We start from the raw sequence: 57,671 nt of genomic DNA, 5'->3' as shown, positions 1-57,671 counted from the left end.
ATCACGCTGAAGACCGCGTTGATCAGACGATCGAACGGCGACAACTCCGGTGTCGTGGCGGGCAGGACGTAGCCCCGCGCAGGGCCTACATCGGTGGGAATGTCGACCACGACCTCGCCCGGATCGCCCGGGTCGCCATAGATCCCCGTGCGCGTGGCCGGGTCGTACACCCGCCCCGCGTACATGTCGGTGAGCCAGCCGCGGGTGAGCACCTGCACGGCCTCGACGTTCTCCGGGTCCGACGCGCCGAATACCAGCCGCACGATCAACTGCGGAATCCCGAACAGGACATCGCTTTGATACGCGTCCGAGTGCGCGCCGCCGACCAACTGAATGCCGTTGAACTGGCCCGGCCGCTTCTCGGCGTAGGCAGTGTTGGCGTTCCCGCGGCTGTTCAACATGTTCGGTTCCGCCGCGATGTTCAGCACTGGAACCGATGCGGGCAGCTTGTCGAGGGCATTCGCCAGTGCGTTTCCGGTGGAGGCGCTTCCCGTGGCGGAGACGTCGTAGACGATCACGCCGACCATGTCGGCCTTCTCATCCGCCGGCGCGAACTGGTAGTAGTACCCCGACGCGGCCACCGCCAGTTGGGCGCCTGCCGACTGACCCGTGATCACGAACTGCTCGGGCAGCGTGCCCTCGTAGCCCGCCGCCTGGGCGCTGGCCAGCAGCGCCGCGCGGTCGCCCTCGAAGAGCCGCGCCACTGCGGCCTGCATCGGTTCGCCGCTCATCGCGCAGGCGTCGCAGGCGAAGATATTGCTGGTGATCGACGGCGCGACCACAACCGCGTTGTTGCGCTCGGCGAGTTCCTGCAACGTCACGTTGAAGAAGTTCGCCCGGGCCAGGAAGCCATGCTGAAAGTAGATGAACTTGTCGGGTTCGCCCTCGGTCGGGAAGTACCAGTCCGCGTCCGCGGTGTATCCGTCGCCGCAGTCGATCTCCAGCCTGGACCGGCCCGCCGTCACCGTGCTGCCCGGTGGAACCGCCGGAGGAAAGTCGATCAGTTTCGTCACAAGGTCGAACATCCCCCAGAAGAACGAACCGACCACGTTGAGCAGGGACGGCCTCGGCGCCGGCTGCTCGTCCTCCACCGTCATCACGAGTCGCGCGGACGCAGGTGAGGGCTGCGCGTCGGAGGTGGCGACGGTCTCAGCGGTTCTCGCGTCCACCACGGGTTCCGCGGCCGGCTCAGGTGTATCCGACGCGCCGGCGTCCCCGGCGTCCTGCGTCTCGTCGATCACGTCGGGCACCGGGTTCTGTGCCTGCTCTGGGGCCGCCGACGAATCGGTGGTGTCCGCCGTCGAGTCGAGCTCGTCGGCGTCGACGGCTCCATCGTGTTCGTGCCCGGTCCCTGGCTCTTTGTCGCTGATCTCGATCTCGTCGGCGACTTCCTCGGGATCGGCGGCGGCCTGTTCGTCGGCGGGTTCTTCGGGCGGCGCTTCGACCTCCTCGTCGGCGTCGGTCGCGTCGGTCTCGTCGGTCGCTTCATCGACGGATTCTGTTCTGTCACCCGGCTTTTCGGCGTCGGACTCCGTCTCGTCGTCAGTGGACGCCGGTGACTGCGACGAGGTCGTGGCGTTCGCGCCGGCGTCTTCGTCGGCGAAAGCCGCCCCTGCCCCGGCGATGGACACCGCAGACAACCCGATGGCCAGTATTCCTGCGCTCAACCACACCAAGATTCGGTCATTCATGCCAGTTCCCTCCCGGCTCAGCAAACGCTAACCGATTTGCCGACTGGTCACCGCCGGTTTCGTCCGACTCTTGTCGGTGCAGGGCCGATTCGCCAGGACCCTGGGGGGCGGACTGATCGCGCGGCTGAGATACCATCTGCCACCATGCGCAAATTGACAGTCGTGACTATTGGATTCGCCGCGGGGCTTGCCTTGGCTCCGGCAGCGGCCGCCAATACCGGCGACGGTTGGGTTGCGCAGTCGTCGGGCCCGTATGCAGTGCCGGCGCCGCTGCAGCAAAGCTCATCCTGCGACTCCAATTACTCTGGCGCCTGCGTCCCCATCGCCAGCGATGTCGACTGCGCCGGTGGCAGCGGAAACGGCCCGGCCTATGTTTCGGGTCCCGTCACCGTGGTCGGAGACGACATCTACGGCCTTGATCGTGACGGTAACGGCGTTGCGTGCGAATAGCGGTCCCGACCGCGTTTCCGGTTCGGGCGACTGATCGGCGCGCCGGCGCCGCTGCGCCACCCGGGCATGATCCAATCAGCGGCGAAACGATTCTCCGGCTTATCCGGTCGGCTACATTAAATACCTGGGGGGGTCTAATCGACTCGACTTGTTCCACACCGGAATAGGCCTCTGATCGCTAGCCCGTCCACAGCAGTCTCGTGACCGTAGGTCGTCGTAGTTACCGCGGCCGATGCGGAAAATCGGCTGTGTAGGCCGGGAAAAGGGACGGTGTGAGTAGTCACGGCGACGTCGCGGGACGCCATCTGGATCGGATGCGCCGTCAGCAGCTCGAAGAGGCCGTCTTCGAACTAGGTGGGTCGCTCAACGTGCGCCGCACAGCGCTCCAATTGGCCAACTTGGTCCAACCCGATCTGTCGGACTGGACGATGGTGGTGGTCGCCGACGGCGGAACCGGCGAATTGCTCATGCTCGGGGAGGCCGACCCGGCCGGAGTCGTGATCGGGCGCGACGACGTGGACGGCTCCGCTTTGGGGCGGGTCCTGCGAAGCGGGCACACCGAGCAGGTCGACGGCAACAACCTGAAGACACTGGTGCCGGTTGAACCGTTTCTGGCCTCGGCGACCGCGCTGAAACCGGCCGAGGCTGTGGCCTTGGGTCTGACGGCCCGCGGCAGCACGGTCGGCGCCCTGGTGATGCTGCGCCGGGGAGCCTTCGACCCCGAGGAGGTCGCCTTCGCGGAGCGGATCGCCGCCCGCAGTGCGCTTGCAGTGGATTCGGCCCGACTGTACGAGGAGCGGTCCAGAACGGCGTCCGTACTCCAGCACAGCCTGCGCCTGCCGACGCTTCCCGACATCCCGGGAGTGCGCCTGGCTGCACGCCACCGGGCCGCTTTCGAGGAACTTGAAATCGGTGGCGATTTCTACGACGTGATCGGCCGAGACGACGACTGGCTCGTCGCGATCGGTGACGTGTGTGGAAAGGGCGTGGAGGCCGCGGCCGTCGCCGGCCAGACCCGGCAGATCATTCGAACTGCGGCACACTTCGACCGCGAGCCGGCAGCTGTGTTGAGTGCGACCAACAGCGTTCTGTATGACGTGCTGTACGACTCGACGACGACGCAGTTCGTGACGATGGTGTGCGCCAGGCTGCGGCCGCTGCCCAACAAGGCCGGCGCGAATGTCGATCTAGCCAACGCAGGCCATCATGCTCCGCTGCTGTTGCGGGCCGACGGCCTCGTCGAGCAGGTGGACGTGTACGGAACGGTCGCCGGGGTGGTAGCCGACCTGCAATACGGGACACGCTCTGTCTGCTTGGATGCGGGTGACACGATGCTGATGTTCACCGATGGAGTCGACGAAGCGTGGGGCGAGGCGGGTGAATACGGCATGGAGAGGCTTCATAACCTGCTCCCTCCTTATGCCGGCGCACCGCCCGAGACCCTTTGCGAGGCAGTCGAACAGGATGTGATGGAGTACCTCGAAGGCCGCGCTCACGACGACATGGCTCTTCTCGCCGTCTCATGTTTGACCTAGAGCAGTCGCGAGATGCGCTGCGCCGCTACGAGAAAGCCCTCGCCGCCGGCGACAGGGTCAAGATTGTTGCGCTGGTCGAGGAGTTGCTCGATGCGGGAGTTGCGCCGCTGGACATCATGACCGGCGTCGTCGCAGCCGCTCAACGCACCATCGGCGAGCGATGGCAGCGCGGCGAGTGGTCCGTTGCACAGGAACACGCCGCCACCGCGATGGCCATGGCTGCCACCGAAGCTGTCACCGCGCGATTGGCGAAGACACCGGCGACGCGCGGCCATGTCATCGTTGCCTGCGCCGAGCGTGAGTGGCACTGGCTGCCCGCCGCCATCATCGGCTGTGCACTGCGCGGCGGCGGCTGGGAGACGACGTTGCTCGGGCCGGCGACATCCCCACAGCGGCTGAGCCATTACGTACAAGACATCGGCCCGGTCGCCGTCGCGATCAGCTGTTCGGTGCTGGGTGCGCTGCCAACCACCCGTCGGTTCATCGAGACAAGCACCTCGGCGGGTGTTCCCGTGGTTGTCGGCGGCGCCGCTTTCGGCAGCGACCCCGTCCGCGCGAAGGCGCTCGGTGCCACGGCATGGGCAGCTGACGCACAGGGCGCGGTGGACGCCGTCGCGGGCCTGCCGGTCGTCGTGTCGGCGGTGCCGCCGCTGCCCCAGGCACGCGCGCGGGAGCAGGCTGCTTTGGAGCTGAGCCACCCGCATCTCGTCGATCGAATCCGGCGACAGTGGTCCGTGACTGCCGATTCGGAGCCCGGTCCCGGCCAGGCAGCCCTGCGTGCGGCCGCACGCGATGCGTTGCCGCAGGCCCTCTACGCCGTATGGGCGGCGTTGCTCACCGGCGACACCCGGCCGTTGTCGGAGACGGCTACCTGGATGGCCGACCTGCTCGCCAGTCGCGGTGTCGACGCGCCCAGCGCGATCGAGGAACTGACCACGGTGCTGGCCACCGTCCTGCTCGACTATCCGTTGAGCGTGGAATTGGTCGGAGATCACTTCAGACTGCGCTGAGGATCTGCGCGTCTGGATGAGACCAGGTCGACCACCGGACGGCGAACCATCCCGCTGCCCACGTCCAACTCACCGTGGATTTACCCCGGCCTTCTGTGGACTACCGCGTAAATTGGTCGCGAGCGGTTGTCGACAAGACCAGGTGAGGGTCCGGATGAAACGTTCTGCACGCGCGATGCTTACGACCGGTGTCGCCGCGCTGTCGGTCGGCGCCGTGGTGACCACCCCGTCGGCACCTCCGGAGGCCCTGCGGGCAGTCCTCGGAATCCGACCGGCGACCGTGGCGACCGAAATCGCCCCACTCACCTCGAGCGCGCAGCCAACGCTCGTCTCCGAGGCCGAGCTGGAAACCGCCGTGGCGCTGATCGAACAGCTCACCCCGATGACCGACGGTAGGTTGCTGGTCGTCGGGTTGGGCAGCTACGACAAGCCGGGCACCGCCACCGTCGCACCATCGGTGTCGAAAGAAGCTGAGGGAGCCCACCACGACGTGGTGGTGCACGATTCCGCGGACGGCCTCGCGGACGTGCAGTCGCTCGACAATCCCGCCCCGCTCAACGCGGCGTCGAACATCATCGACGCTGTCTACTCGGTCACGAGGTATTGGGCCAACTATGTCTCACTTGAACTCGGCCCCTGGCTCATCAACTGGGTCCCGTTCGGGTACCTGGTCTCCGACCAGATCTCCATCTGGTACCCGAACTTCGTTCTGCCCGTGGTCGACAGCTTCGTCTACGACTTCCTCGATCCGGTAGTCAACGACCCACTGAACCTCGGCGTCTGGCTCGACGGCATCGGCGACATCGTCAACACCGCCGTCACCGGGGTCTACAACGGGGTCGTCAGCGAGATCGACTACGTCTTGAGCTTCGGCTGGTTCCCGATACCCTTGCCGCCGCTGCCGGACTTCCCGCTGCCCGGGCTCGCATCGGACTCGACGCCGGCCGCGATGGCACTGGCCTCGAGCGAGGTAGACGCCGAGCGCGCCGCGCTCACAGACGAAACCGCCGTCGCGGATGAAACCGGAGAGACGACAGCCGAACAGGTCGAGGCCGACGAGACGGACAACGCCACCGAGGATCCCGTCGAGGCGCCGGCAGAGCAGGGTCAGGCGGACCCCGGGACGCTTGTCGACGACGTCGACGAGTCAGCTGGGGAAGAGACGAGCGAGTCCTCGGTCGAAGAAGGCGAGGAGACTCAGGACGCGCCGAACAGTGCCGACGAACCCGACTCCGCTGAGGAGTCCGGCGACACCGACCCGTCCGGTGACGAGGACGCCGGTGGCGCGGAGCAGGACGGTGAATCCGGCTCGGGTGAGAAGTCCCCTGACAACAACAGCGACGACGGGGCGCACCCGACTCGAACGAGTGAGCAAACGCCGTAGCGCCCGTCCGCACACGGCAGGCCCGCACGACGGTCCTCCACCTCTGAAGTGGGGCGGGCGGGGCTCGAACCCGCGACCAATGGATTATGAGTCCACGGCTCTAACCAACTGAGCTACCGCCCCATGCGACCTGCGCGGCAACCATGGTCGCATACGGCGGTTCAGGCGAAGACCGTCTGCCCCGCCTCGTCGACCTCATAGCGTTCCGTCCCGTCGGCGACGCGCGGCGCGTCGGCGGCCAGTGACACCGCGATCTTGTTCGCCGCGTTGCGCATCACGTCCAGGGTCAACTCGAGCATCTGCTTGCCGGAGAAGTGCTTCCGCACTCCCGCGGCGACCTCCGGGCTGACCTGCGACGGCGACCAGATGAGTGCGTCGACATAGCGCAGCGCCGCCTTGTGCGCATCAGAGAGCCCGTCGGCGGTCTCGAAATCCGCGATCTGGCGGTACATGTCCTCCGAGCCGCCCGCGTCGAGGGCGTGCCCTTCGCGCAACGACTTGCACAGCCGGCAGTTGTGCGCCTCGGCTCCACGCAGCCGCACGACCTCCGTGGTGATGGCATCGAGGTCGCGCATCCGCGCCACCGCGGGCACGAAGTCGTTCAGCAGAGCACCGACCGGGTCGGTGCCGTGGTCCCACGCCACCTCGGGCGTGAAGCCCGGCTTGCCCACGTCGAGGGCCTCGCACCCCGCCCAGACACGCGGGACGAAGTCGGCGATGAAGATCGTCACCACCGTGCGAAACGCGTTGTCGCCGGTGATCTCCAGGAACCGCTTGCGCTGGTTCTCACCGATGCCGGTCACGTCCACCGCGAACTGCTCGGCGAACGCGACGAGCACCGACTGTTCCTCCGAGCGTTCGTCTGGCAGGTCGACCGGCGACGGCAACGGTGGCAGTGACAACGCCCGCCCGCACGTCAACCGGATCACGGTGTCGGCACCGCTGTCCCCCGACGACAGCGCTACGAGTCCGGCCAGGCGCGCGGGCAGCGCGTCGTCACTCACACAAGGATTATTGCGCCTGACTGACCGAAGACATGTGAAAGTCGGGAATTCGCAACGAAGGCATCTGTGCGCGGGTGGCCCAGTCGCCCCACTCGCGGGGCAGGGTCATCTCGCTGACGCCGGCCTGGGTGGCGCGGCGCAGCAGGTCCAACGGGCTCTCATTGAAACGGAAGTTGTTCACTGCGGCGGTGACCTCGCCGTCCTCGACCAGGTACACCCCGTCCCGCGTCAGGCCGGTGAGCAACAGCACCGACGGGTCGACCTCGCGCATGTACCACAAGGTGGTCAACAACAGGCCGCGCTCGGTGGCCGCGATCATGTCCTGCAGACTCTCGGACCCACCGGTCATCAGCAGGTTGTCCGCGCCCACGGCCACCGGTGCGTCGAACTCCTCGGCGGCCGCACGCGGGTACGCCAGCGCGTTGATGACGCCGTCACGGATCCAGTCCACCCGATCGATGGTCATGCCGTTGTCGAACACCGAGGCCCGCTCCGAGGAACTCGCCGTCACCACGAACGGCGAGCACTCCAGCCCGGCCGCCGCCGGATCGGAGTACAGCGTCAGCGGCAGCGACGTCAGCGTCTCCCCCACCCGGGTGCCGCCGCCGGGCGCCGCCAGGGCGGTGCGTCCCTCCTGCGCGCCCCGGCCGCCCATCGTCCACGACAGGTAGATCATCATGTCGGCCACCGTGGACGGCGGCATGATCGTCTCGTAGCGTCCCGCGGGCAGTTCGATGATGCGCTTCGCCCAGGACAGTCGCGTTGTGAGCTCGTCGAGCATCGAATCGGTTGGCACAGCGGCGAAGTCGGGCGTGTTGACGCCCACCCACGCGCTGGCGCCGTCGCGTTTGGCGTTGATCTCCACCGAACCGGTGGGCTGCGTGAAGCGTTGGCGCAGCCCACCCGAGGTCGCGACGAACGTCGTCTCGACGATGTGACGCGCATACCCGAACAGGGTGGCACCGCCCCCGGGCATGCCCCGGAAACGGCGCGCCAGACTCGCGGCCACGTCGCCGAACACCTCGGCCCCGGTGCGCGGAATCGGCGCATCCCAGTCGGCTGGGGCGTCACCACCGGGAAGCGGTGGCGCGGCGTCTCGTGCCTGCGGTGCCGCCGCGGCGGCCTGCTGGGAGGACGCCACCAGATCGGCGATGACCGCCCGGTCCACCGAGCTCGAGCGGACGGAGCCGACGTGCGCGCTGTCGCCCTGCCGCATGATCGAGATGATCGTCGTGGTGCGGCTCGTGGATTCACCGTTGGTGGTCATCGTGTTGTTGGCCCACCGCAGCGCCGCGTCGACGCGATCGGTGATCACCACGATGGTCTCGTCCGCGCGGCCCAGCCGACGGGCTTCGGCCAGCGCAAGGTCAGCTACCTGTTGTGCGCCGATCACCGGTCTACCGCCCGCCTTCTTCGCGCGTGTTGAGCACGTTGATGCCCCGGAACAACGCCGAGGGGCAGCCGTGGCTCACCGCGGCGACCTGGCCGGGTTGCGCCTTGCCGCAGTTGAACGCCCCTCCCAGTCGCCAAGTCGACTGTCCGCCAGCCGCTTCCATGGCGGCCCAGAAGTCGGTGGTGGTCGCCTGGTAGGCGACGTCACGCACCTGCCCGTCGAGCTTGCCGTCGCGGATCCGGAAAAACCGCTGCCCGGTGAACTGGAAGTTGTAGCGCTGCATGTCGATCGACCAGCTCTTGTCGCCGACGATGTAGATGCCGTCGGTCACGCTCCCGATCAGGTCCGCGGTGCTCACGTCGTCGGGGCCCGGCTGCAGCGACACGTTGGCCATCCGCTGGATGGGCACGTGGTGGGCGGAGTCGGCGTAGGAGCAGCCGTTGGAGCGCGACACCCCCAGCCGCGGCGCGAACACCCGGTCCAGCTGATAGCCGACGAAGACACCGTCTCGCACCAGATCCCAGCTCTGCGCGCGTACCCCTTCGTCGTCGAAACCCACAGTGGCCAAGCCGTACTCGACGGTTCGGTCAGCGGTCACGTTCATCACCGGCGAGCCGTATCTCATCGTGCCCAGCTTGTCCGGCGTGGCGAACGACGTGCCCGCATAGGCCGCCTCGTAACCGATCGCCCGGTCGTACTCGGTGGCGTGGCCGATCGACTCGTGAATGGTCAGCCACAGGTTGGTCGGGTCGATCACCAGATCGGTCGGTCCGGAGACCACGCTGGGCGCCTTGGCCTTCTCGGCCAGCAGTGACGGCAGTTGCGCCAACTCCCCTGTCCAGTCCCACACCTCGTCACCCGCAACGGCTTCCCAGCCCCGCGCGGTCGGCGGCGCCAGCGTGCTCATGGTGTCGAACATGCCTGCCGACGCGTCGACGGTCACCGCCTCGAGGTTGGGCAGCACCCGTACCCGCTGCTGGGTGATCGAGGATCCGAACGTGTCGGCGTAGAACGTCTGCTCCTTGGCGGTGTGCACCCACGCCGCGACGTGGTCGATGCCGTCGGAGGCCAGCAGCCGGTCCGAGTAATCCTCCAGCACCGCGACCTTGTCCGCGGCGGCGACGTCGAACGGGTCGATGCGGTAGTCCGAAACCCAGCTCATGTCGCGGTAGATCGGTTCGGGAGCGAGCTCGATGCGCTCACCGTTGAGGACCGCCAGGATGCGGGCCACCTTCACCGCGCGTCGCGCGGTATCCGCGGCCGCGCCGGTGCCGAGTTCGGCGTGGGAGGCGAAGCCCCATGTGCCGTCGACGATGACCCGCACCGCCAGCCCGATCTCGTGATCGAGGACCGCGGTCTCCAGCGCACCGTCGCGCAACTGGATCGTCTCGGTTCTGATCGCATGGATGCGCAGATCGGCGTAGCTCGCGCCGGCCTGTACCGCCGCGGTCAGCGCGGCGTCGGCCAACTCGTGGCGTGGCAGCGAGAGGAAGTCGGCATCGATTCGTCGGGACCCCGTCACCCGAACCACCGTAGCGGCAGTCCTCGACGTCGACGCTGCGGTGGCTGCGAGGAAGTACGAGTGGCCCGAAAGGCTAGCGCCGTGAGCGCGCTCTGAACGCCGGCAGGGTCAGCGGCGGATGCCGCTGGTCCCCGCCACGGTCATTTCGAGAGCCAACGCGGCCCCGCACACCACGGCGACGACGGCGAACGTCACCCAGTCGCGGCGTTTGGGCCCGGTCGGCGCCGCCGAGATCTGCCCGGCACCCCCGCGTGCGGTGATCGCATCGCCCATCTCGTCGGCGCGGCGCAACGCGACGGTGGTCGCCGCGGCCAGCAGGTCGACCAGCTCCGAGGCCCACCGGCGCCTGCGCCCCCGCCTGGACGCATCGACGTCCTTGGGCCGCAGCTGCCGCGCCGCGTAGAGCACCCGGAACTCATCGATGAGCATCGGGAAAGCCCGCAGCGCCAGCGCAACCGTCACCGCCCAGTCGTCGACCGGTATCCGAAGCGGGCGCAGCGGACGGCCGAGCTTGGCCACCGCGGGCGCGATCTCGGCGACGTTGGTGGTCCACGACACCATGGCGCCCAGGCCGAGCAACACGAACGACAGCGCGGTGATGCGCAGGAAGTTGAGCAGGCCGCCCAGGCCGATGTCGACCGAGCCGAAGGAGATCACCGGGCTGCCACCCGCGAACGTCGCGGTGAGCGCGCCGAGCGCGAGCAGGAACCACAACCATCGGGGCACGGTGGGCAGGACGCCGCGCGGGATGTGCGCCAGCCTGGCCGCCGCCATGACGAGGAGCGCGACGGCGCCGATGGGCACCCATCCCGGGTAGAACGTCAGCAGCACACCGATCGCCGCGACGATCAGCAGCTTGGAGCCCGCCCACAGGTCGTGCATGACCGTCTGGCCGGGCACCGGCCGCAGCAGCACCACGTCTCGGCGTTGCTTGCGTCCCGCAGGCGCGGTGGTCATGACATCCCTCCGGTGGCCGTCGGCGCCGCGGCCAGGACCCCACCCTGCAGGTGCAGAGTGCGCGGGCACAGTTCCTCCAGGCCGGCGAAGTCGTGGGAGATGACCACCAGGGTCAGCCCGTTGCGGCGACGCAGGTCTGTCAGCAGCCGCAACAGACCCCGCTGGGAGGCGGCGTCCAGGCCGGCCAGCGGTTCGTCGAGGATGAGCGCGCGTGGTGACCGGGCGAGCAGTCCCGCGAGCACGACGCGCCGCATCTGCCCGCCGCTGAGCTCGTCGACCCTCCGGGCGGCCAGCGTCGGTTCGAGGCCCACGGTGTTCAGAGCGGCGGTCACCTTCGCCTGGTCGTATTTCGAGAACCCGGCCGACGACGCGATCTCCAGCGCCACATGGCTGCGCATCAGCTGCAGTCGCGCCGCCTGGAACGAGATGGCCACGGCGCCGATCTGATCCGACACCGGCGCGCCGTCGAGCAGGCAGCTACCGGCGGTGGGCACCGTCAGGCCTGCCATGATCCACGCCAGGGTGGACTTGCCCGACCCGTTGAGGCCGTGGATCAGCACGCCGTCACCCTCGTGGACGGCGAAATCGATATCGCTCAATGCGGTCTTCGCCCAAGGGGTTCCGCTGCCGTACTCGTGGCAGACGCCGTTGAGTTCGAGAACAGGCGCACCACGACGACCGTCGACCGCGTGGATGGTGGCCGTCGGCGCGTCGGCGGTCTCGACCATCTCCCCGCCCGCCTCGGTGTCTGCGGCGGCCCCGTTACCCGTCAGGTTGACGGTGCGGTCGGCTGCGTCCGCCTCGTCGTTGTAGTGCGTGATGTGCACCAGCGAGGTGCGGTGGCGCCGGGTCAGCCCGGACAGCACCGACATCAGGGCCTCCCGACCGTCCTGGTCGACCATGCTGGTGACCTCGTCGGCGATCAGCAGTGACGGCTCCCGGGCCAGCGCCGCGGCCACCGCCAACCGCTGCAGCTCACCGCCCGAGAGGCCGCCGGTGTCCCGCTCGCCCATCCCGTCGAGGCCCACCTCGGAGAGCAGTTGGCCCACGTCGGTCGCCGTCCCCGGCGGCAGACCCCAGACGACGTCGTCGGCGACCCGGGTGCCCAGCACCTGGCTCTCGGGGTGCTGCATCACGACCGCGGTGCCACCGAGCTTGCCCAGCCCGACCGCACCGGGACGCTCCACGGTTCCCGCGGTAGGTTCGCGACCCGAGAGGACCAGCATCAGCGTCGTCTTGCCCGAGCCGTTGGCGCCCGTCACCGCCAGGTGCTCCCCGGGGCGCACCGCCATCGACAGCGGCCCGAGCGCGTCATCGTCGGCTTTGGGGTAGCGGAACCGGACGTCCTTGAGCTGCAAGGGAACCGGCGCGACCGGGCCGTCATCCGTCGACGACTCCAGCTTGTGCACGTCAGGCACGCCGAGCAGCCGAGCCATCACCCGCGACAACGCCCACCACCCGAGCAGGCTGACCCACAAGATGCTGAACACCCCGGCGGCGAAGAACAGATACGGCCAGTAGTCCAGCGCGGTCACAAAGTCCTGTTTGAGCCTCTCGGCCGCACCCTCCATCCCGGGGATGCGCGCCAGGATCGCGGCCGTACCGGAGACGTTGGCGGTGACCGATTCGAAGATCAGGTTTCGCAGCCGGCTCAGGATCGCCAGTGCGACGACGGTAGCCGCGCCGAACAGCGCACCGGCGACGAGCGCAGAGGCGATGACCGTGGTGGTGCCGCGGCCCCGCCGTTTGACGATGCCGGTCAGCCCGCCGATGTAGGCGCAGTTGACGACGGTCATGAACCCGCCCATGCCGGCGATGAGGAAGGCGATCAGCCCGCCGGCGACGGTCGCGGCGATCAGCACCCGTAGCCGGTACCGATAGGCGAGCAGGCCCATCGGGACCGTGCCGAGCAGGGACAGTCCCGCGGCGAACGGGACCACGACGCTGATGATCGCGATCGCCGCACACAGTGCGGCGATCACGGCCGCTTGCGCGAGTTCGACCGGTTGGAGCGAACCAGTCCGTCGAGGGGCTCTCTCCGGGCCGGCCGTGGTCATCTTCTGATTCTGCCAGTCGTCGGCGCCCGTCCCACCTCGCCGGTGCCGACCAGCACGGTTGATATGCATAGCAAGCCTAGGCAACCATGGTGTCCATGTCCTCGACGCTCGGCGCAGACCTGCTCTCGGTGGTGGCCCGGATCAACCGGCTGGCCAACCAGCGCGTCCGGAAGCCGATCCCGTTCGCCCAGGCCCGCCTGCTGTCCACCATCGAGGACCAGGGCGAGGCGCGCATCTCTGACCTGGCCGCACTCGACCACTGTTCCCAACCCACGATGACCACCCAGGTCCGCCGACTCGAGGACGCCGGCATGGTGACCCGCACCTCCGACCCGCAGGATGCCCGCGCCGTGCTGATCCGGATCACCCCCGACGGCGTCGCGGCGCTGCGTCAAGCCCGCCTGGATCGCGGTGCGGCGATCGACCCGTACCTGGAGCAGTTGAGCGACGCGGAACGGGAGTGCCTCACCGAGGCCGTCGTCGTGATGCGCCGCCTGATCAAAGACGCCGCGCCCGACCCGCGGTGACGTGGAGCGGATCCGGCGCGTTTGACGACGCGGGCAGTGGTTTTCCGCGCCCGATCACCCTCACGTCACCGTCGTGCCGATGAGCAATCCGACGAGATAGGTCGCGCCGATGGCGACCGCGCCGAACGCCAGTTGCCGAACCGAACCAAGCCAGAGCGGCTTTCGCGTGAACCGGGCCGCGACCCCACCTGCCAGCATCAGGCCGACACCGCCGAATGCCAGCCCGGCCCACAGCGACGCAAAGCCCAGCAGGTAGGGAATCAGCGGGATGATCGCGCCGATCGCGAACATCAGGAACGACGAGCCAGCCGCAACCCACGGCGACGGTTTCTCGTTCGGGTCCACGCCGAGTTCCTGGACGAGATGGAAGTTCAGCGCCTGGGCCTCGTCACGGTGGATCTCGTCGGTGGCCCTGGCGGCGGTGTCCTCCGTCATGCCCATGTCGACCAACATCGCCACCAACTCCGCACGCTCGGCCTGGGGATGCTTGAGGAAGGCCCGCCGCTCGACGTGCACCTCGGCGTCGACCTGTTCGTTGGCCGTCCTGACCGACGTGTACTCGCCCAACGCCATCGAGAACGCCCCGGCGAGCAGGCCCGCGACACCGGCGAGCACGACGGCGTCCGAGTCCGCGCCGGCCGCGACGCCAGCGATGAGGGCGGTGTTGCTGACCAGTCCGTCCATCGCCCCGAAGGTCGCCGCGCGCAACCAGCCTCCGGATACATCCGCATGTCGATGGTCGATCTGGTGCGGCAGGCCGGCCGCCGCCGGCGAATCAGGCTCGGTCATGCAGTTGATTCAACCCCCGCCGATTCCCGGCGTCGCGATAAGGTTCACCTCGGTTTGCACAGTCACAGTTTCCGCGCGGGTGCCGCGGGCTACCGTTCGGATATGACCACCACTGCGGAGCACCTACGCAACGCCCTCGACGGCCGCTGGCGCGACGTCAAGAACGCCGTACGCCAGGAACTGTCCAACGAGATCTTCAGACCGCACTACACACCGAACACCGTCATCGCCCGGACCAAGGTCGCCGAGCAGATGAAGATCATGGCGGCCAACGGCGCGGCCGAAGACGGCTTCAAGAAAGACCACGGCGGCAACGGCGACGTCGGTGCCGCGGTGACGCGCATCGAGATGCTCGCCATGAGCGACCTGTCGCTGATGGTCAAGGCCGGCGTGCAGTGGGGTCTGTTCGGCGGCGCGATCGAGAACCTCGGCACCGAGCGCCACCACGAGGCCTACGTGCAGCGGATCATCGATCTGGACCTGCTGGGCTGCTTCGCCATGACCGAGACCGGGCACGGCAGCGACGTTCAGGCACTCGAGACGACGGCGACCTATGATCCGGCCACCCAGGAGTTCGTGATCGACTCCCCCACCCGCACGTCGCGCAAGGACTACATCGGCGGCGCCGCCGAGACCGCCCGCGTGGCAGCGGTGTTCGCACAGCTGATCACCCCCGACGGCGAGAAGCACGGCGTGCACTGCCTGGTGGTGCCGATCCGCGACGACGAGGGCAACGACCTGCCGGGCGTGACGACGTCGGACTGCCACTACAAGGGCGGGCTGCCCGGGGTCGACAACGGCCGGATCCAGTTCGACCAGGTCCGGGTGCCGCGGGAGAACCTGCTGAACAAGTACGCCGACGTCGCACCCGACGGCACCTACACCTCGCCGATCGAGAACGTGGGCCGCCGGTTCTTCACCATGCTGGGAACGCTCATCCGCGGCCGGGTCACCGTCGGCGGCAGCGCAGCGGCAGCAGCGCGGGTGGCACTCGACATCGCGACGCGATATGCGTTGGAGCGCAGGCAGTTCGAGGCGCCCGGCGACGAGCAGGAAGTGCTGATCATGGACTACCTGGTGCATCAGCGCCGGCTGTTCCCGTTGATCGCCAAGTCGTATGCGTTGCAGTTCGCCCAGAACGAGTTGGTGGCCAAGTGCCACGAACTGCAGACCTCCGACAGCCCGGACGCCGAGGAACAGCGCGAACTCGAATCGCGCGCCGCCGGCCTCAAGGCCGCCAACACCTGGCACGCGACCCGCGCCATCCAGGAAGCCCGTGAGGCCTGCGGCGGCGCGGGCTACCTGGCCGAGAACCGACTGATCGCGTTGAAGGCCGACACCGACGTGTTCACCACGTTCGAGGGTGACAACCACGTGCTCACACAGTTGGTGGCCAAGGAACTGCTGACCGCCTACGCCGACGACATCAAGGGCATGAGCCCCGTCGAGTGGGTGCGCTTCGCCGCCAACTTCGCAGGCGAGCGGGTGCTGAAACGCACTGCGGCGCAGACGATCATGCAGACCATCCTCGATACGCGGGAGGACAACGAGGAAGAGGGGTCCCTGTTCAACCGCGGCACCCAGGTCAAGATGTTCGAGGACCGCGAGGAGTACATGCTGGCCTCGGTCGCGCGCAGGCTGCAGGGCAAGTCCAAGGAGATGTCGCCCTTCGACGCGTTCAACTCGGTGCAGGACCACGTGCTGCACACCGCGCAGGCACACATCGACCGCATCATCCTGGAGGCGTTCGTCGCAGGCATCGACGCCTGCGAGTCCGCGTCTGTTGAAGGGCAGGAGGCCCGCGAGATCCTCGGCCTGGTCTGCGACCTGTATGCGCTGACGGTGATCGAAGAGGACAAAGCCTGGTTCGTCGAACACCGCTTCCTGTCGACCGAACGCGCCAAGGCCGTCACCCGCGGAATCAACGACCGGTGCAGGCGGTTACGCCCGCACGCCGAACTGCTGGTCGACGGGTTCGGGATTCCCGAGCAGTTGCGCTACGCGGAGATGCTGCACCCCGAGCACATCCCGGACGCCGACGAACACGCTCAGCAGGACGCCACCAGCGCGGGCGCCATCTGACGTCAGCGCGGTGTCAGGGGCCGGGGATCGCGTCCAGCACGGTGAGCCTGCCGTCTTCGAGCGTGACCCGGGCCGAGCCGATGCCGGTCGGGCAGCACGCCTGATCCCCATCCTGGAGCCATTGGTACTGCACGTTGGCGGTGTGGTTCCCCTGCGCGGTGACCGTGATGTAGGTCCGCGGTTCCGGGGTCGGTGATCCGACGGGCTCTCCCCCGTCGAAGAACAGCACCTGCTGCGGGCTGTCGGGCGCATCGCCGGAGGCGACGATGACCCAGTGCAGTCGGCAGTCCGGCGTGCTGCCCCGGGAGGTGTCCCGCCACGCCCCGGGCGGCAGCAGCGCGAACTCGGCGGTGACCGCGTCGGGAGCGGGACCGGGTCCGCAGTCGGCGGTGCTCGTCGGCGCCGGACCGGACGGGCTCCAACCGCAGCCCGCGGTGATCGCGGCCATCGTCACCACCGCCGGCGGGAGACGCGAAAATCGCATGCCGCCAGACTAGTGTCGTGCCGTCGCGAGCCGCCCAGCCGCTATCGGTCAGGTGTAGTCGCTGACGGTCATCCCTCGCCGCCCAGCTCGCTTTGGTCCCGGTCGTTCTCGGCGGTGTCCTGGGCCATCACCGACTCGTGGAGCCACTGCTGGACATCGCCGCCGAGGCGGTCCGCGGACAACTCGGCGAAGTCGAGGGCCTGTACCGCCATCGCCGCCAAGACCTTCATGGCCCGTCCGCTGCGGTAGATCTCCGCCATCAACGCATAGAGACCTTCGTTGTCTTCGGCGCACAACGCCGACAGGTACCGGCGGGCGTCCGCGAACTCGCGGTCGACGTGGGCCATTTTCCTTCGGAAGTCGTCGGGCGAGGGCAGGTCGTCGGGTGTGTGGGTGGCAGCCATGCCGCGATAGTGCCTGCCGAATCCTGCAACACCAACGGTTTCCGCAAGAAGAGCGCACCGCACGACGGCGGATTGACCGATCACCCGAGCCTGGCGTGCGCATGAAACTCGGCGGCAGCAAATGAACGACGGATCTGTCGGTGACGCTCACTAAGATGGTTTCATGCAGGTGAGAAGAATGATTTATCCTCTCCTAGACCGTGATATCTCCCGAATAGCTGGTTCTAGCTACGAAGAAGAAGCGCGACGGCGGCACGCTGAGATACCAATCGAGGGGGTCGGTGTCGTCCACGTGCTCACCGAGGTGCCCGATGACGATCCGGGGTACGGGTTCAGCGACGTCACACTCGCGCGGTTCAGGGACGGCGCGCTGGAAGAGCCCATCCCGGTGACCGGTTCCGTCGGCGAAAGCGCGATGGCGCGGTGCATGCACGAGCACTGGTGCGATCTCGAGCGACTGATCAGATGCATCCAGGGCGACAGGGACGCACTCAGCCTGCTCGACATCGACTACGAACTCGGCGACGACATCGACGAGCCGCCGAAATCGCTCGACCGATGTCAGGGTGCCGACCCAGGGCTGACCCCCCGTGTCCTGGCGCTGATCGCACGGGCCGAGAGCAGGTGCGTACAGATTGCCGATCCCGATGGTGTCAGGTGAGAGCGAAATGCCCTCTACCAGTGAAAGACTCTTGCTCCCCCGGCTGGACTCGAACCAGCAACCCTTCGGTTAACAGCCGAATGCTCTGCCAATTGAGCTACAGGGGATTGCCCTCCCGCGGACAGTGCGCCGCGGGCCAGAGAGCACTTTAGCCTACGTCCGCTTCGGGGTGCCAATGCGCGCCCGGGCGCGCGCGTGGTGCCCGCGGTGAGGCAGGATGGACACCGACACATCGTCGCGCACGAGACATCGGGAGGAGCCCTGTGATCGGGTATGTCGCCGTTGCAGCTATCGGCTACGTGCTGGGCACGAAGGCAGGCAGGCAGCGCTACGAACAGCTCGCGGGGACTTATCGCGCGGTCACGGGCAGCCCGGCGGCCAAGGCGGTGATCGACGCCGGCCGGCGCAAGATCGCCGACCGGGTGTCCCCCGACCCGAGCATGGTCGAACTCACGCCGATAGACCCCGGCACCGATGTCCTCGAGCCGGAGCAGATGGCGAAGAAAGCCCGCTAGCCGATACCGCGAGTGATGGTGGTGCCGGGCAGCAGCGGCCCGGTTTCAAACGGGATCCCGACTCCGAAACCGTCGCCGTTCAGGCCGACCTGGGGCGTCCCGACCGATACGGGTGAGCCGTTGGAGTACGACAGGCAGTTGCCGTCCTCCTTGTTGCCGAACCAGGCCAGGCACGCGGGGCCCGCAGTCACCTGCGGGGCGGCATCGGTGCTGGTCAGGGACACGTAGAGCGGAACCGCGACGGCTGCGGCCGCGAAGGCCCCAGCGATCAGCCGCGATCCATTGGCCCGGATGTTGTGCACAGACATCTCCCGCTCGCCTTCTCCCCGACGGTTAGCAGTACACACCATAACCCGGCGGGCCGATTCATGCAGTCAGGTCGTCGCCACTCGCCTGTTCGAGCAGGCTGCGCCGGTAGCTCTCCATCGCCACCAGGTCACCGAACAACGCGTGGTACTCGTCACCCTGCTCGACCGGCGACATCCGCTGCAGCTTCGACTTCACCTCGGCGATCTGGCGGCCGATCCACACCTCCTGCAGCCGGGCCAGCACGCCGCCGATGTACCGCGGCAACCTCTCGTCGTCGGCGTTGATCGCGTCCACACCCAGTTCGTTGACCAGGGTGGCGGCCGCCGGCGAGGCGGTCTGCTCACGCACGGCCTCGATCCACTGCGCCCCGGTCATCCCCGACGAGGTGCCGCCCGCGGCTTCGATCGCCGCCCGAACAGCCGCGTAGCCGGGATGGGTGAAGCTCTCTGCCGCCAGCGAGTCGAACACCGGCCCCGCCAGCGCAGGGTACTGCAGCGCCGACTTGAGCGCCTCGCGCTGCGGCCACAACGTCGGATCGGCGGGGTCGGGCCGGGCGGGCGCGGGCGGTGTCGCCGCACCGGCGCCCTGCGGAGAGGGCTTCTCGGCCTGGGCGCCGCGGCGGCGGCGGTCCGGCAGCCCTCGCTTGCCTGCCTCTTCGCGCACCCGGGACAGCACCTGACCTTCGTCGCGCCACCCCGTCCACCCGGCCAGCCGCCGCGCGTACTCGTCGCGCAGCGCGTAGTCCCTGATTCGGGCGACCAGTGGCACGCACCGGCGCAGCGCGTCGACCTGCGCCTGCGGGTCGTTGTCCAGCACATCGCCGGCGGGGATCAGGCTGCGGATCGCGAACTCGAACATCGGGATGCGGCGCGCCACCAGATCCCGCAGCGCGCCGTCGCCGGACTTCAACCGCAGATCGCACGGATCCATGCCGTCGGAAGCGATTGCCACAAAAGACTTTCCGGCCACCTGCTGGTCACCGTCGAACGCCTTCAGCGCCGCCGCCTGCCCGGCCGCGTCGCCGTCGAACACGAAGATCAGCTCGCCGCGGTACCAGTTGTCGTCCATCATCAGCCGCCGCAGCAGCGCCAGGTGCCCGTCGCCGAACGCGGTGCCGCAGGACGCCACGGCCGTCGCCTCGCCGGCCAGGTGCATGGCCATCACGTCGGTGTACCCCTCGACGACGACGGCGCGGTGCGCCTTGGCGATGTCGCGCCTCGCCAGGTCGAGGCCGAACAGCACGGCGGACTTCTTGTACAACACCGTCTCGGGGGTGTTGACGTACTTGGCTTCCATCTGGTCGTCGTCGAAGATCCGCCGGGCGCCGAACCCGATGACCTCGCCGCCGCTGGCCCTGATCGGCCACAGCAGCCGGCGGTGGAAACGGTCCATGGGGCCGCGACGCCCCTCCCGGGACAGCCCGGCCGCCTCGAGCTCCTTGAACTCGAACCCCTTGCGCAGCAAGTGTTTTGTCAGCGAATCCCACCCCGACGGCGCGAAGCCGCAACCGAACCGTGCGGCGGCCTCCGCGTCGAAGTTGCGTTCGATCAGGTACTGGCGGGCCGGAGCCGCCTCCTCGGACTGCAGCGCCGCTGCGTAGAACTCCTGGGCGGCGACGTTGGCGGCCAGCAGCCTGCTGCGGCTGCCCCGGTCGCGTTGCACGTTGGCGGTCGAGGAGCCGGTATAGGTGACGGTGTAGCCGACGCGGTCGGCGAGCAGCTCCACCGCCTCGACGAAGCTGACGTGCTCGATCTTCTGCAGGAACGCGTAGGCGTCGCCGCCCTCCCCGCAACCGAAGCAGTGGAAATGCCCGTGGTTGGGCCGGACGTGGAACGACGGCGACTTCTCGTCGTGGAACGGGCACAGGCCCTTGAGCGAATCCGCCCCCGCGCGGCGCAGCTGCACGTACTCACCGACGAGATCCTCGATGTTCACCTTCTCGCGGATGGCGGCGATGTCGCGATCGGGGATTCTCCCCCGCCCCCGAGACCCGTCGCCTGCCACGCGGCCAGTCTAGAGCCCGCGGCGACGGCGGTTACGCGGGTTCGAGGCGCTCAAGGCGCCCTTCGGTGAACGACGCGACCTGGTCGATCACCACCCGCAGCCGGGCGCCGTCATCGGCGGCGGCGTTGAAGTCCGGGACGAACAGCGGATCCAGCGTCGCCGGCGCACCCGCCAGGATGAACTGCACCGCCTCGTCGATCCGGTCGCGCTGCCGCGCCTGCAGATCCAGGTGCCGCGGATCGGACATGATGAACTGCAGCGCGAGGATTTTCAGCACCGCCACCTCCGCGCGGACCACGGTGGGCACCTCCAGGTTGGCGCTGTAGCGCACCAACCGGCCCGGCCCGGCCACATTGCGGGTGGCTGCGATCGCCGACGACGCGAACCGGCCCACCAGCTCACTGGTCATCGTCTTCAACGCCACCGACGCCGACAGCGTGGCGTCATACTTCCCGACCGCGGCCACCGCAGGCAGCATCGACAGCCGCTCGGCCGCCTCGATCAGGTCCGCCGCCGCCAGGCCGCCGCCCATCCCGTGCGACTGCCCCAGCCGGCCGAGCGCACCCACCGCGTCGTCGTCGGCGAGCACCCGAAGGTCGATGCGTCCGGAGGTCACGCCGTCCTCGACGTCGTGCACCGAATAGGCGACGTCGTCGGCCCAGTCCATGATCTGGGCCTCCAGGCAGGGCCTGCGGTCGGGCGCATCGCCGCGCACCCACGCCGCGGCTGCCGCGTCGTCGGCGTAGAAGCCGAACTTGCCGCCCTCCGGTGGCCGGTACCAGGGATACTTCGTCACCGCGTCCAGCGCGGCACGCGTCAGGTTCAGTCCCGCGCTGCGCGGCTCGTCTGCCTGTGTGTCAAGCACTTTGGGTTCCAGCCGCGTCAGGATGCGGAAGTTCTGCGCATTGCCCTCGAACCCGCCGCACCCGTCGGCGAGTTGGTTGAGTGCCCGCTCCCCGTTGTGACCGTACGGCGGATGGCCGATGTCGTGCGCCAACCCCGCCAGGTCGACCAGGTCGGAGTCGGCGCCCAACCCGACCGCCATCCCCCGGCCGATCTGGGCCACCTCCAGCGAGTGGGTCAGCCGGGTGCGGGGCGTCTCGCTCTGCCCCGGACCGACCACCTGGGTCTTGTCCGCCAGCCGACGCAGCGCCGCGGAGTGCAGGACACGCGCGCGATCGCGTGCGAAGTCGGTGCGGTGCTCGGCGGCCGTGCCCGGCAACGCGGCACTCTTCGGCGGCTCGACCACCAGACGCTGGCGGTCGAACTCGCTGTAGCTGTCCTGCCTTTTCGCATTCACCGAGGCACAGTCTGCCAGGACTGTTCGCCGGTCCCGGGAGGTCCGGCTGTGCGCGGCACTACATTGACGACCATGCGCATCACGCGAGTGCTCGGCCTGCCCTTGGCACTGTTGACCACCCTGCTGACCGCCGGCGTTCTCCTTGCCCCCGCGGCAGGCACCGAACCACCGCTGCGGTTGCCCGGCTACGTCACCGATCAGGCAGGCGCGCTGACCGCGTCGCAGCTCGGTGAGGTGGAGTCGGCGGTGGGTCGCCTCTACGAGGACCGCAAGATCCGGCTGTGGGTGGTTTTCGTGGAGGGCTTCTCGGGGCAGGGCGCGGTGAACTGGGCGCGCAGCACCATGCAGATCAGCGATCTCGGAAGCTACGACGCACTGCTCGCGGTCGCGACGGTCGACCGCGCGTACGCCCTCCAGGTGCCCTCCTCGGTGCCGAACGTCACCGCCTCGGAAGTCGACGAGGTTCGGCGCACCGAAGTGGAACCCGCGCTGCGGGACAACGACTGGGCCGCCGCCGCGGTGGCCGCCGCCGACGGGCTGAACAACGCGGCCGCGCCCCGCGCCGGGATGTCCTGGGGCGGGCTGCTGATCGCGCTCGGCGTGCTCGCCCTGGCCGCGCTCATTCTCTGGCTGTGGAGCAAGCGCCGCCGCAGCAAGCGTCGCGCCGCCGAGATCGCCGCCGCGCGGCGCGTCGACCCGAGTGATCCCAAGGCACTGGCGTCGGTGTCGGTGGACGCCCTCGACGAGCTGTCCAGGTCGATCGTCGTCGAGGTCGACAACGCGGTCCGCACGAGTAGCAACGAACTCGCCTGGGCGGTGGACGAATTCGGGGCACAGCAGACCGAACCGTTCACCCGCGCCGTCGAGCACGCCAAACAGACCCTGGCCCAGGCGTTCAACGTGCGCCAGCAGCTCGACGACGCGATCCCGGAGACGCCTGCCCAGCGACGTGACCTGCTGACCCGCGTCATCGTCGCCGCCGCCAAGGCCGACCGCGAGCTGGACGCGCAGACCGAGGCGTTCGAGAACCTGCGCGACCTCGTGCTCAACGCACCGTCACGGCTGGACGGCCTGACCCGGCGCGTCGTCGACATCACCGCCCGGATCGAACCGTCCCAACAGAAGTTGGCCGAACTGCACACCGAGTTCGACGCCGCCGCGCTGGCTTCGGTGGCGGGCAACGTCGACGCGGCCCGCGAGCTGCTGACGTTCGCCGACCAGAACATCACCAGGGGCCGCGAGCTGGCCGCCCGCCCGGTGGCCGGCAAGCAGACCGAGCTGGTCGACTCCGTGCACGCCGCGGAATCGGCGTTGGGGCAGGCCACCTCGCTGCTGGATTCGGTCGACAGCGCCGCGAGCGACATCAGGCGTGCGGCCGCGCGGCTGCCGGCGTCCATCGAGGATATTCAGTCCGGCATCCGACAGGCCGCCGAGTTCCTGGCCCGCGGTGACACCCCCAAGGCCGCCGAGCTCGCGGCCGCCCGCGACAAGGCCGCCGCGGCGGTCGCCGAGGCCCAAAGAGCCGGCGGCACCGACCCGCTCGGCGCCTTCACCCGGCTGACCCAGGCCGACGCGGACCTCGACCGCCTGCTGGCGGCCGTCGAGCAGCAGCGCGAGGCCGCCGAGCGGTTGAACCGTGCCCTCGAGGAGGCGCTGTTCGTGGCGCGGTCGCGGGTGCGGTCGGTGTCGGACTTCATCGACACCCGCCGGGGAAGCGTCGGCCCGGAGGCCCGCACCCGGCTGGCCGAGGCCGTCCGCCAGATCGGCGCCGCCGACTCCAAGCGCACCTCGAATCCGTCCGAGGCGATCGCGCACGCCAACGGTGCGGCGATGCTGGCCGCGGAGGCGCAACGGCTGGCCAACCAGGACGTCCAGCAGGCCCAGCAGGCGTACATGGGTCGCTACGGCGGCGGTGGCGGTGGCGGCAACATGGGCGCGATGATCGGCGGGATTCTGATCGGCAACGTCCTGGGCGGCGCGTTCCGCGGCGGTTTCGGTGGCGGTGGCTTCGGCTCGGGTTCCTTCGGCGGGTCCGGCGGAGGCGGCGGCGGGATGTTCGGCGGCGGCGGCCGCTTCTGAGCCGCCCCGCTCAGCAGCCCTTGAGGCGCACGGCCAGGTAGTCCGGCACCTGCGAGATCGACACCCGCTCCTGGGTCATCGCGTCGCGTTCGCGCACGGTGACCGCGTCGTCTTCGAGGGAGTCGAAGTCCAGCGTCACGCAGAACGGCGTGCCGATCTCATCCTGGCGGCGGTAACGCCTGCCGATGGCCCCGGCGTCGTCGAACTCGACGTTCCACGACTTGCGCAGCACGGCGGCCAGGTCGCGGGCCTTCGGCGACAGGTCGGCGTGCCGCGACAACGGCAGCACCGCCGCCTTGACCGGCGCCAGCCGGGGATCGAGCTTGAGCACGGTGCGCTTGTCCACGCCGCCCTTGGCGTTCGGCGCCTCGTCCTCGGTGTAGGCATCGACCAGAAACGCCATCAGCGAGCGGGTCAGTCCGGCTGCCGGTTCGATGACGTAGGGCACATAGCGCGTCTCGGTGGCCTGATCGTAGAAGGACAGGTCGACCCCGGAATGCTGTGAGTGTGTGGACAAGTCGAAGTCCGTGCGGTTGGCGACACCCTCGAGCTCACCCCACGGGTTGCCGGCGAAGCCGAACTTGTACTCGATGTCGACGGTGCGGTCGGAGTAGTGCGACAGCTTGTCCTTCGGGTGCTCGTAGAGCCGGAGGTTGTCGGCGTCGATACCGAGGTCGACGTACCAGGACAGCCGGGTGTCGATCCAGTACTGGTGCCATTCCTTGGCCGTCGACGGTTCGACGAAAAACTCCATCTCCATCTGCTCGAACTCCCGCGTCCGGAAGATGAAGTTGCCCGGGGTGATCTCGTTGCGGAAACTCTTGCCGATCTGCCCGATCCCGAACGGCGGCTTCTTGCGCGCGGTCGTGACCACGTTGGCGAAGTTGACGAAGATGCCCTGCGCGGTCTCGGGCCGCAGGTAGTGCAGCCCCTCCTCGGTCTCGATCGGGCCGAGGTGGGTCTTGAGCATCATGTTGAAGTCGCGGGGCTCGGTCCACTGGCCCTTGGTGCCGCAGTCCGGGCAAACGATGTCGGACATCGGCACCGAGTCGGGGCTGGAGAAGCCCTTCTTCGCTCCGCCTTTTTCGAAGTAGTGCTCCTGCATGTGGTCCTGGCGGTGCCTCTTGTGGCAGTTCAGGCACTCGACCAGCGGGTCGTTGAACACCTCGACGTGCCCGGAGGCCACCCACACCTCACGCGGCAGGATGATGGCGGAGTCCAGGCCCACGACATCATCCCGAGCCGTCACGACCGACCGCCACCACTGCCGCTTGATGTTCTCCTTGAGCTCGACACCGAGCGGCCCGTAATCCCAGGCCGACTTGGTCCCGCCGTAGATCTCGCCGGACTGGAACACCAGCCCGCGGCGTTTGGCCAGGTTTGCAACGGTGTCGATGATCGAGGAAGACGGAGCCACGGTGCAACAGCGTAGCGACGTTGGACCGCGGGTCCTCGCGGGCGACCCGTTTGACATGCACGATCGCGCATGTACCGTGAACCCTAATGAAAATCGTTTCCAGAACGGTGCCGACGGACTCGGCCCACCAGCACAGTGCGGCGCCGCTGCCCGAGATGCCGCCGCGCGAGGTTCTCGACAGGTCGGGTGATCTGCTGCGCGCGCTGGCCGCACCGGTGCGCATCGCCATCGTGCTGCAGCTGCGCGAAGAAGCGAGGTGCGTCCACGAACTGGTGGACGCACTGGACGTGCCGCAGCCGCTGGTCAGCCAACACCTGCGGATCCTGAAGGCGGCAGGCGTGGTCGACGGGGCACGCTCGGGCCGGGAAGTGTTGTACCGCTTGGTGGATCATCATCTGGCGGACATCGTCGTCGCCGCCGTCACCCATGCCGCCGAGGACGGGGCCGACGGGCGGTGAAAGGCACCGTCCGCGCGACGCGGCAGCGCGCCGCCATCTCCGCACTGCTCGAGAACCTCGACGAGTTCCGCTCCGCCCAGGAGTTGCACGACGAACTACGCCGCCGCGGTGAAGGCATCGGACTGACCACCGTGTACCGGACATTGCAGCAGATGGCTGCGGCCGGCGTCGTCGACACGCTGCGCACCGACACCGGCGAATCGGTGTACCGGCGCTGCTCGGAACATCACCACCATCATCTGGTGTGCCGGACGTGCGGTTCGACCATCGAGATCCAGGGCGGTCAGGTCGAGAAGTGGGCCGCCGAGGTCGCCCGCGAACACGGGTTCTCCGACGTCAGCCACACCATCGAGATCTTTGGCGTCTGCAGTCGGTGCTCGTCGGACAACTAACGTCGCCGCAGGCCCCGCCAGCCGGCGAACGCGATCACGACGCCGACGATCGCGATGATCGGCCCGAGGACCGACCACGTGGTGGTGTTGCTCATCGGGCTTCCTTGCACCGCCCCGAGTCCCTGAAACATGAACAGGAGACCGAAGAGCGCGACCAAAACGCCGATGACGACGACCGCTATACGCATACCCGTGACCCTAACGCCGGGGCCCGGTGATCAGGCGACCAGCGCCCGCCGCACATCGGCACCGGTGGCCAGCACCATCAGGATCAGCGTGCTCAGCGCGTCGTCGGTGAGGCCCGCGGCCGGGAAGTTGTAGCGCAGCAGCACGTCGCCGGTCTTCTTGGACCTGCCCGTGCCGGTCGCGATCTTCTCCACCAGCGACACCGTGCCCAGCAGGGTGTCGTGCGCGTGCTTGGCGACCTTGGCGCGAATCTTGCTGTCCAGCGGCAGATCCCAGGCCAGAACCTGGGTGAGCGACACCAGGTCGAGGTCCTCGGCGATGGTGACGACGCGCAGCGACGCGAACGTGTCGTCGTGCTGCACCGTCAGCGCACCGTCGTCCTCGCGCTGCACGGGCAGGATCGCCTCGAGAACAGCGGGGAGTCGCTCCGAGAGGTCCATCGGTTCCCGGCCTCTCTACGCTCTGCCGCTCAGGCACATCATTCGGCTCTGCCGCTCAGGCACATCATTCGGCTCTGCCGCTCAGGCACATCATTCGGCTCTGCCGAAGCGCCGGTTGCGGTTGACGTACTCCTCGCACGCGGCCCACAGGTCGCGGCGGTCGTAGTCGGGCCACAGCTTGTCCTGGAAGACGTACTCGGCGTAGGCCGCCTGCCACAGCAGGAAGTTACTCGCCCGCTGCTCCCCCGACGTGCGGATGAACAGGTCGACGTCGGGAATGTCGGAGCGGTGCAGGTGCTTGGCGAACGTCGCCTCCGTGATCCGGCTTGGGGTGATCTTGCCGTCGACGGCCTGCTGGGCGAGCTCGCGGGCCGCCTCGACGATCTCGGTGCGCCCGCCGTAGTTCACGCAGTAGTTGATCGTGATGACGTCGTTGTCGACCGTCATCTGCTCGGCGATGTCGAACTCTTTGATGACGCTGCGCCACATCCGGGGCCTGGAGCCGACCCAGCGCATCCGCACGCCCATGTCGTTGAGGTTCTCCCGGCGGCGTCGCACCACATCCCGGTTGAAGCCCATCAGGAACCGGACCTCCTCGGTGCTGCGCTTCCAGTTCTCGGTGGAGAACGCGTACACGGTCAGGTGCTTGACGCCGATCTCGATGGCACCGCAGGTGATATCGATGAGCACCGCCTCGCCCATCTTGTGTCCCTCGGTGCGCCCCAGTCCGCGCTGGGTGGCCCACCGGCCGTTGCCGTCCATCACCACCGCGACGTGTTGGGGCACCTGGTCCGCCGGAATCTGCGGTGCGGCGGCCTTCGACGTGTGCTGCGGTGGGCGGGCGAATTTGCCGTTGGTGCGCTGCGGGAGTTCCGGGAAGACGACCGGCCAGTCCGACTCGTCCGGGAAGGTGGGGTAATCCTCAGGCGCCGGGGGCAGCTGCGGGTAGCGGTTCTTCCCCGTCCGCTTCGTTGCCATGCGCCATATCCTGCCCGATGCCCCTGCCCCTCAGCTGAACGCCATGCTCGGTGACGGCGCGATCCACCCGGTACACACGCTCGACCAGCGGCAACGTCCGCAGCTGTCGTTCCAGGTGCCACTGCAGGTGCGCGGCGACCAACCCGCTGGCCTGGCTGCGGTGCTGCGACGAGGACCCCTGCGCGTGTTCCCAGTCGCCCTCGTAGAGCGCGGCCATCAGCTCCAGCACACCCTGGGGCGGGGTCACCGACCCGGACGGCCGGCAGTGCACGCACACACTTCCGCCGGCCGCGACGTGGAACGCCCGGTGCGGGCCGGGGGTGGCGCACCGCGCGCATTCGGTCAGCGACGGCGCCCACCCGGTGATCCCCATCGCGCGCAGCAGGTAGGCGTCCAGGACCAGTTCGCGGGGGCGATTGCCGTCGGCCACCGCGCGCAGCGCCGCCACGGTCAACCGGTGCAGCGCGGGGGCCGGGGCGCGCTCCTCCCCGGCGAGCCGCTCGGCGGTCTCGAGCACCGCGCAGGCGCAGGTGTAGCGGCCGTAGTCGCAGACGATGTCGGAGGCGAACGCGTCGATCGCCTGGACCTGGGTGACGATGTCGAGATTGCGGCCCGGGTGCAGCTGAACATCGATGTGCGCGAACGGTTCCAGCCTCGCCCCGAACTTGCTGCGGGTTCGCCGCACCCCTTTGGCCACCGCCCGCACCAGGCCGTGATCGCGCGTGAGCAGGGTCACGATGCGGTCGGCTTCGCCGAGCTTGTGCTGGCGCAACACCACCGCTCGGTCCCGGTACAGACGCATTCGGCCAGTGTCGCACTGCCAACCGACGAAAACCGGTCCGCAGCGCCGATACTCTCGTAAGTGATGGCCCCAACACCTGCCCGCCGCGGTCGATCCGCCCCCCGGTTCCCCACCCTGACCTACCAGCTGTATCAGCTGGCCAGTGGCGCGTCCACATCCAGCGAACTGGTGCGCACCTCGCTGGCGGCCATCGAGGCGAGCCAGGAAACTCTCAACGCGTTCCGGGTGGTCCTCACCGACCAGGCCATCGCCGACGCGGCCGCCGCGGATCGCAAACGCGAGGCGGGTCAGGATATTTCGAAGTTCCCGCTGCTGGGCATCCCGATCGCGGTCAAGGACGACGTCGACGTCGCCGGGGTGCCCACCCGGTTCGGCGCCGGCGGCCACGTGCGGGTCGCCGAGGCCGACGCCGAGGTGGTGCGACGGCTGCGCGCCGCCGGTGCGGTGATCGTCGGCAAGACCAACACCTGCGAGCTGGGCCAGTGGCCGTTCACCAGCGGGCCCGCGTTCGGGCACACCCGCAACCCGTGGTCGGCCGAGCACACCCCGGGCGGCTCCTCGGGCGGCAGCGCGGCCGCGGTCGCGGCGGGTCTGGTCGCGGCCGCGATCGGTTCCGACGGCGCGGGCAGCGTCCGCATCCCGGCGGCGTGGACACACCTGGTCGGCATCAAGCCGCAGCGAGGGCGCATCTCGACCTGGCCGCTGGCCGAGGCGTTCAACGGCATCACCGTCAACGGCGTGCTGGCCCGCACGGTGGCCGACGCGGCGCTGGTGCTCGACGCCGCATCGGGCAACGCCCCCGGCGACCTGCACAAACCGCCGCCGATCCAGGCGTCGGACTATGTGTCCCGCGCTCCGGGACCGCTGCGGGTCGCACTGTCCACGAAGTTCCCGTTCACCCTGTTCCGGGCGAGCCTGCACCCCGAGATCCACGCGGCGCTGGAGAGGGTCGCCGGACAGCTCGAACAACTCGGCCACACCGTGATCGCGGCCGATCCCGACTACGACCTGCGCATGTCGTGGAACTTCCTGGCTCGTTCCACCGCGGGGATCCCGGAGTGGGTCGAACGGCTGGGCCACGGCGTGACGTGGGACAACCGCACCCTGTCCAACGTGCGGACGGGCCGACTGCTGTCGCAGCACGTGCTGCGCAAGGCCCGCGCCCACGAGGCGGCGTCGCACCGGCGGATCGGGTGGGTCTTCAACCTGGCCGACGTCGTGATCGCGCCGACGACCGCCCAGCCGCCCCCGAAGGTCGACGCGTTCGACCACCTCGGAGGACTGGCCACCGACCGCGCCATGATCCGCGCCTGCCCGGCGACGTGGCCGTGGAATCTTCTCGGCTGGCCGTCGATCAACGTGCCCGCCGGATTCACCTCCGACGGGCTGCCCATCGGAATCCAGCTGATGGGCCCGGCGCACAGCGAGCCGCTGCTGGTGTCGCTGGCCGCCGCACTGGAGGCGATCACCGGGTGGGCGGCGCACGAACCGGAGAACTGGTGGGACACCCGGACACCGGCGGCAGGCGACGAATCCGCGAAAACTCCCGATGACTCCACCAATCTGAGCGCTCCGGGCTCGGTCACCGACGAGGTCGCGTAATGTGCCCGCTGTGACCCTCAGCATGATCGTGCGCGCTCTGCCTGCGGTGGCGCTGTTGGGCGTCTCCGCCGGCATCTCTGCAGGTATGCCTGCCGCCCACGCGGACAACAAGCGACTCAACGAGAGCGTCGTCGTCAACGTCTACACGATCCAGAAGCAGCAGCAGTGCGCCACCGAGATCAAGATCAACCCCCAGCTCAGGCTGGCCGCGCAGTGGCACACCAACGACGTCCTCAACAACCGCGCCCTGAACGGCGACATCGGTTCCGACGGATCGACCGCTCAGGACCGTGCCAACAAGGCCGGGTTCGTGGGCACGGTGTCCGAGACCGTCGCGATCAACCCCGCGCTGGCCATCAGCGGGGTCGAGATCATGAACCAGTGGTATCACCGGCCCGACTACATGGCGATCATGTCCAACTGCGCGAACACCCAGATCGGCGTGTGGTCGGAGAACAGACTGGACCGCAGCGTCGTGGTCGCGGTCTACGGCCAGCCCGGATAGCTAGAAACCCAGTCGGCCTAGCTGTTTGGGGTCGCGCTGCCAGTTCTTGGCGATCTTCACGCGCAGATCCAGATAGACCTTGGTGCCCAGCAGCTTCTCGATCTGCGTGCGCGCCGCGGTGCCCACCTCACGCAGCCGCGCGCCGCCCTTGCCGATGACGATGCCCTTCTGGGAGTCGCGTTCGACGTACAGGATGGCGTGCACGTCCATCAGGGGCTGATCGTCTGGGCGGTCCGGCCGCAGCTCCATCTCCTCGATGACCACCGCGAGCGAATGGGGTAGCTCGTCGCGGACACCCTCAAGGGCGGCCTCGCGGATGAGCTCCGCGATCAACGTCTCCTCGGGTTCGTCGGTGAGCTCGCCGTCAGGGTAGAACGCCGGGCCCGGCGGCAGCTGCGCGGCGAGCAGGTCGATGAGGACGTCGAGTTGTTCACCCTTGGTCGCCGACACCGGCACGATCTCGGTGTCGGCGCCGACGAGTTCGCTGACCGCCATGAGCTGTCCAGCAACCTGGTCCTTGGACACCTTGTCGATCTTGGTGACGATCGCGATCAGCGTCGTCCTCGGTGCCACGGCGCGGATCTGCTCGACGATCCACCGGTCCCCCGGCCCGATTTTCTCGTCGGCGGGGATGCACAGCCCGATCACGTCCACTTCCGAGTACGTGCCCTTGACCAGATCGTTGAGCCGCTGTCCCAGCAGCGTCCGGGGACGGTGCAACCCGGGGGTGTCCACCAAGATGATCTGGAACGCGTCGCGGTGCACGATGCCGCGGATCGTGTGCCGGGTGGTCTGCGGCCGGTTCGACGTGATCGCCACCTTGGTGCCGACCAGCGCGTTGGTCAGCGTCGACTTGCCGGTGTTCGGCCTGCCGACGAAACAGACGAAGCCCGAACGGAACTCGCCTTCCGGGGCGGTCATAGCGGGTTGCCCGCCCGGTCGGTCACGATGATCGCCGCCTCACCGGACAGCTCCCGCACCGCCGCGACGCCGTCGTCGTCGGCCGATCCGCCCACCAGCACCGCGGCCTCGAGGCCCGTCGCACCGCTGGACACCGCCGCGGCGACCGCGGCCTGCAGCGCCGTCAACTCCAGAGCCGCAAGCGCCACCGGGGCTCCGGCGTAGGTGCGGCCGTCGGCGTCGCGGACAGCCGCGCCGCTGGACGCCTCGGCGCGGCCCATCGCGCCGCGCGCGAGGACCACCAGCTTCGCGTCCTCGGGATCCAGCTCGCTCATTGGTGTTCATCTCCGTCGTCGTCGGGATCCGGTTCCACGGGACTGACCAGCACGGTGCCGATCCGGACACGCCCCCGCGGGTCCGGTCCACCCTCGGCTTGCAGCCGCAGACCGTCCCATGTCACCTCGGCGCCCGGCAGCGGCACACGACCGAGTTCGAGCGCGACCAGCCCTCCCACGGTGTCGACGTCGAGGTCGTCGTCGAACGTGACGTCGTAGAGCTCGCTGAGGTCTTCGATCGGAAGCCGGGCGGACACCCGATACCGCTTGTCACCCAGCTCTTCCACCGGGGCGACCTCGTCGGTGTCGTACTCGTCGGCGATCTCCCCGACGATCTCCTCGAGCACGTCCTCGATCGTCACCAGCCCCGCGATCGCGCCGTATTCGTCCACCAGCAGCACCATGTGAACGCGGTCGCGCTGCATCTCCCGCAGCAGCTCGTCCAGCGGCTTGGAGTCCGGGACGAACGCGGCCTTGCGCATCACGTCGGAGACCCTGGTGTCCCTGCCGCCGTTCATCGAGTAGTACGTGCGCTGCACGAGGTCCTTCAGGTACACGACACCGACGACGTCGTCGACGTTCTCGCCGATCACCGGGATTCTCGAGTGCCCGCTGCGCACCGCCAACGAGGTGGCCTGACCGGCTGTCTTATCACATTCGATCCACACCATCTCGGTACGCGGCACCATGACCTCGCGGGCCGGGGTGTCACCGAGCTCAAACACCGACTGGATCATCCGGCGCTCGTCGTCGGCGACCACGCCGCGCTGCTGGGCCAGGTCGACGACCTCGCGCAGCTCGATCTCGGAGGCGAACGGGCCGTTGCGGAATCCGCGGCCCGGTGTCAGCGCATTACCGAGCAACACCAGCAGGCGGCTGACCGGCAACAGCAGCACCGAGATCGCCTGCAGCGGAAGGGCGGTGAGCAACGCGATGGTGTAGGCGTTCTGCCTGCCCACGGTGCGGGGGCCGACACCGATCGCCACGAAGCTGACCACCACCATGATCGCGGCCGCGACGGCCAGCCCCCACGTCACCCCGAGGCCACCATCCAGGTACGCCGCGAGCAGCACGGTCGCGCTGACCTCGCAGGCGATGCGGAGCAGCACGATGAGGTTGATGTAGCGGGGCCGCTCGACCATCACCCTGGCCAGCCGCACCGCGCCCGGACGTTCGTCGCGGACGAGTTCCTCGACGCGCGCCATCGACACCGTGCTCAGCGCCGCATCGATCGCCGCGAACAGACCGCCGAACGCGACCAGCACGATGGCGCTGATCAGTTGGCCGACGGGGCTCACGGATTGTCGCCGTGGTTCGGCTCGTCGAAGAGCCTGGACCCGTCGATCAGCCTGCGGTCCTTCTCGGTCTGCCGGTCCTGGTAATAGGCCTCGACCTGGTCGGCCACCCACTCCTCGAGCAGTTGGCGTTGCAGCGCGAACATCTCTTTTTCCTCGTCTGGTTCGGCGTGGTCGTAGCCGAGCAGGTGCAGCACGCCGTGCACGGTGAGCAGCGCCAGTTCCTGGCCGAGGGTGTGGCCGGCCTCGGCGGCCTGCTTGGCCGCGAACTCCGGACACAGCACGATGTCGCCGAGCATCGACGGGCCGGGTTCCGGCGCGTCGGGCCTGCCGCCGGGCTCCAGCTCGTCCATCGGGAAACTCATGACGTCGGTGGGACCGGGAAGGTCCATCCAACGCACGTGCAGATCGGCCATCGCCGCGGTGTCCAGCAGCACCATCGACAGCTCGGCGGCAGGATTGACGTCCATCTTGCGGATGACGAACTTGGCGACGCTGATCAGTTCCTGTTCGGAGACGTCGATGCCCGATTCGTTGGCAACCTCGATGCTCATGGGGTGGTCCGCTACCGCCTCGGTCTGCCGGTGCCCGACGAACGCCGCTGCGCCCGGTTCATCAGGGTCGGCTCGTCACTTCGCGCGTACGCGTCCACGATCTCGGACACCAGCCGGTGGCGGACCACGTCGGCACTGGTGAGTTCGCTGAAGTGAATGTCGTCGATGCCGTCGAGAATCCGCATCGCCGTGCGCAATCCGGAGGGGGCGCCGCCGGGGAGATCGACCTGCGTGATGTCGCCTGTCACAACGATTTTCGAGTCGAATCCCAGCCGCGTGAGGAACATCTTCATCTGCTCGGCGGTGGTGTTCTGCGCCTCGTCGAGGATGATGAACGCATCCGAGAGCGTTCTGCCCCGCATGTACCCCAGCGGGGCCACCTCGATCACGCCTGCGCTCATCAGCTTCGGGATCAACTCGGGATCCATCATGTCGTGCAGCGCGTCGTACAGCGGGCGCAGGTACGGATCGATCTTCTCGCTCAACGTCCCGGGAAGGAAACCGAGGCGCTCACCGGCCTCCACCGCCGGACGGGTCAGAATGATCCGGCTGACCTTCTTGGTCTGCAGGGCGTTGACGGCCTTGGCCATCGCCAGATACGTCTTGCCGGTGCCGGCGGGGCCGATGCCGAACACAATGGTGTGCGCATCGATCGCATCGACGTAGCGCTTCTGGTTCAGCGTCTTGGGCCGGATCGTCTTGCCGCGCCGCGACAGGATGTCCAGCGTCAGCACCTCGGCCGGTGACTCCTCGTCAGTGCCCGTCAGCATGGCCACGCTGTGGCGCACGGCCTCCGGCGTCAGCGTCTGACCGCTGGCGACGATCTCGACCAGTTCCGAGATCACCCGTTCGGCGAGTGCGACGTCGGCGGGTTCACCCGACAGGGTCACCGCGTTGCCGCGGGCGTGGATGTCGGCGGACACGAGGCTCTCGAGTGCGCGCAGGTTCTCGTCGGAGGAGCCCAGCAGGCCCACGACGTAGGCGGGCGGAACATCGATCCTGCTGCTGCGGACAGTGGAGTCAGGTTCATTCGAGGCAGCGTTCGTCTCGCGGGGGCTCACGTGTGGTTTTCTGCCTGCTTTCTGAGTCTCGACCTGCGTTCCTGCCGATCTGGAAGTCGAGAACCCAGTTTAGCGTCGCCGACCGTCACCGCCCAACGGTTAAGGCCGCCCCACCGGGATGGACGTGGTCGGGTCGATCTGCTGCGCCCGCGGCGGGCGGGGCGGTCGGGTGCGCACCACCACGGGCCACCAGAACCAGCGGCCCAGCAAGGTCGCGATCGCGGGCATCATGAACGAGCGCACGATGAACGTGTCGAACAGCAGCCCCAGCCCGATCGTGGTGCCCACCTGGGCCATGATCCGCAGGTCGCTGACCACCATCGATGCCATCGTCAGCGCGAACACCACGCCCGCGGCCGTCACGACGCTGCCGGTCCCGCCGATCGCCCGGACGATTCCGGTCTTGATGCCTGCGGGAATCTCCTCCTTGAACCGGGAGACCAGCAGCAGGTTGTAGTCCGATCCGACGGCGATCAGCGCGATGATCGACAGGGCGAGCACCATCCAGTGCAACTCGACGCCGACTATGTGCTGCCAGATCAGGATCGAGATCCCGAACGAGGCGCCGAGGGACAGCGTGACGGTGCCGACGATCACCAGCGCGGCGACCAGGCTGCGCGTCAGGACCAGCATGATCATCAGGACCAGGCACATCGCCGAGATGACCGCGATCAACAGGTCGTAGCGCGAGCCGTCGGACATGTCCTTGAACGTCGCCGCGGTGCCGCCGAGTTGGATCTTCGCGTCTTCCAGCGGGGTGCCCTTGAGCGCCTCGATCGCCGCGACCTTGATCGGGTCGACCCTCTGCAGCGCCTCCTCGGTGGTCGGGTTGCCGCGGTGGGCGATCAGCATGCGCACGGTCTTCCCGTCCGGCGAGAAGAAGCTCTCCATCGCGCGCTTGAAGTCCTCGTTCTCGAACACCTCCGGCGGCAGGTAGAACGAGTCGTCGTTCTTGGCCTGGTCGAAGGCCTTGCCCATCTCGGTGGAGTCGCGGGTCAACTCGTCCATCTGGTCGTAGAAGCCGCCCATGGTGGCATACGTCGTCAGCATCATCTGACGCATGCTCTCCATGGTCTCGATCATCGGTGGGAACGTCGCCAGCATCTGCGGCAGCAGCGCCTTCATCTCGTCCATGTTCACGACGGCCTTGTCGAACGTGTCGGTCATGACGCTGATGCCGTCCATCGAGTCGAACAGCGACCGGAACGACCAGCACAGCGGGATGTTGTAGCAGTGCGGTTCCCAGTAGAAGTAGTTGCGGATCGGGCGGAACTGGTCGTCGAAGTTCGCGACCATGTCCCGCAGCTGGTGCACGGTGTCGCGCATGTCCGTCATGTCGGCGATCATGTCCGTCGTGATGCCGGAGAACTTCGTCATCAGCGCGAACATCGTCTTCATCGTCGTGATCGTCTCGGCGATGTCGTCGGCCTGGACGCGCATGTCGGCGATGCGGTCCTTCATCAGCTTCATGTTCTGCTGCTGGCCGACGCCCTGCATGCTGATCAGGAACGGGATCGAGGTGTGCGCGATGGGTGCGCCGTCCGGGCGGCTCGGCGCCTGCACACGCGCGATGCCCTCGACACCGAACACCCTCTTGGCGAGCCGGTCGAGGATCAGGAAGTCCGACGAGTTCCGCAGGTCGCGGTCGGCCTCGACGATGAGCACCTCGGGGCTCATCCGCGACAGCGAGAAATGCTGGGTCGCCGCCTGCAGTCCGGCGTTCGCCGGGATGGACGCGGGGATGTAGCGGGTGTCGTCGTAGCTGGTCTGGTAGCCCGGCAGCGCGGCCAACCCGATCAGCGCCAGCGCGAGGGACGCCACCAGGATGGGACCGGGCCAGCGCACCACCATCGCGCCGATGCGCCGCCAGGTGCGAATCCGCATGGCGCGCTTGGGCTCCAGCAGCCCGAAACGGCTGCCGAGGGTGACGATGGCAGGGCCCAGGGTGAGCGCGACGGCGACCCCGGCGACGATGCCCACCGCGCACGGGATGCCCATGCTCTGGAAATAGGGCATCCGGGTGAAGCTCAGGCAGTACATCGCGCCGGCGATGGTCAGACCGGAGCCCAGCACCACGTGCGCGGTGCCGGCGAACATCTCGTAGTAGGCGCCCTCGCGGTCGGCGCCGGCGGCACGGGCCTCCTGGTAGCGACCGACCAGGAAGATCGCGTAGTCGGTGCCCGCGGCGACGGCCAGCGACACCAGCAGGTTCACCGCGAAGGTCGACAACCCGATGACCTGGAAGTGGCCCAGCGCCGCCACGACGCCACGCGCGACGGACAGCTGGATGCCGACCATGACCAGCAGCAGGATGACCGTCGTGATCGACCGGTAGAAGAACAGCAGCAACACGATGATCACCACGAACGTGACCAGCAGGATCCGCGCCATGCTGCTCTCGCCCGCGATGTTCACGTCGGCGGTCAGCGCGGCCGGTCCGGTCAGGTGCACCTGCACGCCCGGTGGGGGCGGTGACCTGTCGACGATGTCGCGGACGGCCTCCACCGATTCGTTGGACTTCGTCTCGCCCATGTTCCCCGCGAGGTTCAGCGCGACGTAGGCGGCGCGGCCGTCGGAGCTCTGCGCGGCGGCTTCGGTGAGCGGGTCGCCCCACATGTCCTGGATGTTGCGGACGTGGTCGGGGGCGGCCTCGAGCTTGTCGACGAGCTGGGCGTAGTAGGCGCGCGCGTCGTCGCCGAGGGGCTCGTCGCTCTCCAGCACGAGCATCGCGATGGAGTCGGAGTCCGACTCCCCGAACAGCCTGCCCATGTCGGACATCGCCTGCATCGACGGCGCATCGCCGGGACTCATCGACACGGCGTTCTGGCTGGCCACCACCTCGAGTTGGGGCACCACGACGTTGAGCGCGACCACCAGCAGCAGCCAGCCGAGGACGATCGGGATCGCCAGGCGGCGGATCCAGCGCGCGCCGGGTGTGGGTTCCCGAAGCGTCGTCTCGTTGGATCTCATGCCGACTTGGTGAAGCAGTAGACGTAGGCGCTGACGTTGTGAGCGCTGCGTTCGTCCTTGACGACGCCGTCGGCGAAGATCCGGCAGCCGATGAAGTCGCCGTCACCTTGCGCCACAACGTTTCCGACCATGGCGGGCGAGTTCGTCTCGACCTCGATCGACCAGGGCAGGGTGGCTCCGACGACCTGGTTGGGGTCACCCTCGTCGTCGATGTAGTTGATGTCTGCGGTGGCCCCTGGATCGCCGAAGACCTCGTAGCGCACGATCTCGGGATCGGACTTGTTGGAATCCTCGGACATGCTGCCCGCATACGTCGGCAGTTGATGCGAGCCGAAGATGTTGCGGATCCGCCACACCGTGAATCCTCCGACGACGAGGACGAGCACCAAGACGAGCGGTATCCAGGCTCGGGTCACACGGGTGAGAATCGGGAGTCCTTCTAACTCGGCGCAGCCCTCGGGCTTCCTGTATTTCCGAAGGGAAGGCTAACCTATCTACACCCGCGCGGGGCTGCTACCCCCGGGGGTTATGACCAGCGCGGCGTCAGCACGCCCAGCGCGCCCAGCGCCACCGCCGCCGCCGTCGACGTGCGCAGCACCGTGGGGCCGAGCCGGACCGCCACAGCGCCGGCGTCGGTGAACGCCGCCAGTTCGTCATCGGCGACGCCTCCCTCCGGACCCACGATCAAGGTCAACGGATCGCCGTGCCCCGCGACCGCGTCGGCCAGCGGCCTGCTCGCCGACTCGTGCAGCACCAGTACCGTGCCTGCCGCCGCGCGCCGCGTCGACTCGACCAGATCGCGGGTGGTGACGACACCGTCGACGGACGGGATGTACGGACGCCGCGATTGCCGGGCGGCCGAGCGTGCCACCGCGCGCCAACGCCGCAATCCCTTGTCCACCTTCGCCGCACCGTCCCAACGGGCCACGCAGCGCGACGCCTGCCACGCCACGAAGGCGTCCGCACCCGCCTCCGTGGCCAGCTCGATCGCCAGTTCCGAGCGCTCCGATTTGGGCAGGGCCTGAACGATGGTGACAGCCGGTGCGGGCGGCGGCACCAGGCGGCGTTCGAGCACCCTGGCGGTCAGCCGTCCTTTGGCGACGTCCTCGACGATGCAGTGCGCGAGGATGCCTGCGCCGTCGGCGAGGTCGAGTTCCTCACCATGGCGGGTCCGGCAGACGGTGGCCGCGTGGTGGCCCTCCTCGCCGTCGACGACGGCGAGGTCACCTGGGGCGGGAACGACGTCGACGTAGAACAGCGAGCGCATCGGGGCGGCAGCGCCGGTCTAGCGACCGGTGAACGTTTCGCGCAGTCGGTTGAACAGTCCGCCACCGTGCGACGAGTTGTTGCTCTGGGTGCTGCGCACCTCGGCGATGCCCTTGGTGCGTTCCTTGAACGCCTGCAGCAGCTCGACGTCCTCGTGGTCGAGCCGCGACGGTACGACGACGTCGATGTGCGCGTGCAGGTTGCCGCGCACCCCGGACCGCAGATGCGGCATGCCGTGACCGCGCAGTGTGGTGACCGAACCGGGTTGGGTTCCGGCGCCGATGGTGATGTCGATCGGCCCGTCGAGGATCGCGTCGACGGTGACCGTGGTGCCCAGTGCGGCGTCGACCATCGGCACCGAGATGGTGCAGTGCAGGTCGTCACCGTCGCGGACGAACACGTCGTGCGGCTTCTCGTGGACCTCGACGTACAGGTCACCGGCGGGGCCGCCGCCGGGGCCGACCTCGCCCTGGGCGGCCAACCGCACCCGCATGCCGTCACCCACCCCGGCAGGGATCTTGACGCTGATGTCGCGGCGAGCGCGCACCCGGCCGTCACCGGCGCACCGGTTGCACGGGTCCGGGATGACCTCGCCGACGCCGCCGCACACCGGACAGGGGCGCGACGTCATGACCTGGCCGAGCAGGGAACGCTGCACCGTCTGGATCTCGCCACGCCCGCCGCAGGTGTCACACGCCACCGGGGTGGAGTTCCCGTGCGTGCCCTTGCCCTGGCACAAATCGCACAACACCGCGGTGTCGACGGTGACCTGCTTGGTCACGCCCGTAGCGCACTCCGCAAGGTCGAGGCGCATCCGCAGCAGCGAATCGGAACCGGGCCGCACCCGGCCGGTCGGGCCACGCGAGGTGGCTCCCCCGCCGAAGAACGCCTCGAAGACGTCGCCGAGGCCGCCGAACCCGGCGAATCCGCCACCGGCCCCGGCCCCCGCGGACTCCAACGGATCGCCGCCCAGGTCGACGATGCGGCGCTTCTCCGGATCGCTGAGCACCTCGTAGGCGACACTGATCTCCTTGAAGCGCGCCTGCGCCTCCTCGTCGGGGTTGACGTCGGGGTGAAGCTCGCGGGCGAGCTTGCGATAGGCGCGCTTGATCTCCGAATCAGTCGCGCCGTTGCTCACTCCGAGCAGCCCGTAATAGTCGCGTGCCACGCTCAACCTTTCCCACCCGATGATCCGATCGAAACCGAAACGGATCAGCGGCTACCTAGGACCTCGCCAATATAGAGAGCAACCGCGGCGACATTGGCGATAGTTCCCGGATAGTCCATCCGTGTGGGACCAAGCACACCCATGCCGCCGAACACCTTGCCCGAACTGCCGTACGCGGTGCTGACCACCGAGGTGCCCGCCATCTGTTCAGCCTCTGTCTCGTGACCGATGCGAACGGTCACCTTGCCCGCCTCCTGTTGCGCCGCGAGCAGCCGCAACACCACCACCTGCTCCTCGAGCGCCTCGAGCACCGAGCGCAGCGAACCGCCGAAGTCTGCGGTGTTTCGCGTCAGGTTGGCGGTGCCGCCCAGCAGCAGCCGCTCCTCGCTGTGCTCGACCAGGGATTCCACCAGCACCGTCGCCGACCTGCCGACCGCGTCGGCGAGGCCGCCCTGACCGTTGAGGTGTGCGGCCAGGTCGGACACGGCCACCGAGGCCGCGGCCAGCGGCTTACCCTCCAACGCCTGGCCCAGAAGATCGCGCAACTGGGACAGTTGCACGTCGTCGATGCCGTCGCCGAGTTCGACGATCCGCTGATCGACGCGACCCGAGTCGGTGATGACCACCAGCAGCAGCCGCGCCGGCGTCAGCGCCACCACCTCCAGGTGGCGGACCGACGACGTCGACAGCGTCGGGTACTGCACGATCGCGACCTGGCGGGTCAGCTGGGCGAGCAGTCGCACGGCGCGGCGCAGCACGTCGTCGAGGTCGACGCCGCTCTCCAGGAACGACAGGATGGCGCGCCGCTCGGCGCTCGACATCGGCTTGACGTCGTCGAGCCGATCGACGAACTCGCGATAGCCCTTCTCGGTGGGCACCCGGCCCGAGCTGGTGTGCGGCTGGGCGATGTAGCCCTCGGTCTCCAGCACCGCCATGTCGTTACGCACCGTCGCGCTCGATACCCCGAGGTTGTGGCGCTCGACGAGGGACTTGGAGCCGATGGGTTCCTTGGTGGACACGAAGTCGGCGACGATGGCACGCAGCACCTCGAACCGACGATCGTCAGCACTACCCACAGTTCACCTACCTTTGGTCGCAGAGACCGGTCGTCGTTCAGTTTACGGTGATCAGCAGCGGGTTCACCGACGCCGCCCTCCACGGCGACCCCGCAGCACCCTCGGCCGCCGCGGGTTAACCTTGCAGATCGGTATTGCGGGGGCAATGCAAGCGAAGGCGCGTCGATGATCTTCAAGGGAGTCCGGGATGGCAGGCCCTACCCCGACCACGGGCTGTCGCACCGGCAGTGGGCCCAGATCCCGCCCCGCCAGATCCGCCTCGACGAGTTGGTGATGACGACCACAGTCCTCGCCCTGGACCGGCTGCTGTCCGAGGACTCCACGTTCTACGGCGATCTGTTCCCGCACGCGGTCAGGTGGCGCGGCAACATCTATCTCGAAGACGGACTGCACCGGGCGGTGCGCGCGGCGCTGCGCAACAGGACGGTGCTGCACGCGCGGGTGTTCGACATGGACATGCCGCTGCCCCAGCAGGGGTGACGGCTCCGCCCCGTTTTCCTCACAGCGCCCAAACGCCGTTGACGTGCACGATGGTAACCATGCGAGTGCTGGTGGTGGAGGACGAGAAGCTGCTGGCAGACGCGGTGGCCACCGGCCTGCGCCGCCACGCGATGGCCGTCGACGTCCGTACGACGGCGCGAGTGCCCTCGAGCGGGCGGCGCTCAACGACTACGACGTGGTGATCCTCGACCGCGACCTGCCCGCGGTGTCGGGCGACGACGTGTGCGCGACGTTGACCCGGTCCGGCCGCGACTCCCGAATCCTGATGCTGACGGCGGCGACCGCGGTGATGGATCGTGTGGCGGGCCTGCGGCTGGGCGCCGACGACTACCTGATCAAGCCGTTCGCGTTCGCCGAACTCGTGGCCCGCGTGCAGGCCCTTGCCCGGCGGGCGCGTCCCGCCGTCCCACCGGTGCTCGACAGAAGTGGCATCCGGATGGACCCGCACCAGCACACGGTAGCGCGCGACGGCAGACCGATTTCCCTGTCCCGCAAGGAGTTCGCGGTCCTCACCGAGTTGCTGCACGCCGAGGGTGGCGTGGTGTCGGCCGAGCATCTGCTGGAGAAGGCATGGGACGAGAACATCGACCCGTTCACCGGGGTGGTCCGGTACACGATCATGATGTTGCGTCGCAAGCTCGGCGATCCCCCGGTGATCGAGACCGAGCCGGGCGTCGGGTACCGCATCCGATGACGACCCGCAAATCCCGCCCCCGGTCGACGATCCGGCTGCGCCTGACCGTCCTGTACGCCGGCGCCTTCTTCGTGGCCGGGGCGGTCCTCATCGGCCTGACGTACTTCTCTCTGCAGCAGTCGCTGCACAGTCGCCCCGGCGGCGCGCAGGGTGTGGTCAGCCAGTTCCTGGACGACCGCGGGGTGCGCAACCGGCCGGTGGTGGACGCGCTTTTCCGCGCCATCGCCGCGGAGGCCGAGCGGGAGCGCCGCGAGACCCTGCAGACAATGCTGGTCTGGTCGCTGGTATCCCTCGGCGCGGTGGGCCTCGCGGCGGGCGGATTCGGGTGGCTGATGGCCGGACGTGCGCTCGCGCCGCTGCAGAACGTCACCGCGACGGCACGCCGGGTCGCCGACCGCAGCCTGCACGAGCGGATCGCGCTGGACGGCCCGAACGACGAGATCAAGAAACTGGCAGACACCTTCGACGCGATGCTGGAACGGCTCGACCGCGCGTTCGACGGTCAGCGCCGGTTCGTGGCCAACGCCTCGCACGAACTGCGCACCCCCCTGGCGATCAACCGCACCCTCATCGAGGTCGCCCTGGAGGAGCCGGACGCCCCCGAGGCCACCGTCAGGCTCGGCGAGACGTTGCTGAGCGTCAATCGCCGCAACGAACTCCTCATCGACGGTCTGCTGGTGCTGGCCTCCAGCGAGCAGCAGCTGCAGGCGCGCGCCAGGGTCGACATGGGCGAAGTCACCGATCGCGCGCTGGCCACCGCGCGCGCCGACGCCGAGAGCGCAGGGATCGAGATCCGTGCCGACCTCCGGCAGGCCTACGTGCGTGGTGACCCCGCCCTGCTCGAGCGCGTCGCCCAGAACCTCATCGACAATGCGCTGCGGTACAACGTGCCCGAGGGCGGCTGGATCGGTGTGACGGTCTCGGCCGGGGACGGCGCGGCGATGACGACCGTGCACAATTCCGGTCCGGTGGTCTCGCCGGCCGATGTCGGCACGATCTTCGAGCCGTTCCGGCGGCTGGCCGCCACGGAGCGGGTGGGATCCGGTGCCGGGCTGGGGCTCTCGATCGTCCGCTCGGTGGCGAGCGCGCACGGCGGTGAGGTCCACGCCGTCGCCCGCCCCGAGGGCGGGCTCGCCGTGAGCGTCACGCTGCCGTCAGATCAGTAGTTGTGGCAGGTTTCGGCGATGCGTGCCATCCTCTGCGCTTTCTCCTGACCTTCCGGCGTGCCCCATTTCTCGTCGATCCTGGCCTGCCGCTGCGGATTCTCGGCGAGCATCCGCGCCCACTCCTGCTTGCGCTCCTCGACCGACATCGCCGCCAGGCGCTGCAGCTTCTGCTGAGCGGCGGGGCGACTGTCGAGTTCGGCCGCAGCCTGCGGTCCTTCGACGCGGATAGCCGCGTACAGCTGGTCGTAGCTGCACGTCGTGTGGATCAACGGGCCGTTGCCCGGCTGCGCTGCGGCCGTCGGAAGTGTCGACAGCGGGATGGCGAGCACGGTGCACGCAAGGAGCTTGGTCACGAATCTGGATGCCATGGGGCTTCACCTTTCGACACGGGTGACCGCCCGGTCGCGGCCACCCGCCCAGTCCATCAGGTGAGCTGTTGGGTCAGCGCTAGCTGACGCTCAGTGCCCGGACATCGCCTCGCGCAGGCTGCGGGGACGCATGTCCGTCCAGTTCTCCTCGACGTAGGCCAGGCAGTCGGCGCGGGTGCTCTCACCGAACACGATCCGCCAACCCGCCGGGACTCCGGCGAACGTCGGCCACAGGCTGTACTGGTCCTCGTCGTTCACCAGCACGTAGAAGGAGCCAGCCACCTCAGTCGAGTCGTCATCGAACGGGTTGGTGCTCATGGGTTCTCCTCGTCGATCGGTCGGAAAGGGTGTCCTGGCGGGCATACCGGGCACCGAGCACCCGGTCGGACAGCAGACCCAGGCAGCTCAGGTTGGGGAAACCCGGCCCCTGCGTCAGACCTGCCAGGCCGGGCAGGAACAGTTTCGGTTCGACGCCGGCCACCGCGAGATCGTGCCCGATCGACTCCTGCAGCGCGTCACCGGTCAGCGGCCTCCCCAGCCCGAGCTCCAGCAGGTCACGTACATCGTCGGCGAACAGCGACACGAACCACATCGAGTCCGCTCCCGAGCCGTCGATCACGAGGTCGAATCCGTGCACCGTCTCCAGTCGCTCACCACCGCGATCGGTGCTCAGCGTCAACCGGATTCGTTCCTCACGGGCCACGGCGTGGGCCACCCTGCCGCGAAGGTGGCGGATGCGATCGTCGGCGAGCAGCGCGTCCTGCACCCTCGCCGAGAAGACGCCACGATCAGTGCGTGCCAGCGCGTCGCGGCGTTCGGCCGTCGTCAGGCTCGACCAGTGGGTCGGGTCGGAGAACAAGGTGTTCTCGAAGAAGCTCTCCCCCCGGGTGAACAGCGTGACCTGGGGGGAGATGACCGTGATCGTCGAAACTCGATGCCGGAAAAGCTCATTGAGCATCGAGGCGGCCGTCTCGCCTCCGCCGATGACGGCGACCCGTTCGGCGGCGATGAGCTCGTTGCGGGCGGCGCGCTCCCAGAACTGCGCGATCGACAGCACCCGTGGGTCGTGCGGCAGGATCGAACGCCCGGCCTGGCCGGGTCCGGTGATCATCACCCCGTCGGCGGGCACCGTGCGCCCGGCGGTGTGCAGTTCCCAGCGCTGCCCGTCGACCGAGATGCGTTGCACCTCACCGGCGATCACCGACATCCCGACGTTGTCGGCGACCCAGCGCAGGTAACGGCTCCACCCGCAGTGGGTCGGCGCGGGACGTCCCCGGTCCACCCACTCGGCGAACTGCGCACTGGCGATGAGGTAGGACTGCCAGCTGTGCCGCATCATCCGCTCGTCGAGTTCGGCGTTGCGCCGTGGCACCAGCGACGAGCGGTACGGGAAGCCGACGTCCTTCTCCGGGCCGGTGCCCAACCGGTGCTGACCGTCGGTCCAGCCGCCGACAGCCTGCCAGTTGGCGGCGACGGTGCTGCGTTCGATCACCACCACGTCGGGCACGTCGACGCCCATGCCGCGTAGCTCGGCGGCCTTCGCCGCCACCGCGATCGCCTTGGGGCCTGCGCCGATGACGGCGAGGGTCGGTTCGGTGGTCATACCGCCTCTCCGAGGACGGTGGTCATAACGCCTCTCCGAGGACGGTGGTCATAACGCCTCTCCGAGGACGGTGACAGCGCGCCGCCAGTGATCGGCGATCCGGTCGACGTCCGCGGCGGTCGACAACACATCGCTCCATCGCCAGCTGGTGCGCAGCTGCGGGCCATCTGCACTGCCGTGCACGACCGAGATCACGTCGAACGTATAACGCAGTGGCAGATCGGGTTCGGGCGCGGTCGGCATCCGCGCGTTGAGGGAGCTGTCGGTGATCAACGACCAGCCGGCGGCCGCCCGGTCCGCGCTCAGGTCGTAGCGGCCGACGTAGTTGAATTCCAGCTGCGGACCGGGGAAGCCGGCCAGCACGGCGTCGTCGGTCGTCCGACGCTGTTGCGGGTATCGCAACAGCCCGTAGTCCAGACCCCGGTTGGGCACCCCGGCGAGCTGCTGGGTCACCGCGCGCAGCAGGGTTCGGGCCGCGGCCGGGTTGCGCTCGGCGGTGTCGACGTCGACGGCCGCCTCACCCGCCCCGAGCCGCACCGGGTACACCGAGGTGAACCATCCGACGGTGGCCGAGGTGTCGACCGATCCCTCCGAACCGCCGACGACGACATCCTCACGGCCGTGGCCTTCGAGCGCGATCAGCGCGCCGTGATGCGCCGGCTGGCCGCGGGAGACCCGCCACGACGCAACGGTCATCGTCAGCGCGGTGAGCAGGAAGTCGCGCATCTCGATTCCCGCGCCGTCCAACCGGTTCAGGATGGTGCGCGTCGTGTCGGTGTCGGTGAGGACGTCCGTCAGCCGCGTCGACGCCCAGGTGTCCCGTGTCGGGTCGGGCAGCCTGCTGCCCAGGACCGGGTCGGGGGCGGCGAGTTGACGGGTCCAGTACTCGTGCTGCCGGGCCACCTCCTGCGACCGGCCGCGCTGCTCGAGCAGTGCGCACCACTGCCGGTAGGTGGTGTATTCGACGGCCTGGCCGGGGGTCTGGCCTGCCGCGATCTCGCCGGCCAGTTGCCCGAGGGCGCCGAGGAGGACATACCACGACACGACGTCGGTCGCGAGGTGGTGCACGCACAGCATCAGCGCGGACGGTTCCCCGCTGAACCAGACGGCCTCCAGCATGGAACCGGTAGTGGGGTCGATACGGTCAAGGGCGGCAGCAGCTTCCGCGGCGACGGCGTCTTGAGCGATGGTGTCTTGAGCGATGGCGTCTCGATCGACGGTGTCGATCCCGGTGCCGATCCCGGTGTCGACCCGGGCCAGGACGTCGCCGGCGCGGACCGCGCCGAGCGGACGGGTGCGTAAGCGGTACCCGCTGCCGTCGAGGTCGAGCACCGCGCGCAGCATGTCGTGGCGGTCCAGCAGTGCCTGGAGTATCTCCTCCAGCCGGCGCCGGGTCATTCCCGACGGCACGGCGATCAGCACGTTCTGCGTGAACCGGCGGAAGTTCCCGTACTCGTACATCCACGACACGATGGGTGCGGGTGTGACGACCCCGTAGCGCTCGGGGGTCAGCGGCGCGGGCGCGTGGTCATGCTCGGCGGCGTCGATCGCCGCGGCGAGTTCACGAATGTTGCTGCACTCCAACATCAAACGCGCCCGCATATCGATGCCCCGGCGGCGGGCCGCCTGCACCATCGTCAGCGCCACGATGCTGTCGAGACCCATCTCGAGGAAGTCGGTGGTCACCCCGGCCCCGTCGCCGGCGAGTTCGCCGTCGAGCACCTCGGCGAGCAGGTCGGCCAGTGCGGTCTCGGTGGGGGTCTCCGGCAGCGCCGACGGGGTGTCGCGGACGGTGAGTGCCGCCAGTGCGGTTTCGTCGATCTTCCCGTGGGCGGTCAACGGAAGCTCGTCGGTGAGGACGAGTTGTTGCGGAACCATGTAGCGCGGCAACCGCGTCGCCATCAGGGCCCGCAGTTCCGCGACCGGCGGCGGTTGCGCGCCGCCGACGGCGTAGGCCGTCAGCCACGGCCCCCGCCCGCGCCGGCCCACGACGACGTGAGCGTCGCGCACGCCGGGATGGCCCTGCAGCACGGCCGCGATCTCCCCCGGCTCGACGCGGAAGCCACGGATCTTGACCTGGTCGTCGGCGCGGCCGAGGAACTGCAATCCGCCGTCGGGTCCGCGCCGCACCACGTCACCGGTGCGGTACATCCGGCCGCCCGCGGCGAACGGGTCGGCGACGAATCGGCTCGCTGTCTCGGCGGTGCGTCCGAGGTAGCCGCGGGTGAGCTGATCTCCCGACAGGTACAACTCGCCGGCCACCCCGTCGGGCACCGGGCGCAGCCATGTGTCGAGCACGTATGCGCGGGTCGTCTGCGTCGGGCGTCCGATCGACGGTCGCTCGTAGCGGTCGATCGCGGCGACCACGGCTTCCACCGTGGTCTCCGTCGGCCCGTAGCAGTTGAACGCGGTCATCCCGGTGCGGGCGCACTCGTCGCCGATCAGCCGCCACGTCGCAACGCCGACGGCCTCGCCGCCGAGCGCGAGCACTGCCAGCGGCACCGTGCTGAGCAGACCGACGTCGTGGAGTTGGGCGAACATCGACGGCGTGGTGTCGAGCATGTCGATCCCGAATCGGCCGATGGTCTCGACGAGAGCCTCTGCGTCGCGCTGTGATTCGTCGCCGACGATGTGCACCGCGTGTCCGTCGAGCAGCGCGGCGAGCGGCTGCCAGGCGGCGTCGAACGTGAACGACCAGGCGTGGGCGACGCGCAGCGGGCGGCCCAGGCGGGCGGACGCGGGTCGCAGCACGTGTTCGGCATGGTCCTCGGCGTAGGCGAGCACGGCACCGTGGGTGCCGACGACACCCTTGGGCCTGCCCGTCGTGCCCGAGGTGAAGACCGCGTAGGCGGCTTGTGAGGCAGGCACTTCCGCAGGCCGGTATGTCGGCGGCGGGTCGGTGGGAGCCGAGGCGGCGAATGCCTCGTCGATGACCACGCGTGCCCCCGATTGGTCGAGGATGTCGGCGACCCGCTCGCCGGGCGTCGACGGGTCCAGCGGCACGATCATCGCCCCGGCCTTCAGCACGGCCAGCATCGCGATGACGTAATCCGGTCCGCGGGAGAGCATCACGGCGACCGGGGTCTCCGCGGTCACCCCCGCGTCGAGCAGCGCGGCGGCGAGGCGGTCGGCGGCCTCGTCGAGCTCACGGTAGGTCATCGTGCCGTCGGCCCACGTCAACGCCTCCGACCCGAGCCGGCTGCCCGCGATGTCGGTGAATCTGGTGTGCACTCCGGTGACCGGTGACCGGTGGGCGATGCTGCGTGCGGGCTCCGGTTCTCCCTCCGACGGGAGCAGGATGCCGACGTCGCGCAGTGGCCTGTCCCAGCATCCGATCAGCCGTTGCGCGGTGTGCAGGATGCGCCTGCCGAGCACCTCGGGGCGCAACGGACCGAGCGCTCCGTCGAGCAGCTCGACGAACAGCGTGAGCTCGTCGCCGGCGAGGTGTGCGGCGATCGTGACGGGGAAATGGGACAGGCTCTCGAGCGCCGCAGGGACGAACACGGCTCCGTTGGCGGGGAACTCCCGGGTGCCGACCACTCCGCCCGGCGGGAAGTTCTCGTACACCAACAGGGTGTCGAACATCTCGCCGATCCCGGCGAGCGCACGCATGTCGGAATGGCTGAGGTAACTGTGCTCGCCCAGCGCGGCGGCTTCGCGCTGCAGGGCCAGGCACTGGGTACGGGTCGCCACCGCAGGGTCCAGTCGCACCCGCAGCGGGACGGTGTTGATGAACAGCCCCACCATGCGCTCCACGCCCGCCAGTTCGCCGGGGCGCCCGGAGACCGTCACCCCGAACGTCACGTCGACACGGTCGGTGATCACCGCTACGACTGTGGCCCAGGCCATTTGGACGAGGGTGTTCATCGTGATACCGCGGCTTCGGGCCGCGTCGGCCAGCTGCCGGGTGGCCTCGGCGTCGAGCGTCACCTCGGTCAGCCGCGGCCGGCCCGCAGGTGGGGCCGCCGCGGTCAGGGCCGGGGTGAGCAGGGTCGGCGCGTCCACGCCGGCCAGGTGGCGCCGCCACATCTCGCGGCTGGCGTTCTGGTCGCGACCGGCGAGCCAGCCGATGTAGTCGCGATAGGGCCGCGGTGGTTCGGGCAGCGCGGCGGTGTGGCCGCCCGCGCGGTACAGCGTGACGAGCTCACCCATGAACAGCGGCAGCGACCACCCGTCGATCACGATGTGGTGGGCGGTGACGACGAATCGCCATCGATTCGGCGCCTCGATCAGCAGGAACCGGATCACCGGGCCGCGTGCGAGATCGAAAGCCCTTGCCCGCTCCGCTGATTCGAGAGTGCCCACAGCGTCGTCCGAAGTCACGGTCACGTGCCGCCACGGCAGGTCCACGCGGTTCGGGATCACCTGGACCGCGCGGCTGAGGTTGCCCTGGACGAAGCTAGCCCTCAGGTTGGCGTGGCGCGCCAGCAGCTGTGCCGTGCACTCGCGGAGCAGATCGACGTCCAGCGAGCCCCTGACGTCGGCGGCCATCGCGATGAGGTACGGGTCGGCGTCGCCGGCGGTGCCCTCGGTCAGCGCCGCCATCGAGAAGAGCCCCTGTTGGAGCGGGCTCAACGCCAGGACGTCCTCGATGGCGGGTGGCTGGACCTTCGGTTCGGCTTGCGTCATTCGGGAGCGACCTTCATCAGGCGCCGCCCTGGGGGGTGCTCCACGCGGCGGTCAGTTCGGCCAGTTCGGCCTCGGACAGTCCGGAGGCCGACATCGGTGCGTGGTGGGTGTCTTCGGGCTCCTCGGTCGTTGTGCCGCCTGCGGCCTCGTCGATCGCGGTCGCGAGCTGCTGAACCGCGGGGTGTTCGAACACCATTCGCGCGGTCAGAGCCAGCCCGGCGTCGCGGGCCCGGGCGGCCAGCTGCACGGCCAGCACGCTGTCCCCGCCCAGGCCGAAGAAGTCGTCGTGGCGCCCGACGTCCTCGGCGCCGAGCAGATCGGCGAGCAGTTCGGCAAGCGTGGTTTCGGTGTCGGTCCGGGGCGCCTCCCACTCCACCGGGGGACTTTCCCGGGTGTCCACGACGGCGCACCCGGCCCGGACATCACCACCGACGATCTCCAGCCGGCCGTCGTCGCTCCACCTGGCCCGGTCGGCGGTGCGGTAAAGCTGCGCACCCGACTCACCCCGGAACGGATCCGGCACCAGGCGGGCCGCCGGATCGTCGGGGCGATGCCAGCTCGCGCCGGAGAACGGGCCGCCGGACAGGTAGAGATCGCCGAGCACACCCACCGGGACCGGGGCGAGTGCTTCGTCGAGGACGTACGCCTGGGTGAGTCCCGCGGCGGTGCTCCACTCGCCCAGAATCCGTTCCTTCTCCGCACTTTCCAGGATCTCCACGTCGCGTAGCGTGCGATCTGGGTGATCGGCGAACTCCGTGATCACGCGGCTCAGCCAGCCCGCGAGGCGCTCCACGGTGCGCCGGGCGTACAGCTCGGGCCGGTAGATCAGGTAGCCGCGGTAGCCGACTCCCCCGGATCCCTGGTCGGCCAGGAAGTTCAGCGACAGGTCCGCCTGGGCGATGTCGAATGTCGGCTCCAGTGCTGTGAATTCGGTGTCGGTGTCGATCATCTGCCGCTGGAGCAGCTGCTCGCGGACGTGCACGACCACCTGGAACAGGGGGTTGCGCGCCAGGGTTCGCGGCGGGTTGACCGCGTCGACGATCTGCTCGAACGGCAGGTCCTGGTTCGAGTAGGCCGACAGCGCCGTGTCGCGGGCCCGCGTCAGCACCTCGCGCACCGTGGGGTTGCCGCTCAGGTCATTTCGCAGCACCACGAAGTTGACGAAGAAGCCGACCAGCTGTTCCAGTTCGGACTCGGAACGGCCGGCCACCGGGGTGCCCAGCGGGATGTCGGGACCGCCGCCTGCCTTGTACAGCACGACGGCCACGGCTGCCTGCAGGAGCATGAACTCGGTGATGCCGAGTTCGCGGCACAGCGCCGCCAGCTTGTCCCTGGTGGCTCCGTCGATGGTGAACTGGACCGCGTCACCCTTCCCGCTGGGCAACCGCGGACGCGCGAAGTCCGGCGGCAGGCCCGCCTCCACGGGAGCACCCTCGAGCTGACGTCGCCAGTATTCGCGTTGCGGCTCGACGATTCCCGCGTCGTCGCTCAGCACGCTCGCCTGCCAGGCGGCGTAGTCGGTGTATTGGACGGGCAACGGTGCCCAGCCGGGACTCCGGCCGCTCTTCCTGGCCCGGTAGGCCGTGACGAGATCGGTGAACAGCACGCCGCCTGACCAGTGGTCACCGGCGATGTGGTGGATCACCAGCGACAGCACGTGTTCCTCGGCGCCTGATGCGCCGGTGATCCCCAGGACCGCCGCCCGGATCGGCCAGTCCCGCTCCAGGTCGAAGGCGTGCTTGCGTTCGCGCTCCAGCTCGGACTGCAGCCATTCCTCACTGTCGCCGCGGGCCCGGCGGACGGTGATGTCGGCGGGCGGGTTGACGATCTGGTAGGCGGTCCCGTCGATCTCGCGGTAGGTCGTGCGTAGGACGGCATGCCTGTCGACCACGTCGCGGATGGCGGCCACGAACGCCTCGACATCGCACGGACCCGACAGCCGCGCGGCGAACGGGATGTTGTTGATCGGGCTGGGGCCCTCGATGCGATAACCGAACCAGGACCGCAGCTGAGAAGACGACAGCGGCGCCGGGCCGTCCTGGGACGTCGCGACCAGCCGGGGCCGCGTGGTACCGGGCTCGCCGCCGGCCAGCACGTCGAGATGGGCGGCCAGCCGCGCGACCGTGCCGAGTTCGAAGATGTCGCGCACCCCGACGTCGACGCCGAATCGTGAACGCAGTTCGGCGACCAGCTTGGTGGCCAGCAGCGAGTGCCCGCCGAGGTCGAAGAACGAGTCGTCGGCGCCGACCGACTCGTGGCCGAGCAGACCGGCGAACACCTCCGCGAGGTGCCGTTCGGTGTCGGTGGCGGGCGCGCGGAACTCGGTGACAGTGGCGATCTCCGGCTCGGGCAGCGCCGCGCGGTCGATCTTGCCGTGCGCGGTGATCGGGATCGTGTCGACGACGACGTAGCCTGCGGGCGTCATGTACTCGGGCAGCGCCGCCGCGACCCTGGCGCGGACCCGGACGACGTCGACGGTCTCTCCGTCGGCCGGGGTCAGGTAACCCACCAGGCTCTTGCCGAGGTTGGGCAGGTCGCTGACCACCACGACGGCCTGCCCGACGCTGGGATCGACCGTGATCGCCGCGGCGACGTCACCGAGTTCGATGCGGAACCCGCGGATCTTGACCTGCTCGTCGGCGCGTCCGACGAACTCGACGTCGCCGTCGGCGTTTCGTCGCGCGAGGTCACCCGAGCGGTACATCCGGGCGCCCGGGGTGAACGGATCCGCGACGAACCGCTCCGCGGTCAGGGCGGGCCTGCGGTGGTACCCGTTGGCGACATGCGTTCCGCCGATGTAGATCTCGCCGATCGAGCCGACGGGAACCGGTTGCAGGGCGTCGTCGAGCAGGTGCAGCGCGGTGTTGATCTTGGGCTTGCCGATGGGCACGATGCGGGTGCCCTGCCTGCCCTCGACCTTGAACCGGGAGGCGTTGATGACCGTCTCGGTGGGGCCGTAGAAGTTGTGCAGCAGAGCGTCGAATGTGGCGTGGAACTTGTCGGCCACCTCACCGGGAAGCGCTTCGCCACCGATCGGCACCCGCTGCAGTGTCCGCCACTGGTTCACGCCGGGCAACGACAGGAACAGCCCGAGAAGCGACGGCACGAAGTGCATCGCGGTGATGCCCTCGTTGCGCAGCAGCTCGGTGAGATACCCGATGTCGCGCAGCCCGTCGGGGCGATGGATCACCAGCCGGGCACCGCACGACAGCGTTCCGAACACCTCGGCGATGGACACGTCGAAGCTGGGCGAGGCGACCTGCAGCAGCCGGTCAGTCGCGTCGACCTGGTAGTCGCCCTTGAACCACACGAAGTACTCAGCGACCGGCCGGTGCGGCACCGGCACGCCCTTGGGCAGACCCGTGGACCCGGAGGTGTAGATGAGGTAGGCGGTGTTGTCCGGCCGCACCGGACGCACCCGGTCGGTGTCGGCGGGATCGTCGCACCGGTATCCGCCGAGTCCCGTCACCGGCTCCCGCACAGCCAGTTTCGCGTCGCAGTCGCCCAGGATGAAGTCCAGTCGGTCCTGCGGGTAGGTGGGATCGACAGGCAGGTACACCGCGCCCGCCTTGAGGACGCCGAGCGCCGTAACGACCAGTTCGGGTGACTTGTCGAGAAGTACGGCGACCCGGTCCTCGGCGCCGATGCCCTGGCCGATCAGCCAGTGCGCGACGCGGTTGGCCTCCTCGTTGATCTCCCGGTAGGTGTAGTGGCGGCCTTCGTACACCACCGCGGTCGCGTCGGGTGTCCGGGCGACCTGCGCCTCGACCAGATCCGTGAGAGTCGCGGGCGGAGTGTGGAATTCCTCGCCGTGGGACACCTCGCGCAGCCATTCGGCGTCCTCGGCGCTCATCAGTTCCAGCCGGCTCAGCGGGGTGTCGGGTCGGGCCAGCGCGCTGGTCAGCAGCACCGCATAGTGATCGATGAGCTGTTTGGCCAGCCTGGGTTCGATGATCTCCACCAGGTGTTCGAGCTCGACGTCGATTCCCGCAGAATCGAATTCGACCATGATCCCCAGCGGCAGATGGGTCAGGTGGGCGCGCAGCTCGGCGCGTTGGCAGGTCACGCCCGGCGGCGTGAACCCGAAGCGGTCGGGCCCGCGAAACCCGAAGCTGACCCGGGTCATGCGTTCGGCGCCGTGGCGGCGGTCGGGGTTGAGCTCACGCACCATCCGGTCCAGGCCGATGCGCTGATGGGCGAACGCAGCCAGTGCGGTGTCGGTGGTCTCGGCCAGGAACTCGCGGAACGTGCTCTCCGGTCGCGGCCGCAGCCGCATCGCCACCGTGTTGCCGAAGTATCCGATGACGTTCTCGGCGCCATCGGAGCGGTTCAGCACCGGCGTCGCCACCAGGAAATCGTCGACGTGGCTGTACCGGTGCACGAGCGCACCGAACACCGCCAGCAGCACCGCATACGGGGTGGCGCCCGCGTCGTTGGCCATCGCGGTGACGCGGTCGGCGACGTCGCCGCCGAGCCGCAGCGTGGTGCGCTGCGACCGCCAGCTCGTCGGCACGGCCGACCCCATCGGGCCGGGCAGTTCCAACGGTTCCGGCGGATCGGCCATGACGCCTCGCCAGTACTCCAGATCGGCCTCGTCGGACCCGGCGCCGGGCAGCAACGCGGTTCCCCCAACGCCGTGGAGCCCCTCGAGGGGCGCCCCGGTGTAGGCGCGGGTGAGGTCGGCGAAGAACACCTCCCAGGAGCCGTCGTCCCAGGCGATGTGATGGGCGACCAGCAGCATCACGAGTTCCGTTGGGCCCGTGCGGATCACGGTGATGCGCAACGGCGAGTCGGCACTCAGGTCGAACGGCGCGGCGAACTCCCGCTGCGCCAGCACCTCGAGCCGCAGCTGTCGCGCACGCTCGGACAGGTCCCTCAGGTCGTGCTCGGCCCAGCCGGGCTCGAGGTTCCGATGAACCGTCGGGACCGGAATGCCGGTGTCGCCGCCGGATCCGGTGACCTCGGTGCGGTACGTGGTGCGAAGCACGCGGTGCCGCCGGGCGACCGCGTTGACGGCCTCATGCAGCCGGTCGGTGTCGACCTCGCCGGTGATGCGGTACGACAGGCACACGTTCAACAGGGCGCTGCTGGGATCCGCGGCGTGCACGAACCACATCCGCAGTTGACCCTCGGTCAACGGCGACGCCGTGGAATCGTCGGCGGTGTCCACCGGAGCAGGCACCGATCTGAGGCCGCGCTCGTTCAGCCTGCGGCGCAGCAGTTCCAGCCGCTGTTCGTCGAGCCGCGCTCCGGTGTCGATGTCAGTCACGCGACGTTTCCCGTCTCTTTCGTCTCTGTCGATCCTTGGTCCACGAGGTCGGCGATCAGATCGGTGCCTGTGATCCCCCCGAGCAGCTTCGCCAGCGGCACCGTCCGGCCCGTCAGCCGTTTCAGTCGCTTACGCAGGTCCAACGCGAGCAACGAGTCGACACCGAGATCGAACAGCGAGGCGTCGAGATCCAGCAGCGGGGCCTCGACGTCGAGCACGACGGCCAGTTGGCTTCGCACCGCCTCCGGTGCCGCCATCGTCTCCCCGGGTTGCGGTGCCGCGGGCGTCGCCGGAAGCCCGCTGTCGGCGCTTCCGAAGAAAGCCTGCAGCCGATTCGGATCGGCCGCCAGCACCAGCGGGTCGTCCGGATAGTCGTACAGGGCGGCTTCCACGGCGAGTGCCGGTGTCATCTGCCGCAGACCGGTGCGCTCGACGCGTGCGATCTCGGCGGCGTCGACGATGCCGCTGCCCTCCCACAGGCCCCATCGCACCGCGACGCAGCGGCGCCCTTCGGCGCGCAGACGGCCCGCCGTCACGTCGAGCAGCCGGTTGGCCGCGGCATAAGCGGCCATACCTTTGCCGCCCCACACCCCGGTCACCGAGGAGCACAGCAGGATTCGTGCGTCGGCGTGCATCGGCCAGGCTCGGATCAGGTGTTCGAGCCCGGTGATCTTGGCCGCCGACATGTCGATCAGTGATCGGCCGGTGATGTCCTTGCGGTCGGCGAAGGAGGCGGTTCCCGCAGCGTGCACGACCAGCGTCGCGTCACCGCACGCGTGGGCGGCCGCGGTGGCAGACAGCGCCTCGGCGTCGGTGATGTCGCACGGTGGCGCGACGACGTCGACGCCGTGCTCGACGGTGAGCCGGTCCAGCAGCGCGGCGTCCGCGCCGTGCCGGCTGAGCAGCACGATGCGTCTCGCGCCGTGGGCGGCCAGAGTTCTCGCGAAGCTCAGCCCGATCGCGCCGGAGCCACCGGTGATCACGACGTTGTCCAGCACGCAGGCGTCCAGCGGCCAGGGCGGCACCGACGACGCGTCGTCACCGAGCGTCCGCCGATACACGGCGGTTGCTGTTCCGTTGTCGCGCAACGCCATCTCGCCGGTGTCGGCCAGCACCACCTGCACCACCTCGGCGAGCATCCCGGCGTCGGCGTCGTGCGCGCTGGTCGCGGGCAGGTCCACGTGGTGGAAACCCTGGTCGGGGCATTCGAAGCCGAGGCTACGATGCATCGCCGCCAGCGCCGCCTGCGCGGGATCGGCGACGGGGTCGAACGGCCCGACTCGTTCGGCGCCCGCGGTGACCAGCCAGACGTCGCGGCAGCGGGCACCGACCGTCTCGACGTAGTCCAGCAGGCCGGTGTCGATCCGCCCGGCGAGGTCGGTCACGGCGGCGACGGTGTCGGCCCGGGCGAGCGTGGACGCGACGGCGACGAGGACGTCGGCATCGGCGGCCGCGGTGAGCACCGCCCCACGGTGGGCCTCGATGGCGTCACGGATCGCTTCCGACAGCGGCCCGGCGCTGCCCAGGTCGATTACTGCCACCGAGCGGGCGCGGTCCGGCGGGACGCTGCGCGGCGGTTGCCGCCGCCACGTCTCGGCGGTGACGGTCAGGCCCGGCACGGGGGGCAGGGGTTCGGTTGCCGCCCAGAGGTGTTCGGCCCGCATCGGCGCGCCGGGGAAGCCACGCAGCGGTGCAGGCCGGGTGCCGAGCAGGTCGGTCCACCGGTAGCCGGGGTCGGCGACAGCGGCCGCGGCGATGTTGGACGCGAGGCGGTCGACCGGCGGTTCGTCACGGTGCCCCGAGCCCAGGAGAACAGCCGGTTCGGCCCCGCCCAGTACGCGTTCCCTCGCGTCCTCGACGGCGAACAGCAGCGACGGAT

Annotated in this window: 48 protein-coding genes, 2 tRNA genes and 1 pseudogene (2 of these 51 cut by a window edge); 16 read left to right on the top strand and 35 right to left on the bottom strand. The window is 68.9% G+C overall.

What is annotated here, in order from left to right:
- Nucleotides 1–1,691: the 5' portion of a hypothetical protein gene (locus tag H7I57_RS26180; protein WP_264027143.1), read on the bottom strand. Its footprint begins 82 nt before the window's first position; only the first 1,691 of its 1,773 coding nucleotides appear in the window; the start codon lies at nt 1,689–1,691; its stop codon lies beyond the left edge, outside the window.
- A gap of 144 nt (nt 1,692–1,835) precedes the next feature.
- Between H7I57_RS26180 and H7I57_RS26175 the strand changes: the two genes are divergently transcribed.
- The 4 genes from H7I57_RS26175 to H7I57_RS26160 all read left to right on the top strand — a co-directional run bounded on the left by H7I57_RS26175 (nt 1,836) and on the right by H7I57_RS26160 (nt 6,070).
- A complete protein-coding gene (locus tag H7I57_RS26175; protein WP_264027142.1) occupies nt 1,836–2,141 on the top strand; it encodes an excalibur domain-containing protein in 306 nt (101 codons plus the stop codon).
- Nucleotides 2,142–2,455: 314 nt separating this feature from the next.
- A complete protein-coding gene (locus tag H7I57_RS26170; protein WP_372510423.1) occupies nt 2,456–3,676 on the top strand; it encodes a PP2C family protein-serine/threonine phosphatase in 1,221 nt (406 codons plus the stop codon).
- The gene (locus H7I57_RS26165) at nt 3,664–4,686 is read left to right on the top strand and encodes a cobalamin B12-binding domain-containing protein (RefSeq protein WP_264027138.1); all 1,023 of its coding nucleotides are present in this window, start codon (nt 3,664–3,666) and stop codon (nt 4,684–4,686) included. The genes H7I57_RS26170 and H7I57_RS26165 overlap by 13 nt, the downstream gene beginning before the upstream one ends.
- A gap of 154 nt (nt 4,687–4,840) precedes the next feature.
- Nucleotides 4,841–6,070, top strand: a complete 1,230-nt coding sequence (locus tag H7I57_RS26160) for an ICP22 family protein (RefSeq protein WP_264027137.1) — start codon at nt 4,841–4,843, stop codon at nt 6,068–6,070.
- A gap of 49 nt (nt 6,071–6,119) precedes the next feature.
- On the opposite strand, the gene H7I57_RS26155 is transcribed toward H7I57_RS26160, so the two are convergent.
- From H7I57_RS26155 to H7I57_RS26130, 6 genes are all read right to left on the bottom strand, one after another.
- Nucleotides 6,120–6,193, bottom strand: a tRNA-Ile gene (locus tag H7I57_RS26155).
- A gap of 38 nt (nt 6,194–6,231) precedes the next feature.
- Nucleotides 6,232–7,074, bottom strand: a complete 843-nt coding sequence (locus tag H7I57_RS26150) for a carboxymuconolactone decarboxylase family protein (RefSeq protein WP_264027135.1) — start codon at nt 7,072–7,074, stop codon at nt 6,232–6,234.
- A 7-nt stretch (nt 7,075–7,081) separates the two neighbouring features.
- Nucleotides 7,082–8,467: a metallopeptidase TldD-related protein gene (locus H7I57_RS26145; RefSeq protein ID WP_264027133.1), complete on the bottom strand. Its 1,386-nt coding sequence runs from the start codon at nt 8,465–8,467 to the stop codon at nt 7,082–7,084.
- Nucleotides 8,468–8,471: 4 nt separating this feature from the next.
- Nucleotides 8,472–9,989: a TldD/PmbA family protein gene (locus H7I57_RS26140; protein ID WP_264027132.1), complete on the bottom strand. Its 1,518-nt coding sequence runs from the start codon at nt 9,987–9,989 to the stop codon at nt 8,472–8,474.
- A gap of 108 nt (nt 9,990–10,097) precedes the next feature.
- Nucleotides 10,098–10,946, bottom strand: coding sequence for a CbiQ family ECF transporter T component (locus H7I57_RS26135; RefSeq protein WP_264027131.1), 849 nt, complete (start codon nt 10,944–10,946; stop codon nt 10,098–10,100).
- Entirely contained in the window at nt 10,943–13,003 is a 2,061-nt protein-coding gene (locus H7I57_RS26130) for a DUF2232 domain-containing protein (protein WP_264027129.1), read from the bottom strand. Before H7I57_RS26130 ends, H7I57_RS26135 begins: the two co-directional genes overlap by 4 nt.
- A 95-nt stretch (nt 13,004–13,098) precedes the next feature.
- On the opposite strand from H7I57_RS26130, the gene H7I57_RS26125 reads away from it, so the two are divergent.
- Nucleotides 13,099–13,530 carry a MarR family winged helix-turn-helix transcriptional regulator gene (locus tag H7I57_RS26125; protein WP_264027128.1) on the top strand — a complete coding sequence of 144 codons (432 nt, stop codon included), beginning with the start codon at nt 13,099–13,101 and terminating at the stop codon, nt 13,528–13,530.
- Between the two features lie 60 nt (nt 13,531–13,590).
- Here H7I57_RS26125 and H7I57_RS26120 read toward each other — a convergent pair whose 3' ends face one another.
- Nucleotides 13,591–14,319 carry a VIT1/CCC1 transporter family protein gene (locus tag H7I57_RS26120; RefSeq protein WP_264027127.1) on the bottom strand — a complete coding sequence of 243 codons (729 nt, stop codon included), beginning with the start codon at nt 14,317–14,319 and terminating at the stop codon, nt 13,591–13,593.
- 102 nt (nt 14,320–14,421) lie between these two features.
- On the opposite strand from H7I57_RS26120, the gene H7I57_RS26115 reads away from it, so the two are divergent.
- Nucleotides 14,422–16,401 carry an acyl-CoA dehydrogenase family protein gene (locus H7I57_RS26115; protein ID WP_264027125.1) on the top strand — a complete coding sequence of 660 codons (1,980 nt, stop codon included), beginning with the start codon at nt 14,422–14,424 and terminating at the stop codon, nt 16,399–16,401.
- Between the two features lie 13 nt (nt 16,402–16,414).
- Here H7I57_RS26115 and H7I57_RS26110 read toward each other — a convergent pair whose 3' ends face one another.
- Together H7I57_RS26110 and H7I57_RS26105 are read right to left on the bottom strand one after the other, a co-directional pair.
- Nucleotides 16,415–16,885, bottom strand: coding sequence for an LppP/LprE family lipoprotein (locus H7I57_RS26110; protein ID WP_264027123.1), 471 nt, complete (start codon nt 16,883–16,885; stop codon nt 16,415–16,417).
- A 68-nt stretch (nt 16,886–16,953) separates the two neighbouring features.
- Entirely contained in the window at nt 16,954–17,289 is a 336-nt protein-coding gene (locus H7I57_RS26105; RefSeq protein ID WP_264027113.1) for a hypothetical protein, read from the bottom strand.
- A 292-nt stretch (nt 17,290–17,581) separates the two neighbouring features.
- Between H7I57_RS26105 and H7I57_RS26100 the strand changes: the two genes are divergently transcribed.
- Nucleotides 17,582–17,950, top strand: coding sequence for a hypothetical protein (locus H7I57_RS26100; RefSeq protein WP_264027112.1), 369 nt, complete (start codon nt 17,582–17,584; stop codon nt 17,948–17,950).
- Between the two features lie 34 nt (nt 17,951–17,984).
- On the opposite strand, the gene H7I57_RS26095 is transcribed toward H7I57_RS26100, so the two are convergent.
- Nucleotides 17,985–18,057: transfer RNA gene (locus tag H7I57_RS26095), tRNA-Asn, on the bottom strand.
- Nucleotides 18,058–18,213: 156 nt separating this feature from the next.
- Between H7I57_RS26095 and H7I57_RS26090 the strand changes: the two genes are divergently transcribed.
- The gene (locus tag H7I57_RS26090) at nt 18,214–18,465 is read left to right on the top strand and encodes a hypothetical protein (protein ID WP_264027111.1); all 252 of its coding nucleotides are present in this window, start codon (nt 18,214–18,216) and stop codon (nt 18,463–18,465) included.
- On the opposite strand, the gene H7I57_RS26085 is transcribed toward H7I57_RS26090, so the two are convergent.
- The 3 genes from H7I57_RS26085 to H7I57_RS26075 are packed head-to-tail and all read right to left on the bottom strand — an operon-like array spanning nt 18,462 to nt 22,078.
- The gene (locus tag H7I57_RS26085) at nt 18,462–18,773 is read right to left on the bottom strand and encodes a DUF7155 family protein (protein WP_264027110.1); all 312 of its coding nucleotides are present in this window, start codon (nt 18,771–18,773) and stop codon (nt 18,462–18,464) included. The genes H7I57_RS26090 and H7I57_RS26085 overlap by 4 nt on opposite strands.
- A gap of 58 nt (nt 18,774–18,831) precedes the next feature.
- On the bottom strand, nt 18,832–20,778 hold the full coding sequence (gene dnaG / locus H7I57_RS26080; protein ID WP_264027109.1) for a DNA primase: 1,947 nt from the start codon (nt 20,776–20,778) through the stop codon (nt 18,832–18,834).
- 31 nt (nt 20,779–20,809) lie between these two features.
- The gene (locus H7I57_RS26075; protein ID WP_264027108.1) at nt 20,810–22,078 is read right to left on the bottom strand and encodes a deoxyguanosinetriphosphate triphosphohydrolase; all 1,269 of its coding nucleotides are present in this window, start codon (nt 22,076–22,078) and stop codon (nt 20,810–20,812) included.
- Between the two features lie 72 nt (nt 22,079–22,150).
- Between H7I57_RS26075 and H7I57_RS26070 the strand changes: the two genes are divergently transcribed.
- Entirely contained in the window at nt 22,151–24,157 is a 2,007-nt protein-coding gene (locus tag H7I57_RS26070; protein ID WP_264027107.1) for a TPM domain-containing protein, read from the top strand.
- Between the two features lie 10 nt (nt 24,158–24,167).
- Here H7I57_RS26070 and H7I57_RS26065 read toward each other — a convergent pair whose 3' ends face one another.
- Nucleotides 24,168–25,574 carry a glycine--tRNA ligase gene (locus H7I57_RS26065; protein ID WP_264027106.1) on the bottom strand — a complete coding sequence of 469 codons (1,407 nt, stop codon included), beginning with the start codon at nt 25,572–25,574 and terminating at the stop codon, nt 24,168–24,170.
- A gap of 86 nt (nt 25,575–25,660) precedes the next feature.
- On the opposite strand from H7I57_RS26065, the gene H7I57_RS26060 reads away from it, so the two are divergent.
- Together H7I57_RS26060 and H7I57_RS26055 are read left to right on the top strand one after the other, a co-directional pair.
- A complete protein-coding gene (locus tag H7I57_RS26060; protein ID WP_264027105.1) occupies nt 25,661–26,032 on the top strand; it encodes an ArsR/SmtB family transcription factor in 372 nt (123 codons plus the stop codon).
- The gene (locus tag H7I57_RS26055) at nt 26,029–26,424 is read left to right on the top strand and encodes a Fur family transcriptional regulator (RefSeq protein ID WP_264027104.1); all 396 of its coding nucleotides are present in this window, start codon (nt 26,029–26,031) and stop codon (nt 26,422–26,424) included. Before H7I57_RS26060 ends, H7I57_RS26055 begins: the two co-directional genes overlap by 4 nt.
- Here H7I57_RS26055 and H7I57_RS26050 read toward each other — a convergent pair.
- The 4 genes from H7I57_RS26050 to recO all read right to left on the bottom strand — a co-directional run bounded on the left by H7I57_RS26050 (nt 26,421) and on the right by recO (nt 28,830).
- Nucleotides 26,421–26,612: a hypothetical protein gene (locus H7I57_RS26050; RefSeq protein ID WP_264027103.1), complete on the bottom strand. Its 192-nt coding sequence runs from the start codon at nt 26,610–26,612 to the stop codon at nt 26,421–26,423. The two genes, H7I57_RS26055 and H7I57_RS26050, sit on opposite strands and share 4 nt — an antisense overlap.
- Before the next feature lie 30 nt (nt 26,613–26,642).
- Complete coding sequence (locus H7I57_RS26045; protein ID WP_264027102.1) at nt 26,643–27,050, bottom strand: hypothetical protein; 408 nt, start codon at nt 27,048–27,050, stop codon at nt 26,643–26,645.
- Nucleotides 27,051–27,140: 90 nt separating this feature from the next.
- Nucleotides 27,141–28,028: a decaprenyl diphosphate synthase gene (locus tag H7I57_RS26040; protein ID WP_264027100.1), complete on the bottom strand. Its 888-nt coding sequence runs from the start codon at nt 28,026–28,028 to the stop codon at nt 27,141–27,143.
- Nucleotides 27,973–28,830 carry a DNA repair protein RecO gene (gene recO, locus H7I57_RS26035; protein ID WP_264027098.1) on the bottom strand — a complete coding sequence of 286 codons (858 nt, stop codon included), beginning with the start codon at nt 28,828–28,830 and terminating at the stop codon, nt 27,973–27,975. The genes H7I57_RS26040 and recO overlap by 56 nt, the downstream gene beginning before the upstream one ends.
- Nucleotides 28,831–28,893: 63 nt before the next feature.
- Between recO and H7I57_RS26030 the strand changes: the two genes are divergently transcribed.
- Entirely contained in the window at nt 28,894–30,432 is a 1,539-nt protein-coding gene (locus H7I57_RS26030) for an amidase (RefSeq protein ID WP_264027097.1), read from the top strand.
- Nucleotides 30,433–30,454: 22 nt separating this feature from the next.
- On the top strand, nt 30,455–30,937 hold the full coding sequence (locus H7I57_RS26025) for a CAP domain-containing protein (protein WP_264027183.1): 483 nt from the start codon (nt 30,455–30,457) through the stop codon (nt 30,935–30,937).
- Here the strand turns inward: H7I57_RS26025 and era are convergent, their stop codons facing one another.
- The 10 genes from era to hrcA form a co-directional block, all read right to left on the bottom strand.
- Complete coding sequence (gene era, locus H7I57_RS26020) at nt 30,938–31,858, bottom strand: GTPase Era (RefSeq protein WP_264027095.1); 921 nt, start codon at nt 31,856–31,858, stop codon at nt 30,938–30,940. It abuts the gene before it with no gap.
- Nucleotides 31,855–32,172, bottom strand: a complete 318-nt coding sequence (locus tag H7I57_RS26015; protein WP_264027093.1) for a cytidine deaminase-like protein — start codon at nt 32,170–32,172, stop codon at nt 31,855–31,857. Before H7I57_RS26015 ends, era begins: the two co-directional genes overlap by 4 nt.
- Nucleotides 32,169–33,470 carry a hemolysin family protein gene (locus H7I57_RS26010; protein ID WP_264027092.1) on the bottom strand — a complete coding sequence of 434 codons (1,302 nt, stop codon included), beginning with the start codon at nt 33,468–33,470 and terminating at the stop codon, nt 32,169–32,171. The genes H7I57_RS26015 and H7I57_RS26010 overlap by 4 nt, the downstream gene beginning before the upstream one ends.
- A complete protein-coding gene (gene ybeY / locus H7I57_RS26005) occupies nt 33,467–34,021 on the bottom strand; it encodes an rRNA maturation RNase YbeY (RefSeq protein WP_264027090.1) in 555 nt (184 codons plus the stop codon). Before ybeY ends, H7I57_RS26010 begins: the two co-directional genes overlap by 4 nt.
- 11 nt (nt 34,022–34,032) lie before the next feature.
- Nucleotides 34,033–35,082, bottom strand: coding sequence for a PhoH family protein (locus tag H7I57_RS26000; protein ID WP_264027088.1), 1,050 nt, complete (start codon nt 35,080–35,082; stop codon nt 34,033–34,035).
- Nucleotides 35,083–35,181: 99 nt separating this feature from the next.
- Nucleotides 35,182–38,052 (bottom strand): MMPL/RND family transporter, encoded by a 2,871-nt coding sequence (locus H7I57_RS25995; RefSeq protein ID WP_264027087.1) that lies wholly within the window; start codon nt 38,050–38,052, stop codon nt 35,182–35,184.
- Nucleotides 38,049–38,468 carry an MmpS family transport accessory protein gene (locus H7I57_RS25990; RefSeq protein ID WP_264027086.1) on the bottom strand — a complete coding sequence of 140 codons (420 nt, stop codon included), beginning with the start codon at nt 38,466–38,468 and terminating at the stop codon, nt 38,049–38,051. The genes H7I57_RS25995 and H7I57_RS25990 overlap by 4 nt, the downstream gene beginning before the upstream one ends.
- A gap of 110 nt (nt 38,469–38,578) precedes the next feature.
- Nucleotides 38,579–39,319 (bottom strand): 16S rRNA (uracil(1498)-N(3))-methyltransferase, encoded by a 741-nt coding sequence (locus tag H7I57_RS25985; protein ID WP_264027084.1) that lies wholly within the window; start codon nt 39,317–39,319, stop codon nt 38,579–38,581.
- An 18-nt stretch (nt 39,320–39,337) separates the two neighbouring features.
- The gene (gene dnaJ / locus H7I57_RS25980; protein WP_264027083.1) at nt 39,338–40,486 is read right to left on the bottom strand and encodes a molecular chaperone DnaJ; all 1,149 of its coding nucleotides are present in this window, start codon (nt 40,484–40,486) and stop codon (nt 39,338–39,340) included.
- 44 nt (nt 40,487–40,530) lie between these two features.
- Nucleotides 40,531–41,562 (bottom strand): heat-inducible transcriptional repressor HrcA, encoded by a 1,032-nt coding sequence (hrcA, locus tag H7I57_RS25975; RefSeq protein ID WP_264027081.1) that lies wholly within the window; start codon nt 41,560–41,562, stop codon nt 40,531–40,533.
- A 165-nt stretch (nt 41,563–41,727) separates the two neighbouring features.
- On the opposite strand from hrcA, the gene H7I57_RS25970 reads away from it, so the two are divergent.
- The 3 genes and pseudogenes from H7I57_RS25970 to H7I57_RS25960 all read left to right on the top strand — a co-directional run bounded on the left by H7I57_RS25970 (nt 41,728) and on the right by H7I57_RS25960 (nt 43,923).
- Complete coding sequence (locus tag H7I57_RS25970) at nt 41,728–42,042, top strand: type II toxin-antitoxin system VapB family antitoxin (protein ID WP_264027079.1); 315 nt, start codon at nt 41,728–41,730, stop codon at nt 42,040–42,042.
- 59 nt (nt 42,043–42,101) lie between these two features.
- Nucleotides 42,102–42,757, top strand: a pseudogene (locus H7I57_RS25965) (response regulator transcription factor).
- Entirely contained in the window at nt 42,754–43,923 is a 1,170-nt protein-coding gene (locus H7I57_RS25960) for a sensor histidine kinase (RefSeq protein ID WP_264027077.1), read from the top strand. Before H7I57_RS25965 ends, H7I57_RS25960 begins: the two are co-directional and overlap by 4 nt.
- Here the strand turns inward: H7I57_RS25960 and H7I57_RS25955 are convergent.
- The 6 genes from H7I57_RS25955 to mbtD all read right to left on the bottom strand — a co-directional run.
- A complete protein-coding gene (locus H7I57_RS25955; RefSeq protein ID WP_264027076.1) occupies nt 43,917–44,291 on the bottom strand; it encodes a hemophore-related protein in 375 nt (124 codons plus the stop codon). The two genes, H7I57_RS25960 and H7I57_RS25955, sit on opposite strands and share 7 nt — an antisense overlap.
- A gap of 90 nt (nt 44,292–44,381) precedes the next feature.
- A complete protein-coding gene (locus H7I57_RS25950; protein WP_264027074.1) occupies nt 44,382–44,609 on the bottom strand; it encodes an MbtH family protein in 228 nt (75 codons plus the stop codon).
- Entirely contained in the window at nt 44,587–45,894 is a 1,308-nt protein-coding gene (gene mbtG / locus H7I57_RS25945) for an NADPH-dependent L-lysine N(6)-monooxygenase MbtG (RefSeq protein ID WP_264027072.1), read from the bottom strand. The genes H7I57_RS25950 and mbtG overlap by 23 nt, the downstream gene beginning before the upstream one ends.
- 48 nt (nt 45,895–45,942) lie before the next feature.
- The gene (locus tag H7I57_RS25940) at nt 45,943–50,523 is read right to left on the bottom strand and encodes a non-ribosomal peptide synthetase (RefSeq protein ID WP_264027071.1); all 4,581 of its coding nucleotides are present in this window, start codon (nt 50,521–50,523) and stop codon (nt 45,943–45,945) included.
- Nucleotides 50,524–50,539: 16 nt separating this feature from the next.
- A complete protein-coding gene (locus tag H7I57_RS25935) occupies nt 50,540–55,792 on the bottom strand; it encodes a non-ribosomal peptide synthetase (protein ID WP_264027070.1) in 5,253 nt (1,750 codons plus the stop codon).
- On the bottom strand, nt 55,789–57,671 hold the 3' portion of the coding sequence (gene mbtD / locus H7I57_RS25930) for a mycobactin polyketide synthase MbtD (protein ID WP_264027069.1). Its footprint extends 1,099 nt past the window's final position; the window shows 1,883 of its 2,982 coding nt (coding positions 1,100–2,982); the start codon falls outside the window, past its right edge; it ends in the stop codon at nt 55,789–55,791. Before mbtD ends, H7I57_RS25935 begins: the two co-directional genes overlap by 4 nt.

It is taken from the genome of Mycolicibacterium pyrenivorans, assembly GCF_025821625.1.
Taxonomy (GTDB): Bacteria; Actinomycetota; Actinomycetes; order Mycobacteriales; family Mycobacteriaceae; genus Mycobacterium; species Mycobacterium pyrenivorans.
Note: the sequence above shows the minus strand (reverse complement) of the source record. Positions and strands in the feature narration are given on the sequence as shown.

Excerpts from the sequence above, each read along its gene's own strand:
- H7I57_RS26175 (WP_264027142.1), top strand. The coding sequence starts at position 1,836 with ATGCGCAAATTGACAGTCGTGACTATTGGATTCGCCGCGGGGCTTGCC.
- H7I57_RS26170 (WP_372510423.1), top strand. The coding sequence starts at position 2,456 with ATGCGCCGTCAGCAGCTCGAAGAGGCCGTCTTCGAACTAGGTGGGTCG.
- H7I57_RS26165 (WP_264027138.1), top strand. The coding sequence starts at position 3,664 with ATGTTTGACCTAGAGCAGTCGCGAGATGCGCTGCGCCGCTACGAGAAA.
- H7I57_RS26160 (WP_264027137.1), top strand. The coding sequence starts at position 4,841 with ATGAAACGTTCTGCACGCGCGATGCTTACGACCGGTGTCGCCGCGCTG.
- H7I57_RS26135 (WP_264027131.1), bottom strand. The coding sequence starts at position 10,946 with ATGACCACCGCGCCTGCGGGACGCAAGCAACGCCGAGACGTGGTGCTG.
- H7I57_RS26130 (WP_264027129.1), bottom strand. The coding sequence starts at position 13,003 with ATGACCACGGCCGGCCCGGAGAGAGCCCCTCGACGGACTGGTTCGCTC.
- H7I57_RS26125 (WP_264027128.1), top strand. The coding sequence starts at position 13,099 with ATGTCCTCGACGCTCGGCGCAGACCTGCTCTCGGTGGTGGCCCGGATC.
- H7I57_RS26120 (WP_264027127.1), bottom strand. The coding sequence starts at position 14,319 with ATGACCGAGCCTGATTCGCCGGCGGCGGCCGGCCTGCCGCACCAGATC.
- H7I57_RS26115 (WP_264027125.1), top strand. The coding sequence starts at position 14,422 with ATGACCACCACTGCGGAGCACCTACGCAACGCCCTCGACGGCCGCTGG.
- H7I57_RS26110 (WP_264027123.1), bottom strand. The coding sequence starts at position 16,885 with ATGCGATTTTCGCGTCTCCCGCCGGCGGTGGTGACGATGGCCGCGATC.
- H7I57_RS26105 (WP_264027113.1), bottom strand. The coding sequence starts at position 17,289 with ATGGCTGCCACCCACACACCCGACGACCTGCCCTCGCCCGACGACTTC.
- H7I57_RS26085 (WP_264027110.1), bottom strand. The coding sequence starts at position 18,773 with ATGTCTGTGCACAACATCCGGGCCAATGGATCGCGGCTGATCGCTGGG.
- H7I57_RS26070 (WP_264027107.1), top strand. The coding sequence starts at position 22,151 with ATGCGCATCACGCGAGTGCTCGGCCTGCCCTTGGCACTGTTGACCACC.
- H7I57_RS26060 (WP_264027105.1), top strand. The coding sequence starts at position 25,661 with ATGAAAATCGTTTCCAGAACGGTGCCGACGGACTCGGCCCACCAGCAC.
- H7I57_RS26050 (WP_264027103.1), bottom strand. The coding sequence starts at position 26,612 with ATGCGTATAGCGGTCGTCGTCATCGGCGTTTTGGTCGCGCTCTTCGGT.
- H7I57_RS26045 (WP_264027102.1), bottom strand. The coding sequence starts at position 27,050 with ATGGACCTCTCGGAGCGACTCCCCGCTGTTCTCGAGGCGATCCTGCCC.
- H7I57_RS26040 (WP_264027100.1), bottom strand. The coding sequence starts at position 28,028 with ATGGCAACGAAGCGGACGGGGAAGAACCGCTACCCGCAGCTGCCCCCG.
- recO (WP_264027098.1), bottom strand. The coding sequence starts at position 28,830 with ATGCGTCTGTACCGGGACCGAGCGGTGGTGTTGCGCCAGCACAAGCTC.
- H7I57_RS26030 (WP_264027097.1), top strand. The coding sequence starts at position 28,894 with ATGGCCCCAACACCTGCCCGCCGCGGTCGATCCGCCCCCCGGTTCCCC.
- H7I57_RS26025 (WP_264027183.1), top strand. The coding sequence starts at position 30,455 with ATGATCGTGCGCGCTCTGCCTGCGGTGGCGCTGTTGGGCGTCTCCGCC.
- era (WP_264027095.1), bottom strand. The coding sequence starts at position 31,858 with ATGACCGCCCCGGAAGGCGAGTTCCGTTCGGGCTTCGTCTGTTTCGTC.
- H7I57_RS26015 (WP_264027093.1), bottom strand. The coding sequence starts at position 32,172 with ATGAGCGAGCTGGATCCCGAGGACGCGAAGCTGGTGGTCCTCGCGCGC.
- ybeY (WP_264027090.1), bottom strand. The coding sequence starts at position 34,021 with ATGAGCATCGAGGTTGCCAACGAATCGGGCATCGACGTCTCCGAACAG.
- H7I57_RS25995 (WP_264027087.1), bottom strand. The coding sequence starts at position 38,052 with ATGAGATCCAACGAGACGACGCTTCGGGAACCCACACCCGGCGCGCGC.
- H7I57_RS25985 (WP_264027084.1), bottom strand. The coding sequence starts at position 39,319 with ATGCGCTCGCTGTTCTACGTCGACGTCGTTCCCGCCCCAGGTGACCTC.
- H7I57_RS25970 (WP_264027079.1), top strand. The coding sequence starts at position 41,728 with ATGATCTTCAAGGGAGTCCGGGATGGCAGGCCCTACCCCGACCACGGG.
- H7I57_RS25960 (WP_264027077.1), top strand. The coding sequence starts at position 42,754 with ATGACGACCCGCAAATCCCGCCCCCGGTCGACGATCCGGCTGCGCCTG.
- H7I57_RS25955 (WP_264027076.1), bottom strand. The coding sequence starts at position 44,291 with ATGGCATCCAGATTCGTGACCAAGCTCCTTGCGTGCACCGTGCTCGCC.
- H7I57_RS25950 (WP_264027074.1), bottom strand. The coding sequence starts at position 44,609 with ATGAGCACCAACCCGTTCGATGACGACTCGACTGAGGTGGCTGGCTCC.
- mbtG (WP_264027072.1), bottom strand. The coding sequence starts at position 45,894 with ATGACCACCGAACCGACCCTCGCCGTCATCGGCGCAGGCCCCAAGGCG.
- H7I57_RS25940 (WP_264027071.1), bottom strand. The coding sequence starts at position 50,523 with ATGACGCAAGCCGAACCGAAGGTCCAGCCACCCGCCATCGAGGACGTC.